The 56,267-nt window shown below is 58.9% G+C and carries 53 protein-coding genes, 2 rRNA genes and 2 pseudogenes (2 of these 57 running past the window's edge); 28 read left to right on the plus strand and 29 right to left on the minus strand.

The genetic code is table 11. The features are described from left to right. A 23S ribosomal RNA gene (locus PCPL58_RS06395) occupies positions 1-1,686 on the plus strand; it begins 1,206 nt to the left of the window's first position. A gap of 154 nt (positions 1,687-1,840) precedes the next feature. Continuing rightward, a 5S ribosomal RNA gene (rrf, locus tag PCPL58_RS06400) occupies positions 1,841-1,956 on the plus strand. Between the two features lie 120 nt (positions 1,957-2,076). On the opposite strand, the gene PCPL58_RS06405 is transcribed toward rrf, so the two are convergent. The 4 genes from PCPL58_RS06405 to mksB form a co-directional block, all read right to left on the minus strand. Further along, positions 2,077-3,324 carry a right-handed parallel beta-helix repeat-containing protein gene (locus PCPL58_RS06405; protein ID WP_065349058.1) on the minus strand — a complete coding sequence of 416 codons (1,248 nt, stop codon included), beginning with the start codon at positions 3,322-3,324 and terminating at the stop codon, positions 2,077-2,079. A 173-nt stretch (positions 3,325-3,497) separates the two neighbouring features. Beyond that, on the minus strand, positions 3,498-6,317 hold the full coding sequence (mksF, locus tag PCPL58_RS06410; protein ID WP_065349059.1) for an Mks condensin complex protein MksF: 2,820 nt from the start codon (positions 6,315-6,317) through the stop codon (positions 3,498-3,500). After that, positions 6,314-7,021: an Mks condensin complex protein MksE gene (gene mksE / locus PCPL58_RS06415; RefSeq protein ID WP_003319438.1), complete on the minus strand. Its 708-nt coding sequence runs from the start codon at positions 7,019-7,021 to the stop codon at positions 6,314-6,316. Before mksE ends, mksF begins: the two co-directional genes overlap by 4 nt. Further along, positions 7,011-8,288: an Mks condensin complex protein MksB gene (gene mksB, locus PCPL58_RS06420; protein WP_065349060.1), complete on the minus strand. Its 1,278-nt coding sequence runs from the start codon at positions 8,286-8,288 to the stop codon at positions 7,011-7,013. The genes mksE and mksB overlap by 11 nt, the downstream gene beginning before the upstream one ends. A 144-nt stretch (positions 8,289-8,432) precedes the next feature. On the opposite strand from mksB, the gene PCPL58_RS06425 reads away from it, so the two are divergent. Beyond that, complete coding sequence (locus PCPL58_RS06425) at positions 8,433-9,239, plus strand: energy transducer TonB (RefSeq protein WP_065349061.1); 807 nt, start codon at positions 8,433-8,435, stop codon at positions 9,237-9,239. After that, positions 9,232-9,687, plus strand: coding sequence for a ribosomal protein S18-alanine N-acetyltransferase (rimI, locus tag PCPL58_RS06430; RefSeq protein ID WP_003345934.1), 456 nt, complete (start codon positions 9,232-9,234; stop codon positions 9,685-9,687). Before PCPL58_RS06425 ends, rimI begins: the two co-directional genes overlap by 8 nt. Before the next feature lie 9 nt (positions 9,688-9,696). On the opposite strand, the gene PCPL58_RS06435 is transcribed toward rimI, so the two are convergent. Continuing rightward, on the minus strand, positions 9,697-10,101 hold the full coding sequence (locus tag PCPL58_RS06435) for a serine kinase/phosphatase (protein WP_065349062.1): 405 nt from the start codon (positions 10,099-10,101) through the stop codon (positions 9,697-9,699). Positions 10,102-10,267: 166 nt separating this feature from the next. Between PCPL58_RS06435 and can the strand changes: the two genes are divergently transcribed. Then, positions 10,268-10,906: a carbonate dehydratase gene (gene can / locus PCPL58_RS06440; RefSeq protein WP_003345939.1), complete on the plus strand. Its 639-nt coding sequence runs from the start codon at positions 10,268-10,270 to the stop codon at positions 10,904-10,906. Between the two features lie 57 nt (positions 10,907-10,963). On the opposite strand, the gene PCPL58_RS06445 is transcribed toward can, so the two are convergent. The 3 genes from PCPL58_RS06445 to PCPL58_RS06455 form a co-directional block, all read right to left on the minus strand. After that, entirely contained in the window at positions 10,964-12,628 is a 1,665-nt protein-coding gene (locus tag PCPL58_RS06445; protein ID WP_065349063.1) for a methyl-accepting chemotaxis protein, read from the minus strand. Positions 12,629-12,747: 119 nt separating this feature from the next. Continuing rightward, the gene (locus PCPL58_RS06450; RefSeq protein ID WP_065349064.1) at positions 12,748-13,407 is read right to left on the minus strand and encodes an HD domain-containing protein; all 660 of its coding nucleotides are present in this window, start codon (positions 13,405-13,407) and stop codon (positions 12,748-12,750) included. Positions 13,408-13,471: 64 nt separating this feature from the next. Continuing rightward, positions 13,472-15,493 (minus strand): acyltransferase family protein, encoded by a 2,022-nt coding sequence (locus PCPL58_RS06455; protein WP_065349065.1) that lies wholly within the window; start codon positions 15,491-15,493, stop codon positions 13,472-13,474. Between the two features lie 258 nt (positions 15,494-15,751). Between PCPL58_RS06455 and PCPL58_RS06460 the strand changes: the two genes are divergently transcribed. The 3 genes from PCPL58_RS06460 (at position 15,752) to PCPL58_RS06470 (ending at position 18,113) form a co-directional block, all read left to right on the plus strand. After that, a complete protein-coding gene (locus PCPL58_RS06460; RefSeq protein ID WP_032656664.1) occupies positions 15,752-16,096 on the plus strand; it encodes a zinc ribbon domain-containing protein YjdM in 345 nt (114 codons plus the stop codon). A gap of 108 nt (positions 16,097-16,204) precedes the next feature. Then, complete coding sequence (locus PCPL58_RS06465; protein ID WP_065349066.1) at positions 16,205-16,636, plus strand: thiol-disulfide oxidoreductase DCC family protein; 432 nt, start codon at positions 16,205-16,207, stop codon at positions 16,634-16,636. 268 nt (positions 16,637-16,904) lie between these two features. Beyond that, the gene (locus PCPL58_RS06470) at positions 16,905-18,113 is read left to right on the plus strand and encodes a sugar transporter (RefSeq protein ID WP_065349067.1); all 1,209 of its coding nucleotides are present in this window, start codon (positions 16,905-16,907) and stop codon (positions 18,111-18,113) included. Between the two features lie 66 nt (positions 18,114-18,179). Here the strand turns inward: PCPL58_RS06470 and pcsA are convergent, their stop codons facing one another. Continuing rightward, positions 18,180-18,899: a phosphatidylcholine synthase gene (gene pcsA, locus PCPL58_RS06475; protein ID WP_003421621.1), complete on the minus strand. Its 720-nt coding sequence runs from the start codon at positions 18,897-18,899 to the stop codon at positions 18,180-18,182. 86 nt (positions 18,900-18,985) lie between these two features. Continuing rightward, positions 18,986-20,998 (minus strand): alkaline phosphatase D family protein, encoded by a 2,013-nt coding sequence (locus PCPL58_RS06480; RefSeq protein WP_065349068.1) that lies wholly within the window; start codon positions 20,996-20,998, stop codon positions 18,986-18,988. 257 nt (positions 20,999-21,255) lie between these two features. Here PCPL58_RS06480 and PCPL58_RS06485 point away from each other — a divergent pair, with 257 nt between their 5' ends. Continuing rightward, positions 21,256-22,896, plus strand: coding sequence for a methyl-accepting chemotaxis protein (locus PCPL58_RS06485; protein ID WP_057445743.1), 1,641 nt, complete (start codon positions 21,256-21,258; stop codon positions 22,894-22,896). Between the two features lie 8 nt (positions 22,897-22,904). Here PCPL58_RS06485 and PCPL58_RS06490 read toward each other — a convergent pair whose 3' ends face one another. Both PCPL58_RS06490 and PCPL58_RS06495 read right to left on the minus strand, forming a co-directional pair. After that, the gene (locus PCPL58_RS06490; RefSeq protein WP_024662945.1) at positions 22,905-23,342 is read right to left on the minus strand and encodes a GNAT family N-acetyltransferase; all 438 of its coding nucleotides are present in this window, start codon (positions 23,340-23,342) and stop codon (positions 22,905-22,907) included. An 81-nt stretch (positions 23,343-23,423) separates the two neighbouring features. Next, positions 23,424-24,617, minus strand: coding sequence for a GGDEF domain-containing protein (locus tag PCPL58_RS06495; RefSeq protein ID WP_065349069.1), 1,194 nt, complete (start codon positions 24,615-24,617; stop codon positions 23,424-23,426). 393 nt (positions 24,618-25,010) lie between these two features. Here PCPL58_RS06495 and PCPL58_RS32565 point away from each other — a divergent pair. The 8 genes and pseudogenes from PCPL58_RS32565 to PCPL58_RS06530 all read left to right on the plus strand — a co-directional run. Beyond that, positions 25,011-25,649 (plus strand): annotated as a pseudogene (locus PCPL58_RS32565) (PAS domain-containing protein); the annotation flags it as partial. Between the two features lie 150 nt (positions 25,650-25,799). Further along, a pseudogene (locus PCPL58_RS32570) lies at positions 25,800-26,234 on the plus strand (methyl-accepting chemotaxis protein); the annotation flags it as partial. 227 nt (positions 26,235-26,461) lie between these two features. Continuing rightward, positions 26,462-26,854, plus strand: a complete 393-nt coding sequence (locus PCPL58_RS06505; RefSeq protein ID WP_414860611.1) for a PAAR domain-containing protein — start codon at positions 26,462-26,464, stop codon at positions 26,852-26,854. Beyond that, positions 26,854-27,420, plus strand: a complete 567-nt coding sequence (locus PCPL58_RS06510) for a PAAR domain-containing protein (RefSeq protein ID WP_024959433.1) — start codon at positions 26,854-26,856, stop codon at positions 27,418-27,420. Before PCPL58_RS06505 ends, PCPL58_RS06510 begins: the two co-directional genes overlap by 1 nt. Next, positions 27,417-28,142, plus strand: coding sequence for a VRR-NUC domain-containing protein (locus PCPL58_RS06515; protein WP_065349071.1), 726 nt, complete (start codon positions 27,417-27,419; stop codon positions 28,140-28,142). The genes PCPL58_RS06510 and PCPL58_RS06515 overlap by 4 nt, the downstream gene beginning before the upstream one ends. Before the next feature lie 9 nt (positions 28,143-28,151). Next, complete coding sequence (locus PCPL58_RS06520; protein WP_065088326.1) at positions 28,152-29,228, plus strand: type VI immunity family protein; 1,077 nt, start codon at positions 28,152-28,154, stop codon at positions 29,226-29,228. A gap of 46 nt (positions 29,229-29,274) precedes the next feature. Further along, on the plus strand, positions 29,275-30,354 hold the full coding sequence (locus tag PCPL58_RS06525; protein WP_065349072.1) for a type VI immunity family protein: 1,080 nt from the start codon (positions 29,275-29,277) through the stop codon (positions 30,352-30,354). Between the two features lie 46 nt (positions 30,355-30,400). After that, on the plus strand, positions 30,401-31,477 hold the full coding sequence (locus PCPL58_RS06530) for a type VI immunity family protein (RefSeq protein ID WP_065349073.1): 1,077 nt from the start codon (positions 30,401-30,403) through the stop codon (positions 31,475-31,477). Between the two features lie 27 nt (positions 31,478-31,504). On the opposite strand, the gene PCPL58_RS06535 is transcribed toward PCPL58_RS06530, so the two are convergent. Further along, complete coding sequence (locus PCPL58_RS06535; protein ID WP_065349074.1) at positions 31,505-33,076, minus strand: alkaline phosphatase D family protein; 1,572 nt, start codon at positions 33,074-33,076, stop codon at positions 31,505-31,507. Then, the gene (locus tag PCPL58_RS06540) at positions 33,073-33,636 is read right to left on the minus strand and encodes a GNAT family N-acetyltransferase (RefSeq protein ID WP_065349075.1); all 564 of its coding nucleotides are present in this window, start codon (positions 33,634-33,636) and stop codon (positions 33,073-33,075) included. The genes PCPL58_RS06535 and PCPL58_RS06540 overlap by 4 nt, the downstream gene beginning before the upstream one ends. 201 nt (positions 33,637-33,837) lie before the next feature. On the opposite strand from PCPL58_RS06540, the gene PCPL58_RS06545 reads away from it, so the two are divergent. The 7 genes from PCPL58_RS06545 (at position 33,838) to mltA (ending at position 41,298) form a co-directional block, all read left to right on the plus strand. Continuing rightward, entirely contained in the window at positions 33,838-34,245 is a 408-nt protein-coding gene (locus PCPL58_RS06545) for an ExbD/TolR family protein (RefSeq protein WP_003345964.1), read from the plus strand. A 2-nt stretch (positions 34,246-34,247) separates the two neighbouring features. Then, positions 34,248-35,012: an energy transducer TonB family protein gene (locus PCPL58_RS06550; protein WP_065349076.1), complete on the plus strand. Its 765-nt coding sequence runs from the start codon at positions 34,248-34,250 to the stop codon at positions 35,010-35,012. Positions 35,013-35,032: 20 nt separating this feature from the next. Further along, complete coding sequence (locus PCPL58_RS06555; RefSeq protein ID WP_016567204.1) at positions 35,033-37,315, plus strand: TonB-dependent receptor; 2,283 nt, start codon at positions 35,033-35,035, stop codon at positions 37,313-37,315. A gap of 25 nt (positions 37,316-37,340) precedes the next feature. Continuing rightward, positions 37,341-37,991 carry a MotA/TolQ/ExbB proton channel family protein gene (locus PCPL58_RS06560; RefSeq protein WP_065349077.1) on the plus strand — a complete coding sequence of 217 codons (651 nt, stop codon included), beginning with the start codon at positions 37,341-37,343 and terminating at the stop codon, positions 37,989-37,991. Between the two features lie 63 nt (positions 37,992-38,054). After that, positions 38,055-39,296, plus strand: a complete 1,242-nt coding sequence (locus tag PCPL58_RS06565) for a phospholipase D-like domain-containing protein (RefSeq protein WP_065349078.1) — start codon at positions 38,055-38,057, stop codon at positions 39,294-39,296. Between the two features lie 54 nt (positions 39,297-39,350). Further along, a complete protein-coding gene (locus PCPL58_RS06570; protein WP_003345975.1) occupies positions 39,351-39,836 on the plus strand; it encodes a GNAT family N-acetyltransferase in 486 nt (161 codons plus the stop codon). A 250-nt stretch (positions 39,837-40,086) separates the two neighbouring features. Continuing rightward, complete coding sequence (gene mltA / locus PCPL58_RS06575; RefSeq protein WP_065349079.1) at positions 40,087-41,298, plus strand: murein transglycosylase A; 1,212 nt, start codon at positions 40,087-40,089, stop codon at positions 41,296-41,298. Positions 41,299-41,631: 333 nt separating this feature from the next. On the opposite strand, the gene PCPL58_RS06580 is transcribed toward mltA, so the two are convergent. Next, positions 41,632-42,093, minus strand: a complete 462-nt coding sequence (locus PCPL58_RS06580) for an RES family NAD+ phosphorylase (RefSeq protein WP_065349080.1) — start codon at positions 42,091-42,093, stop codon at positions 41,632-41,634. Then, the gene (locus PCPL58_RS06585; RefSeq protein ID WP_003345986.1) at positions 42,090-42,539 is read right to left on the minus strand and encodes a DUF2384 domain-containing protein; all 450 of its coding nucleotides are present in this window, start codon (positions 42,537-42,539) and stop codon (positions 42,090-42,092) included. Before PCPL58_RS06585 ends, PCPL58_RS06580 begins: the two co-directional genes overlap by 4 nt. Positions 42,540-42,804: 265 nt before the next feature. Between PCPL58_RS06585 and PCPL58_RS06590 the strand changes: the two genes are divergently transcribed. The 3 genes from PCPL58_RS06590 to PCPL58_RS06600 all read left to right on the plus strand — a co-directional run bounded on the left by PCPL58_RS06590 (position 42,805) and on the right by PCPL58_RS06600 (position 45,648). Then, on the plus strand, positions 42,805-43,809 hold the full coding sequence (locus tag PCPL58_RS06590; RefSeq protein WP_004419200.1) for a response regulator: 1,005 nt from the start codon (positions 42,805-42,807) through the stop codon (positions 43,807-43,809). Between the two features lie 3 nt (positions 43,810-43,812). Beyond that, positions 43,813-44,295 (plus strand): PAS domain-containing protein, encoded by a 483-nt coding sequence (locus PCPL58_RS06595; RefSeq protein ID WP_003345989.1) that lies wholly within the window; start codon positions 43,813-43,815, stop codon positions 44,293-44,295. 96 nt (positions 44,296-44,391) lie between these two features. Further along, positions 44,392-45,648 carry a 3-phosphoshikimate 1-carboxyvinyltransferase gene (locus tag PCPL58_RS06600; RefSeq protein WP_004402530.1) on the plus strand — a complete coding sequence of 419 codons (1,257 nt, stop codon included), beginning with the start codon at positions 44,392-44,394 and terminating at the stop codon, positions 45,646-45,648. A 22-nt stretch (positions 45,649-45,670) separates the two neighbouring features. Here the strand turns inward: PCPL58_RS06600 and PCPL58_RS06605 are convergent, their stop codons facing one another. The 3 genes from PCPL58_RS06605 to PCPL58_RS06615 form a co-directional block, all read right to left on the minus strand. After that, the gene (locus PCPL58_RS06605; RefSeq protein WP_003421647.1) at positions 45,671-46,333 is read right to left on the minus strand and encodes a ChrR family anti-sigma-E factor; all 663 of its coding nucleotides are present in this window, start codon (positions 46,331-46,333) and stop codon (positions 45,671-45,673) included. Continuing rightward, the gene (locus PCPL58_RS06610) at positions 46,333-46,845 is read right to left on the minus strand and encodes a sigma-70 family RNA polymerase sigma factor (RefSeq protein WP_024663314.1); all 513 of its coding nucleotides are present in this window, start codon (positions 46,843-46,845) and stop codon (positions 46,333-46,335) included. The genes PCPL58_RS06605 and PCPL58_RS06610 overlap by 1 nt, the downstream gene beginning before the upstream one ends. Positions 46,846-47,080: 235 nt before the next feature. Beyond that, positions 47,081-47,269, minus strand: a complete 189-nt coding sequence (locus PCPL58_RS06615) for a PIN domain-containing protein (protein WP_024663313.1) — start codon at positions 47,267-47,269, stop codon at positions 47,081-47,083. On the opposite strand from PCPL58_RS06615, the gene PCPL58_RS06620 reads away from it, so the two are divergent. After that, positions 47,268-47,843, plus strand: coding sequence for a hypothetical protein (locus PCPL58_RS06620; RefSeq protein WP_024663312.1), 576 nt, complete (start codon positions 47,268-47,270; stop codon positions 47,841-47,843). The genes PCPL58_RS06615 and PCPL58_RS06620 overlap by 2 nt on opposite strands. A 186-nt stretch (positions 47,844-48,029) precedes the next feature. On the opposite strand, the gene vapC is transcribed toward PCPL58_RS06620, so the two are convergent. From vapC to PCPL58_RS06670, 10 genes are all read right to left on the minus strand, one after another. Beyond that, positions 48,030-48,434: a type II toxin-antitoxin system tRNA(fMet)-specific endonuclease VapC gene (gene vapC / locus PCPL58_RS06625; protein ID WP_003345997.1), complete on the minus strand. Its 405-nt coding sequence runs from the start codon at positions 48,432-48,434 to the stop codon at positions 48,030-48,032. After that, entirely contained in the window at positions 48,434-48,664 is a 231-nt protein-coding gene (gene vapB, locus PCPL58_RS06630; protein ID WP_065349081.1) for a type II toxin-antitoxin system VapB family antitoxin, read from the minus strand. The genes vapC and vapB overlap by 1 nt, the downstream gene beginning before the upstream one ends. A 116-nt stretch (positions 48,665-48,780) precedes the next feature. Next, the gene (locus tag PCPL58_RS06635; RefSeq protein ID WP_065349082.1) at positions 48,781-49,662 is read right to left on the minus strand and encodes an aldose 1-epimerase; all 882 of its coding nucleotides are present in this window, start codon (positions 49,660-49,662) and stop codon (positions 48,781-48,783) included. Further along, entirely contained in the window at positions 49,637-50,608 is a 972-nt protein-coding gene (locus PCPL58_RS06640; protein ID WP_024649225.1) for an EamA family transporter, read from the minus strand. Before PCPL58_RS06640 ends, PCPL58_RS06635 begins: the two co-directional genes overlap by 26 nt. 84 nt (positions 50,609-50,692) lie before the next feature. Beyond that, the gene (locus PCPL58_RS06645; protein WP_065349083.1) at positions 50,693-51,973 is read right to left on the minus strand and encodes a TRAP transporter large permease; all 1,281 of its coding nucleotides are present in this window, start codon (positions 51,971-51,973) and stop codon (positions 50,693-50,695) included. Further along, entirely contained in the window at positions 51,974-52,501 is a 528-nt protein-coding gene (locus PCPL58_RS06650; RefSeq protein WP_003408544.1) for a TRAP transporter small permease, read from the minus strand. Between the two features lie 63 nt (positions 52,502-52,564). Continuing rightward, positions 52,565-53,590 (minus strand): TRAP transporter substrate-binding protein, encoded by a 1,026-nt coding sequence (locus PCPL58_RS06655; RefSeq protein WP_024693616.1) that lies wholly within the window; start codon positions 53,588-53,590, stop codon positions 52,565-52,567. Between the two features lie 57 nt (positions 53,591-53,647). Beyond that, positions 53,648-54,532, minus strand: coding sequence for a glucurono-1,5-lactonase (locus tag PCPL58_RS06660; protein WP_029571920.1), 885 nt, complete (start codon positions 54,530-54,532; stop codon positions 53,648-53,650). Positions 54,533-54,574: 42 nt separating this feature from the next. Then, positions 54,575-55,402, minus strand: coding sequence for an NAD-dependent epimerase/dehydratase family protein (locus PCPL58_RS06665; protein WP_003346007.1), 828 nt, complete (start codon positions 55,400-55,402; stop codon positions 54,575-54,577). 179 nt (positions 55,403-55,581) lie between these two features. Then, positions 55,582-56,267 carry the 3' portion of an OprD family porin gene (locus PCPL58_RS06670; RefSeq protein ID WP_065349084.1) on the minus strand. It continues 583 nt past the right edge of the window, so only the last 686 of its 1,269 coding nucleotides appear in the window; its start codon lies beyond the right edge, outside the window; it ends in the stop codon at positions 55,582-55,584.

The raw sequence follows: 56,267 nt of genomic DNA on the forward strand, positions 1-56,267 counted from the left end.
TGAGTTGAGAAGCTTGCTGGAGGTATCAGAAGTGCGAATGCTGACATGAGTAACGACAATGGGTGTGAAAAACACCCACGCCGAAAGACCAAGGTTTCCTGCGCAACGTTAATCGACGCAGGGTTAGTCGGTGCCTAAGGCGAGGCTGAAAAGCGTAGTCGATGGAAAACAGGTTAATATTCCTGTACTTCTGGTTATTGCGATGGAGGGACGGAGAAGGCTAGGCCAGCCTGGCGTTGGTTGTCCAGGTTTAAGGTGGTAGACTGAGATCTTAGGTAAATCCGGGATCTTAAGGCCGAGAGCTGATGACGAGTGTTCTTTGAACACGAAGTGGTTGATGCCATGCTTCCAAGAAAAGCTTCTAAGCTTCAGGTAACCAGGAACCGTACCCCAAACCGACACAGGTGGTTGGGTAGAGAATACCAAGGCGCTTGAGAGAACTCGGGTGAAGGAACTAGGCAAAATGGCACCGTAACTTCGGGAGAAGGTGCGCCGGTGAGGGTGAAGCATTTACTGCGTAAGCTCATGCCGGTCGAAGATACCAGGCCGCTGCGACTGTTTATTAAAAACACAGCACTCTGCAAACACGAAAGTGGACGTATAGGGTGTGACGCCTGCCCGGTGCCGGAAGGTTAATTGATGGGGTTAGCGCAAGCGAAGCTCTTGATCGAAGCCCCGGTAAACGGCGGCCGTAACTATAACGGTCCTAAGGTAGCGAAATTCCTTGTCGGGTAAGTTCCGACCTGCACGAATGGCGTAACGATGGCGGCGCTGTCTCCACCCGAGACTCAGTGAAATTGAAATCGCTGTGAAGATGCAGTGTATCCGCGGCTAGACGGAAAGACCCCGTGAACCTTTACTATAGCTTTGCACTGGACTTTGAATTTGCTTGTGTAGGATAGGTGGGAGGCTTTGAAGCGTGGACGCCAGTCTGCGTGGAGCCAACCTTGAAATACCACCCTGGCAACTTTGAGGTTCTAACTCAGGTCCGTTATCCGGATCGAGGACAGTGTATGGTGGGTAGTTTGACTGGGGCGGTCTCCTCCTAAAGAGTAACGGAGGAGTACGAAGGTGCGCTCAGACCGGTCGGAAATCGGTCGTAGAGTATAAAGGCAAAAGCGCGCTTGACTGCGAGACAGACACGTCGAGCAGGTACGAAAGTAGGTCTTAGTGATCCGGTGGTTCTGTATGGAAGGGCCATCGCTCAACGGATAAAAGGTACTCCGGGGATAACAGGCTGATACCGCCCAAGAGTTCATATCGACGGCGGTGTTTGGCACCTCGATGTCGGCTCATCACATCCTGGGGCTGAAGCCGGTCCCAAGGGTATGGCTGTTCGCCATTTAAAGTGGTACGCGAGCTGGGTTTAGAACGTCGTGAGACAGTTCGGTCCCTATCTGCCGTGGACGTTTGAGATTTGAGAGGGGCTGCTCCTAGTACGAGAGGACCGGAGTGGACGAACCTCTGGTGTTCCGGTTGTCACGCCAGTGGCATTGCCGGGTAGCTATGTTCGGAAAAGATAACCGCTGAAAGCATCTAAGCGGGAAACTTGCCTCAAGATGAGATCTCACTGGAACCTTGAGTTCCCTGAAGGGCCGTCGAAGACTACGACGTTGATAGGTTGGGTGTGTAAGCGCTGTGAGGCGTTGAGCTAACCAATACTAATTGCCCGTGAGGCTTGACCATATGACACCCAAGCAATTTGCGTCGAATGACCAGATTGCGGTGACTGTGAAGACGACACGAACCGAAAGTTTGCGTCACGAACGACACCTGAATTGACTATCACATACCCGATTTGCTGAAGCGCGCCGTACGGCACGATTCGGTACCCGAATTTCTTGACGACCATAGAGCATTGGAACCACCTGATCCCATCCCGAACTCAGTAGTGAAACGATGTATCGCCGATGGTAGTGTGGGGTTTCCCCATGTGAGAGTAGGTCATCGTCAAGATTGAATTCCAGAAACCCTCATCGCTTACGCGTTGAGGGTTTTTGTTTGTCTGGGGTTTATCACTCTGCCGGGCTCACCTCATTACAAGGTAGCGGAATTAGCGCCAGAGACTCCCAGGGTTTAGTGAAACGCCCCCATACCTGCCAGTCTGCCGCCCGCTCGCAGGTGGAAGCTGCGCAGCACCGGCAGGCTTCCGTCCGGCTGACGTGGCGCATCCCATCCCGTTTCCGAGACATCCTCAAAGTCTGCGTCGGTTATCGGCGTTGGCAACGTCCATGAGTTGTGTGCCATATCCAGTCCTTCGGTGTTGACGGTCAAGCGTCCCTTGTAAGCGATGTTGTTGGACAGGTTGCCGAGAGGGATCAGCGAACCATCCGGGGCGATACCTGCCATGTTGTAGTTCACGCCATTGGAAAAAGCCGTGTTGTTGATGAAGTCCAGTGCCAGGGTGTGGTGATTGGCATAGAAACCAGCGGACTTATTGTCGAAGGCAACGGAATTACGGACGATGTGTTTCACGCCGTCAGGCACATACTTGCCACCGTATCCGCCCGCTTTGATGCCATTACCATTGCCGGCTTCAAGTTTTGTGCGCGTGCCAGGCAGGTAACCTTGCTGCCATGCCCATGAGCTTTCGATGGTCACTGGCGAAAAGGCATTGATCAGGTCAAAGCCGTCGTCGGAATTGGCCCACGCTCTGCAGCCGCGGAATACATTACCTGGATGGCCTGCCTTGATATGTGCACCGAAGCCGTCTGCACTCTGACCTGCGCCGTTTGAGGTGTAAGGATCGTAGTTGTGGTGAGAGTCGGTATTCAGCACCAGGTTATAACCGCCGTTCTGAATGAACAGGCCGGGTCCCATATTGTGATGCAGATTGAGTTGCTCGAAGGTATTGTGGCTGCCGCTGTTCCAGATGCCCCATGACTCGTGGTTGAGATGGTTTTCGGGCTGTTGCGGCACGCCTTTCACCTCCAGCCCCTTCAGGTGTAACCAACTACCGGTAACGTTGAAGCCTTTGACGCGACAATCGTCTTTCATGGCCGAGAAATCGAAAACCGGTGTTTCGCCCGGATAGGCCCAGTAGCGTATGGGTTTGTTTTCGCTGCCGCTGTTGTTCAGGGTGATGGCATTCACGGTGTCTGTACGGGTAGCGCAGCGGTTGACGCCTGCTGTGTAGGTATAGACGCCGCCGCGAAAGTAAACCGTGTCGCCGGCTTTTGCGGCTTGCTGCGCGCGCATGATGGTGCGCAACGGTGCGCCTTTGGTACCCGCAGCGTGATCATCGCCATTGGGGGCCACGTAGTAGTCAGTTGCCTGCGCTGTTGCAGCAACGACCAGCAAGACCGTCAGCAATATCGTTCTCATGGGGTCACTCCAAGCTTGCCTGGTGTAATCGTATGCGTGTTCGCTGCACCTCATTATGAATTCGATGAATAAAGAGTCTGTCCGCCGGAGGCCTGCAACAGGGCCTCACCCAATTCAAAGACAATAAAAAAGGCCGCATTCTCATGCGGCCTTCTGACAACAACTTACAGCGCTTACGAGGCCAGTTCAGGAACTTCTGGTTTCACATCGTCACGACGCTGAATGTATTTCCAGTCCGCTTCATCAATGTAGATGCCGTTGGGTCCGCTGCCGCCTTCCAGGTCGATGGCAACGTGAGCCGAGACCTGTGGCTTCACACTGGCCAGAATTGGAACGAAGCCCAGTTGCAGGCTGGTTTCCAGCAGGGCTGCCTGGTTCTTCTCGTCGATGTCTGCGGCTTCGTCGAGGTAGTAAGGCAAACGCACCCGACCAGCCTGATCGCGATCCATCAAGTGCAGCAACAGGTACATGTTGGTCAATGCCTTGATGGTCATCGTGGTGCCGTTGGAGGCAGCCCCATCGATATCGGTGTGGATAACCGGCTGACCGTTGACCTTGGTGATTTCGAATGCCAGCTCGAACAGGTCCTTCAAGCCCAACTGGTTGTGGTTGGCAGCCACAAGCCGGGCCAGATATTCCTTGGCTTCTTCGTTCTTGTTGTCCTGCTCTGCGCTCTGGCTCAGGTCGAAGACCGACAGCGTCTCGCCTTCTTCGTACTGCCCGGCGCTGTGGATGATCTGGTCGATGTGCTTGAGCGCTTCCTTGTTAGGGGCGAGCACAATACGGAAGCTTGCCAGGTTCGAGACCTGACGCTTGTTGATCTCGCGGTTGAACAGCGCCAGTTGATGCTCAAGGCTGTCATAGTCGCTACGGATATTGCGCAGGGTACGTGCGATATCCGTCACCGCAGCGCGACGAGCCTTGCCCAGCGTAAGTGCTTCGTCGGTACGGTGCGCGTAGGCATTGATCAATAGCTGCAGGCGACGCTCCATGTCGTCCTCGCTGTCGAACTTGGCCACACCCTTGAGGCGAACCTGTGCGTACAGCGCCTCGATCTGTCCATCGCTGCGCAACAGACCCTGCCAGCTGTCCTGGTAGTCGTTGAGCAGCGGCAACAGGTTATCCATGGAATCGTCGATCGGGTCCATGAACGGTGTGCCGAATGGCAGATCCGCAGGCAGCAACTGACGGCGACGTAGCGCGTCGTCCAGCGTGCGTTGCTTGGATTCCATATCGCCGATCTGACGTGCGATCAATTGCAGCTTGGCGGACAGTTGCTGAACGCGCTCGGTGAACGCGTCGCTGGAGCGTTTCAGTTCATCCTGAGCGGCTTCCATCTGCGCCAGTTCTTCCAGTTTGGTGGATTCCTCCGCGCTCAAGGTCTGGCAGCGGCGGAAGTCTTCAAGCGCCTTTTGAGCATCCAGCACCTGCTGATACAGCGCTTCGGTCTGGGTCTTGCTCGCCGAACGGTCGGCGGCGACAGCCTGCTGGGTTTTCAGTTGTTTGAGTTCTTTCTCCAGTCGCTCTTTCTGATCGCGCAACGCGGCACGATCGGCCAGCGCCTGCAGGGCAGGAGGCTCGATGCTCGACAGGTTGATCGTCAGCCCCGGTACCGCGAACTGATCGCCCTTGAAGCCGTCCAGAATGGTCTCCAGCGGTTTGACCCACGCATCGCCATCATCCAGCGCAATGCCTTGCTCACCCAACGGCAGGCTGAACAGCGCGCTGTTGAACAGACGCATCAGACGTTCTACGTCCGGCTGGGAAAACTCTTCACGCAGACGGGCATAACTGTTGTTGTCCGCATGATCAAGCTGCTGCTTGACCGACTTGAGGCGTTTTTCCAGATCGCGCAGACGTTCGTCCAGGTCTTCGGCGCTGAACTGCCGGGACTGTGCCAGCGCACCGGCCAGCTCATCGTGAGCGTCCTTGGCGGCGAGCAGCTGTTGCTCCAGCACCTTGACGTCATCGACCAGCGCAAAACGGTTTTTCAGTACCGACAGCTCGCCGACCCAGCGCTGGATGCTGCTGATCTCGCGCTCCAGGCGCATCAGCTCCTGAGTGCTGCTGCGCTGATCGTTCTGCATCTCATCCTGCTGGGCACGGTAATGCTCGGCCTGAAGGACCAGCTCTTCCTTGCGCGCACCCGAGTAATCCGACCAGGTGCCGAGCAGTGAATCGAGGATCGGTGACAGACGATGCAGCTTGCCGCGCAACACATCGCGCTGCTTGACGCCAGCGGCCAGCGCCTCGACCAGAGGACCGGCCAGCACCAGCGAGTTGTAGTCCTGTTCCATACGCCGCACATCGCGGAAGGCTTCTTCACAGGCGGCAATATAGTCGACGCTGCCCGAACGCAGGCTGTGCTCGAAAGCATCCAGAAACAGCTGCTTGAGTTTGGCGGCGGTGATTTCACGCATGTGCAGCAGGTTGATGAACAGTGCGCGGAAGGTCTTGAGGCTCTGCTCGCTGGTGGAGCGCAGCGGGATCAAGGTCAGGTCCAGCGGAATCGACGTGTGCCCGCCGACCAGCAGACGGCGCAGTTCGTCAGGCTTGAGCTCGTAGGCTTTCAGGCCTTGGCTTTCCAGGTTGCTGAACAGCTCTTTCTGACGCAGGCAGGTGTCGTTCTTCTGGTAATGACCCAGATCCAGCTCGCCGGCATAGGCGAAGAACTGGTGGCCGAAGCCGCCGCCCGGACCGCGACCCACGACGCCGATGACATGCGGGCCGTGAGGCAGGGAAACTTCCACCAGAATGTAACTGGTGTCGGAAGCAAAGTAGAAGCGTCGTGACTGTTCCAGACTGTACTTGCCGAAGCTCATGTCCGACATGCGCGCCAGAATCGGGAATTGCAGGGCGTTGATCGAGGCGCTTTTACCGAGGTTGTTCGCGCCGTATACCGACAGCGGATTTTCCAGCGGGAACAGGCCAAGGCTGTAACCGGCAGTGTTCAACAGGGCAAAGCGGCGGATGCCATAACGTTCCTGGCTCATGTGTCCATCTCCTGTCGTTGCTCATCGGCGATTGCCCGGGCCAGCGCCTCTTCCTCGGTCTCTTCGCCGAATTCAGCCAGGTCCAGCGGGTCATCGGTTTCCAGCAGCTTTTCGTCGCTGTCGTCATCGATGAGCACAGGCGTCGGCAGGGGCAGGGCGCTATGCAGGCTGGCTGCCAGATCGCGGTCCTGTTGCACCGACAGGCACACATCGAGAAAACGGTGCATCGGCGGCAGGAAGCGGTAGATACCCACTTCCTCACTGGCAAAGCCCAACTGCGTCATGCGCCGCATGATCTTTTCTTCGAGCTCTTCCGGGGTCTGTACTTCAGCCTGGAGAAACAGGTCGCGGTACTTTTCCAGCATCGAAGGCAGCTCGTCGCGGCCCAGGCTGCCACCGTCGAGCACTGACATGGGATCACGGCCCTGATCTGCCAGATGTTCAACGAGGATGAAGGTGAACAGTGCCAGGCGCTGGGCGGTCTTGTTGACCTGCGCAGCGGCCAGTTCAGGCACGAAATAATAAAAGCCACGCGTATCGCAGACCAGTTCGAAGCCCAGTGCCTTGAACAGCGTGCGGTACTGGTCCTGGCAGTTGGAGAGCTGAGCGTACAGCTCCGGGTCGCGGCGGCTGATGTGATAGCCCTTGAACAGCTCGCGAAAGATCGGCGCGAGCTGGGACATTTCGGATAGATCAAGATGCATGAACGGTGCTCTCGGAATGCTCGGCCTGCTCGTCTTTTGCAACGAGCAGGGCAAAGGAGCGCAGGCTGACGCGGTGCTCCCGGGTGAAATATTCGCGACGCTCGAGGCGTTCACGGGCGAAGCGCTTGTCGCGCGACAAGCGCGAGAACCAGTAGAGCAGCTCGTCGGTTTCGCCGGTCGGCTCCTGCTCCAGCAACCAGACCATCAGGTCAGGCATCGGCAAGGCGTCTTCGCAGCGCTCGAGCATCTCCTTGACCGTACGCGGTGCGCGTGGCGCCTGGCCCTTGCGGGTGCCGCTGGCCTTGGGGAATCTCGCGGGTTTGGGTTCAAAGCGCGCCAGGGCATACACGTAAGCCTCGACCTGACTGGCACTGCCCAGAAACGTACTTTGCGGACGGGTGAACATCGGCATGGCAGCCTGAGGCACCGCATCCAGCCCCTTGCGGCGAATGGCAGACAAGGCCAGCGCTGCGCCGCGGGTCACGGCGTTATGGCGCCGCGCTTCCTCACGCAGTGGCAGCAGCAGTTCGCGTGCATGGCGCAAGGTCAGCTGGGCGCTGGTCTGCATTTCCAGAATGCGCGCGTGGGTACGCAGCAGCATGTCGTCGTCGACCAGATGACCGAGACGTTGTTGCTCGGTCAGCAGGCGCAGCAGGACGTTCTCGACCTTGCGCACGCCCTGTTCGAACGCACCGTCTGCGTTGACCAGTTGAATCATCGGCTCGACGTATTCGTCCCACGTCGCCAGCACTTCGGCATAACGCTGGCGCAACGGGATCTGCCGGTCACTGGTCTTGGCCCGGTCGGCCACGGCGACCAGCGCCTGTTCGTCGTTGGCGAGCTTCTTGAGTACGTCGCGCACGCGCATGTCCAGCAGGCGCAGCTGTCTGGCCAGGTCGTTGGCGTCGCGAACCTCGAACGCGTCCTGAATGTAGCCGGCCAGTCGCTCCAGGTGGCGCAGGTAGGCTTCGATTTCCAGGCACAGGCCCAGACGGTGCTCGCGGCGCAGGTACGACAGGAAGTCATGGATCTGTGCGTTGAGCTCGAAACGGTTCGGGCTTTTCGCGACGGGCACCAGAATGTCCAGACGGATCCACACGTCCAGCAGATTGGTAATGTCTTGCGGAGTGCTGTCCTGCTGCTGAGCGCCCAGTTGCAGGCGCAGCTCGCTCAGGCTCAACGTACCCTGGTCGAAATGTTCGCATAAGGGCTCAAGAAGCGCCCAGTGCTCGGCAAGGGCGCGCAGAACGCGCTTGGGTTCGATCATCGTTAGGCCGACTGTTGGCAAGTGAAAAGCGGCAATTGTACTGCATCAGCCGACTGATATTTCACCTGCGGGCGATATGCTGCAGCGCAAAAAGGCGAACAACGCTAGAATTGCGCGCTTAACTTATCCACAGGTGGCTGACCCTTGCTCAACGAGTCCCGTCGCCGCGCTTATTTGACTGCCATGCAGGTGGTCAACTGGCTGCCGCGCACAGAACTGCCATTCGCCGCGCCGTCGCGTCCACAACTGCTCGTGCCGTTGCCGCCGCCGGTCGAGGTGCAACGTGTCGCGCCTGCTGCTTCGCCAGCGGAGCACGCTGCGCCTGCCGAAACGTCGAATGTCGAGCCGATTGCCCGGCAGCCCGAGCGCCCGAGGGTCGAGGTGCCGCGCCCCTCACTGGCCAGCACGCGCACAGCCACCCCGGCCGCCGAAGAGGCCGAGCCGGCGCCGCCCAAGGCGCCGGTGGTACCGCCACCGCGCTTTGCCCTGCAATTGTTGCGCGCCGGACGCTGCCTGTTACTGGTCGAACTCACCACGGGTCAGCCGTTTCAGAGCCGTGATCCTTCTTACCTGCTGCTCAAGGACATGCTGCGCGCCGCCGGTCTGCCCGACAGCCCGCAGATCATCGGCGAGCCCGTGCGCTGGCCGTTGCTGGTCCGCGGCCAGATGGACCAGGGCCCGGAAGCTGCGCGAGATTTCGTGCAGGGCTTCGTCGGCGCGCGGCTCGAGGACGAGCCTTGTGCCTGCCTGTGGCTGATCGGTCTGCCGTCGATGAAGTACGCCGGTGAAGCCGATGCCGAGTCGTACCACCGTGAACTGCAGATTGAAGGTCTGGGTACGGCCTGGGCGCTGCCAGGTCTTGAATTACTGATGGACGAGCCTGAGCGCAAGGCGGATGTCTGGAAAGCCATGCGTCGGCTGATGACGCGCTGGAAATCGATCGATGAGTGATGCCGTAACCTTCCGCCGCATGACCGAAGCCGACATGGACGCGGTGTTGAAAATCGAATATGCCGCGTTCAGTCATCCCTGGACACGCGGCATCTTTCTCGACGGGCTCAAGTCCTACGAGATCTGGTTGATGTTCGAGGGCGCGCAGCAGGTCGGGCACGGCGTCATTCAGGTCATCATCGACGAAGCGCACCTGCTCAACATCACGGTCAAGCCTGAAAACCAGGGTCGGGGTCTTGGCCTGTTACTGCTCGACCACCTGATGAAGCGCGCTTACCAGCTCAATGCACGGGAATGCTTTCTGGAGCTGCGTGACAGCAACCGCCCAGCCTATCGTCTGTATGAAAACTACGGTTTCAACGAGATAGGCCGGCGTCGTGACTACTACCCGGCATCCGACGGCGGCCGTGAAGACGCAGTGGTCATGGCCTGCACGCTGCTGGACTGAGTGTCCGGATCAGCGCTGGTTGCCGTCCAGCGGGCCGATGAGTGCCAGTTCTTCTTCGTCCAGGCCGTTGCCACCGCCAATGTCATCTTCATCGACGACCGTAACATCCAGGTCGGCCGGGAGGTCTTCGCCTGGCTCGTTGGGTGAGCGGGCGCCGTCTTCATGGATCAGGGTTTCCGGAGACAGATCATCGTCGGTCGAATGATGGTCATCGGTGGAAGCCCCCGTGAGGCCTGCTTCGCGCACTCGCTGATCCGGAATTTCATGTTGCAGCTCGCCTTCAGGGATAAGATCGCCGATACGGCCCGGTTCTTCCTCGTCGAAATCGAGTGTTTCCATGGAGCCCATGCGGTCTTCGTTATCGTCGATAGGTTCCGGTTCGGTGGCACCAAACGGACGGCGTGAATCGTTCATGAGAAATCCTCATTTCAGGTGGTCGTAAAAAGTGGACCGACCATGACTTTGAAGATTCCTTTTTGTTGACGACAGGCATTCGCAACGAGTGGCATCACAGCGTGACTTGAAGGATCGGACACCAGTCCAAGGCTGGGCATCATTATCGAGATCGAGGCGTCAAAGCATGAACGAGCTACAAGACCTGATTGATAACAATGCACGCTGGGCCGATGCGATAAAGCAGGAAGACCCTGAGTTCTTCGCCAAACTGGCCCGCCAGCAAACCCCTGAGTTCCTGTGGATCGGTTGCTCCGATGCACGCGTGCCGGCCAACGAAATCGTCGGCATGCTGCCGGGTGATCTGTTCGTTCACCGCAACGTGGCCAACGTCGTGCTGCACACCGACCTGAACTGCCTGTCAGTGATTCAGTACGCAGTGGACGTGTTGAAGGTCAAACATATTCTGGTCACAGGCCACTACGGTTGCGGTGGCGTGCGGGCGTCCATGCAGGACCGCCAGTTCGGCCTGATCGACGGCTGGTTGCGCACGATTCGTGACCTGTATTACGAAAACCGCGAGTTGTTGGCCAAACTGCCGACCGAGGAAGAGCGCGTCGACCGCCTGTGTGAATTGAATGTGATTCAGCAAGTGGCCAACGTTGGTCACACCAGCATTGTGCAGAACGCCTGGCACCGTGGGCAGAGCCTGTCTGTGCATGGCTGCATCTACGGCATCAAGGATGGCCGCTGGAAAAGCCTCGACGTGACCATCAGCGGCTTCGAGCAACTGCCGCCGCAGTACCGCCTGCGTCCGCAGGACTGATAGCCGTTGGTCGCCAGCCAGCCTCTTGTTGCAGGCTGGCTGGCGAGTTTCAACCCATCACAACACGAAGCGCTGCACCATCAGGTTCAGATCATTCGCCAGCATCGACAGTGCGTTACTCGCGACGGTGGTCTGCTGCGCGCCTGAAGCGGTCTGGCTGGACAGCTCGCGAATACTGCTGAGGTTGCGGTCCACTTCAGTCGCCACCTGGGCCTGCTGTTCTGCGGCACTGGCAATCAGCAGGTTGCGGTCGTTGATGTTGGCGGTTGAATGAATGATCACTTGCAGGGCTTCGCCGGTCGAGGCGGCCTGTTCCATCGTCAGGTTGGCCTGCGTCGCCGTATGGCGCAGCGAGCTGGCGGTTTGCTGGGTGCTTTGCTGCACGCCGCTGATCAGCCCTTCGATTTCCGCGGTGGATGCACTGGTGCGTTGCGCCAGTGAGCGGACTTCATCGGCCACAACGGCAAAACCACGCCCGGCTTCGCCTGCACGAGCCGCTTCGATAGCCGCGTTCAGCGCCAGTAAATTGGTCTGATTGGCAATTGCGCGAATCACATCGAGGATGCTGCTGATGCTCTGGGTGCGTTCGGCCAGCCCTTGCGCCTGATGCGACGAATCCAGCACATTTTCGGTCAGCTCCTTGATCGACAGAATGGTTGCCGAGAGCTTGTCCTGCCCTTGTGCTGCCGCCCGGGTCGACGCCTCCGATTCGGTCACGGTATTGCTGGCGTTGCCTGCCACTTCGATGGCCGCCTGGCTCATCTGATTGACCGCGACAGCGGCCTGCTCGATTTCAGTGTTCTGCAATTGCAGATTGAGCGCACTGGCTTCGGCAATGCTGCCCATTTCCTGAACCGACTGCGACAACTGCGTCGCCGCTGCGTAGATCTGGTCGATCGTACTGTGCAGGTTGGTGCGCATGCGCCCGAGGGTGATCAGCAATTGCGCGGTTTCGTCCTTGCCGTCCGGTATCGGGTGCTCGCTCAGGTCGCCATCGGCAATGGTGCTGGCGATGTGTAAAGCCTGCCGCACCGGGTGGATGATGCTGACGCTCAGGCGCCAGGCCAGCAACAAGGTCAGTGCCAGAACTAGGCCGATGGCGCTTAGCGCGATGATCCGCGTTTGCTCGTAGCTGGCGCTTGCGGCCTCTACAGCGGTGGCCGCACTCTGTTTGTTCAGCTCCCGCAACAGCTGCACCTGCATGTCCATCAGGTCGCCTTGCAGTGAGAGCATGGTGTTGGCCAGCATCCTGGCCTCGTCCAGCTTGTTCTGCTCGATCAGCGCGATCTGATCCTGCAAACCGGGCATGAAGGCCTTGTAGGCATCCTGCAACGCAACAATCGAGTCATGCTCAGTGCCCGACTGAACGCGCGCGAGGTATTCCGAGAAGCCTTTCTCAACCTCGTTCCTGAGTTGTTCGACATTGATCTTGCTGTTGATGACGGCACCCGGATCGTCGGCGTTGGCGATCAGACGGGTGGTTTCGCTGCGCAGCTTGACCAGGCCGATGGCGATGGCATCGGCGGTGGCGATACTGGGCAGGGCGCCGCTCTCGACTGCCTCGCCCTGTGTGCGGATCGCTTGCATCTGCAACAGGCAGAACGCGCCAAGCGCGACCATCAGCAGGGAGGTGACGGCGAAGCAGATGACCAGGCGCAGGGTGATTTTGAAGCGGCGCAAGAGTGTTGTCGTTGTGGCTTGCCGACGTAGGAAACGAGGCATCAATCTTTTCACGGCACACAACCCCTATAAACACGCGGACCTTCTCGGAGAGCCGTTTATAGGGCAATTGTGTGATGTCTTTATGACATCTGCTGAATGATGGATGTGCAGCCAATGACTCATGGCTGCGGGGGAGCAATTTCCTCCATCAGTTCATCCAGAAAGCGCTTGACCCGGTGGTGCCGGGCTTTCGCCAGTTGTGCGCCGGTAGCGGTCTGAAAACCGTCAGCCAGTTGCAGCAGCTTGGTGTGGAAGTGGTCGACGGCGAAATTCAGGTCGTCATAGGGGCGCTGGCTGGCATACGGATCATTCGGGTCGTAGAGCGCTCTGCCGAGGCGCCCTGACACGTAGAAGGTGCGGGCCACACCGATCATGCCCAGCGAGTCCAGACGGTCGGCGTCCTGCAGTATTCTGGCCTCGAGGGTCAACGGCGTGATCGCCGCCGAGAAGCTGTGCGCTTCGATGGCGTGGGCGACGGAGGCGATGCTCTGCTCATTCCACCCCATCTCGGTCAACAATTCGCTGGCCCGCGCCGCCGCCAGTCGCGATGCGCTGGCGCGAAACGGCGAGTCTTTCTCGACCGAAACGCAGTCATGCAGCAGCGTTGCCGCAATCAGCACACGGGCATCGCCGCCTTCACGGTCACGAATGGCGCAGACGTTCTTCCAGACACGCAGCAAGTGCGAGACATCGTGCGAGTCGTCGATTTTCTCTGCGTGGGTGTGGGGTATGAGCAGGTTGGCCAGACCCTCGAAGGGGGTGAAGCTGGCGGCGGTCATGCGGTGGTCCTCGGAGGCTGGGCAGGCATCAGCATTACAGACAATGCCGCCTGATAAAACCCTGTCACTGGTCAAGAATATGGCTGATCTGGCCGGCAAGCAGCCCCGCACCTCTGGCGTTGAGGTGGTTGAAGTCCTTGTAGTACGAATGCAGGTCGCCGATCAGGCATTGCCTGTCCTTGCAGAAGGCGTCATCCAGCGTGATCAGGCTGATGTGTTTTGACTGGCTGGCACGCAGGAACAACTGGCGGGTGAAACGCTGCAACAGGTCGTGTTTTTCCACCGGCACCGACAGTTCGCTGACCCGCTGCAAGGCTTGCGCATCGTCTTCCGAAGCGTCCCGCGCCAAGCGATAGTAGAGACTTTCAGGGTTGATCATTTGCTGCGGCACCTGCGCGATGATGAACACCTCGGCGCCGATACTGCGGTAGGCCTCGATCGTGTGTTCAAGGGCCTGGCTGAATACCCTGCGCGAGGTTTCGCGGCTTTTCTGCGGATCGGCGCGCGAGGTCAGGAAATACGTGCTCATCGTCCTCTCGCTGTAATCGTCGCCGGTATACAGCGTCCAGCGCGCCACCAGCACGACCTTTTTGATCCGCTGCCGCTTCACGTACTCGAATTCCCGATCGGCCAGCGCTTCGCAGACCCCGGCAGCGTAGTTGCCGTTAGCCACGTCCACGCCGAGCAAGGGCAGGCAGCCGCCCAGGCCGATGTGCGCGAGGGTCCTGCCCTGATCCCGAGCGGCGGCGTCGAACGTCGATAACAGCGCTTCGGAATGGCTGTCGCCGAACAGCGCCATGTCCGGTACTGCCTCCTTGTCAGCAAGGCCGAACAGGCAAAAATCGACGTTGCCGCTCTTGCCGTCCAGAGGCTGGTCGCATTTGTCGCGTATCAACGGGTCGGCGAATGCTTGATGCAGCTCCGGGTCGACAGCGAAGCGCTGGGGAAAGCCGTTATTCACATAGCCAACCAGCCCCAGCGCGATAAACAGCGTCGAGGCAGCGCCTGCCGTGGTGAAAATCTGACGGCGATTGAAGGTGCCGGCCTTGCGAAACGGCTGCTCGACGAAACGCCAGCTCAGCCAGGCCAGCGCCAGAGACACAAGGGTAAGCGCCAGCATGAGTGGCAGGCCTGGCTCATTCAGGTTGTACTGGCGGGCAAAGGCAAAGACGGGCTGATGCCACAGGTAGGCGCTGTAGCTGAGCATGCCGATCGCGACGGGCGCACGTGAACTCAGCGCGCTCCCCACCCAGGTCTTGCCATGGGCGAAGACGATGATCAACACCGCACCCAGTACCGGCACCAGCGCATTAAGACCGGGGAAGGGCGTGCTGCTGTCGAAACCGACCACGGCATAACCGATCAGCAAAATCCCCAGTAAAGTCGCCGCCTGATCGACAACGCTCGCGCGCCCGATGCTGCGCGGTCGCCATGCAAAGTAGAAGGCGATGAACGAGCCCGCCAGCAATTCCCAGGCACGTGCCGGCAGCAGATAAAACGCGTTGCTGGTGGCTTGATGGGCGCCCAGTTGCGCCAGCGCCAGGCTGGCCAGGGCAGCGACTATCAGTAGCACGATCAGCCACTTGCGGCCCAGGCCCCAGGCCAGCATCAAGAGCAGCGGGAAGAACAGGTAGTACTGTTCTTCCACCGCGAGCGTCCAGGTGTGCAACAACGGTTTGAGTTCTGCCGTGGCGTCGAAATAGCCGCTTTCCAGCCAGAACAGCACGTTGGATGAAAAAGTCGGCACCGCCACCAGACTCTTGGCAAAGTACTTCAGGTCAGATGGATCGAGCGTCAACCACGCGACAGGCAGGCAGATCAGCATCATCACGAACAGCGCAGGCAGGATGCGCCGCGCGCGTCGTTCGTAAAAGTTGATCAGCGAGAACCGGCCTCTGATCTTCTCCGCGATGATGATCGAAGTGATCAGATAGCCGGAGATCACGAAGAAGATATCGACGCCCACGAATCCGCCGCTGAACAGCGGCAAGCCCGCGTGGAACAGAATGACCGGAATGACCGCGAGCGCGCGCAGACCATCGATCTCGGGTCGATAGCCGAGTGCCGGGTTATGAGGGATGCCCATGTGATGTGCTCGATGCAGTAAGTGGCAAGAGACGGTAAATGCACGCTGCAATAGCTACCGCCAACGCGAGGCGCAGGGGTCGTGTAGGGAGAGGACGAAGAGGCGTTGCCGGAAAGAGAGTGCTGTATTTTTTAGTTCAGGTCTTCGCTTCTGTCCAATGACGGAAGCAGGTTTATGACGGCAGATCAGTCACTTCCCACCTGAAACGGGAAAAGCCCTTTATAATGCATGGTTTTACTCCTCCTCGATGCGAGAACCATTGTGAGCTTACCGTCCTGCCCGAAATGCAATTCCGAATACACCTACGAAGACGGCAGCCTGCTGATCTGCCCGGAATGCGCCCATGAATGGTCTGCCGACGCCGCTGGCGCCGATGCGTCCGATGACGTGAAAGTCATCAAGGACTCAACGGGCAATGTGCTGCAGGACGGCGACACCATCACGGTGATCAAGGACTTGAAAGTCAAAGGCTCTTCGCTGGTGGTCAAGGTCGGCACCAAGGTCAAGAACATCCGCCTGGTCGATGGCGACCATGACATCGATTGCAAGATCGACGGCATCGGCGCGATGAAACTGAAGTCGGAGTTCGTCCGCAAGGTTTGATTCTGCCGGGTAATGGCTTTAGCCTGAACGCCTCGCCGGTCTTTCGACTGGCGGGGCGTTCATGTTTCCGGGCGCGCCAGGGCTGTTTTTCCTGAACAGGTGAATACCGTGCCGAACACCCCCGCTCCTTATCTGAAACCCGATGAATGTGTCGTGCTGTTCGATGGCGTCTGCAAGCTGTGCAATGGCGTGGTGAAGTTTCTGATTCGCCATGATCCGCACCGGCGTCTGCGCTTGGCCGCCGTGCAGTCGGAGCAAGGGCAGGCGTTGCTGAAGTGGGCGGGGCTGCCACTGGACGATTTTCATACCATCGCGGTCATCGTCAACAATCGGGTCTTCGTGCGTTCGGATGCCTTTCTGCACATCATGGGGTTGTTGCCTGCGCCGTGGCCGCTGCTCAAGGTGCTGGGGATTTTTCCGCGCTTTCTACGCGACTGGGCCTACAACCGTATAGCGCTCAACCGATATCGCCTGTTCGGGCGCTATGATCACTGCCTGTTGCCGTCGCCCGAGGACCGGCAGCGCTTCCGCGACGGCTGACGACCGGCGGTCAATTGCAAAGTCGGTTATGTGCACACGGGTTGTGATCCACTCTGGCGGTCCGTAGAATTCGTGTCATCTGGCTTCACTCCCCATATCCACAATAATCCACTTTGCACACTGCGCCCGATCCTGAAGGTCGAGCGGAGCATTTTTGCGTTGGTTTTTCAGGGGAGCGAGCCGCGGTTTTCCATACAGGTGTCAGGCGTGCGTGTGCACGCGTGGCGGTCGGCCTTCGGGTCGGAACATTTTCAGGGCGTTGTGATTCTTGATAACTTCACCTCCAAACGAGCAGGCAGGTAGCTGGCTTGGCGTATTCGCGCTGGCCTTGGCGGCCTTCATTTTCAATACCACCGAGTTCGTGCCGATTGGTCTGCTGAGTAACATCGGTCAGAGCTTCGAGATGACCCCGGCCCAGGTCGGGCTGATGCTCACGATCTATGCCTGGGTTGTGTCGCTGATGTCGTTGCCGATGATGCTGGCGACGCGCAACATCGAGCGCCGCAAGCTGCTGATGTTCGTGTTCGGCCTGTTTGTGGTCAGCCACGTCCTATCCGCGATCGCCCCCAGCTTTGCGATCCTGCTGGTGAGCCGGGTCGGTATCGCGTTTGCACATGCGGTGTTCTGGTCGGTTACGGCGTCGCTGGCCGTACGCATCGCTCCGCCCGGCAAGCGGGTTCAGGCGCTGGGCCTGCTGGCGACCGGTACGTCGTTGGCGATGGTATTGGGTATTCCGCTGGGCCGCGTGCTGGGTGAAGCCCTGGGCTGGCGGACCACCTTTCTGGGCATCGCCGGCATCGCTGCGCTGGTAGTCTTCCTGCTGGTTCGCGCGCTGCCTTTGCTGCCCAGTCAGAACTCCGGCTCATTGCGCAGCCTGCCGATCCTGTTCAAACGCCCGCGGCTGATGGCGATCTACCTGCTGACCGCCATCGTGGTGACCGCTCATTTCACCGCCTACAGCTACATCGAACCGTTCACCCAGACCGTGTCACAGCTCAGCGGCGAAATGACCACAATTCTGCTGCTGGTCTTTGGCGGTGCCGGGATCATGGGCTCGATCATCTTCAGCCTGTTCAGCGACCGCTTCCCGAACGGGCTGTTGATCACCGCCATTGGGACGCTGACCCTGTGCCTGCTGATGCTGTTGCCGCTCTCCGGTGATGCCACGACGCTCGGCACGCTGACCATTATCTGGGGCATGGCGATCATGTGCTTCGGCCTGACCTTGCAGGCGCGCGTGCTGTCGCTGGCACCTGATGCGACCGATGTGGCGATGGCGCTGTTCTCGGGCATCTTCAATATCGGGATTGGCGGCGGCGCGCTGCTCGGCAGCGTGGTCAGCAGCCATCTCGGGGTTGCCAATGTCGGCATCGTCGGCGGCCTTTTGGCCCTGGGTGGGTTGGGTTTGTGCTGCTATACCACGCATCACTTCGGCAAGGTCCGGCCTGCTGCCGAGATGCAGACCGAGAGCAAATAGGGCGCGCATAAAAAAGCTCGCTAACCGCGCAAGGCGTTCAGCGAGCTTTTTGGTCTGACTTGCAGGTCAGGCTTTAAGCCGACCGAGCCACTCCAGCGACGTTCTCCAGATACAAATCCCCAGGAAATACGCCGACATTGCCAGCCACAGCCCCATGACCACCGGGCCGTTGTGCGGATGGTTGATGATCAGCAGCGCGCTGGACAGCAACCATACGGTGGTCACCGCGATATTGAGCGGCATGAAGCGGCGCACGCGGAACGGGTGCAGGAACTTCATGCGGGTCATGGTCAGCAGCGCCAGGGCGATGATGGTGATGAACGTCAGCCATGGCGCCGGTGAGAGAATGTAGAGGCACAGTGCAACGACGTTCCAGGCGGCGGGGAAGCCCTGAAAGTAGTTGTCCTTGCTTTTCATGTCGACGTTGCAGAAGCAGAACAGCGACGAAACCAGAATGACCGAGATGCTCAGCAGCAGCGTGTAATCCGGCACCGGTATGTAGCGGTAGATGAACAATGCCGGGATGAACACGTAGGTCAGGTAGTCGATGACCAGATCCAGTACCGAGCCGTCGAAGTGCGGCAGTACCGACGTGGTGTTGACCTTGCGAGCCAGTGAGCCGTCGACTCCATCCACGATCAGGGCCGCGCCCAGCCACAACAGGCAGGCTTTGGGTTCGTTGTTGAACAAGGCAATGGTAGCCAGGAACGCAAGGACTACGCCGGTGGCGGTGAAGCCATGCGCCCCCCATGCGTTGAGTCTGGCTATGCGTTGATTGGTTATCACGGGGGCGCTCTCCAGGAAGTAATGCTTGCCAGGGTGTGCCGCAACCTGACCGGTAGCAACTATCGACCCGGCAATTGCCGATAAGTTTAGCGGTGACTATCCCTTGTTTCCCGGTTGTTTTCCAGAAAGCCACGCTCTTCGTCTGATCGCTGGTCTCTGTATTCTTCCGGTTCTACGAAACAGGTAGGCGCGTCACCGTTGGCATTGAGTTGGTTGATCAGGGTCGGCTGGCCCTGTTCATTGAACAGTACCTGCCCGACACCTGCCGAGTTCCATAAGCGTTCACCGGCCTTGCTGTGCTCGGGCGTGCGCGGAACAACCTTCATCAGGCGGCGCTTGGTGAACCAGTTAAGAGGTGAGCGGGGAGAGTATAACCAGCGATTCAGCCGATCAAAAGTGTCGAGTAGACGACGGGGGAATTCATTCTTGATGCCACTGCTGGTGATTTGCCAGATGTGAGGCCCGCCGCTGCGCTGGCGGATCAGGATTTCGTAGACGAACGAGTAATGCACATCGCCCGACAGGATCACATAATTGCCCGGGGTTCTGGAGTGGCGAAAGATGTTCAGAATCACGTTGGCAGCACCACGGTGCGCCATCCAGTTCTCCGCATCGACCAGCAACGGATAGCCACACCAGCTGAAGATACGTTGTATTGCCTCGATCAACTTGACACCGAAAACGGGGGCAGGTGAGACGATAATCGCCGATTTATGGTCGATCAGCTCCTGTTGCAGCTCACTGAGCGCTTCCCAGTCGAGCAGCCCGGACGGGTGATTGAAGTTCGACTCGCTGCGCCAGCGTCGGGTGCGGGTATCCAGTACTACCAGCGCCGGGCTGGTCGGTAGCACGTAATGCCATTGCTGAAACTTCAACAACTGATCAATCAACTGGTCCTGGGCCTGGCTGTCCAGCCAGTTGTCGTTGGACACGGCCTCGCTGCTCAGGGCATGAGCCTGTTTGACCAGCCCGTTGAGCGCATCCGGGTTATTGCCCCAGCCCTGACACAGCAGATAGGCAAGCAGGGCGTTACCGATGATGCGTTTGGAGAATGGATGGCCGTACGCCGTTTGCTCCCAGTTCGCCGACAGGTTCCAGTCATCGGTGATGTCGTGGTCATCGAAAATCATCATGCACGGCAGATGCGCCATCGCCCGTGCTACGCCGCCCAGGCCCTCGGCAAACGCCTCGACTAAGTGCTGCTCCCTGGCGTAGCGCTCGACTTCCCCGTCTTCCAGTTGCGGCCTGCCGGGTTCGATCAGGGTCCAGGGCGTCGGTGACCACACCAGCAGGTACATCGCCATGACTTCCGCCAGGGTGACCAGATGGTTATCCGCTGTGCTGCTGGTGAATACCGGCTTACTGGTGCCGCCGAAGAAGCGCTCGCGCAGTGTGTCGTTGCTTTTCAGGGCCGGCAGCAGGTCGGCACGCTGGTAATAGCTGGCCGGATGCGCATATAGACGAGGGCTGTCATCGACGATGGCACCGTCAAGTCGCTCGTCGAACAACCCCAGCCGTTCGATCAATACATGGATGGCGCGCAGCATCGGTCCGGCGACATCGTCGGCGTAGATCTGATCGCCGCTCATCATCAACAGCGCAGGACGTTGCAGCGGCTCCTTGATGTCGGCCAGCAGGCGGTCCACGCAGAGCAGACCTTCGGCCGCGCTGTGGTGCGGCTTGCGGCACGAGCCATGCAGCAGATGATCGATGCTGCTGCGCACCACGAAGTTCGGGTAACGGTGACCCTCGTACAGCAGGTGCGGCGCCCATTCGGCAATACCGCCTTCGCCGTCCACCAGCAGGTCGTAATCGATCCAGGTGTCGCGGGGCAGTTCGGCGTCCAGTTGCAGATCGATCAGGTGAATGAACGCTTGGCGCCCAATTGCGATGACCTGACATTGACTGTCTTCGAGTACGTAATCGTTGAAGCCCGCAGTGGCGTCATCAGTAGCGGCATGACGCAGGCGCACGGTCAGGCGCAACGGACGAGACCCCACCAGCCACAACACCAGGCGGTCAGCTTCCTGACGGCGCAACAACGGGCCGGCAAGGATGGACGGCAGCGAAGTGAATGGTTCGATGGAAGAAGCGGACATCCTGACTCACGGCTCTGGGGGACACAGGCCGGGATGGTAACGCAACAGGCCTGGAAAGTTCTTGTTACGCCACGTGACTGCATGTTTCCGGACAGTGCAGGCAACGCGAAACGCCCGGCTCAACCGTGCTCATATGAAGACTTTGTTAACCGCCTGCAGAGTGCTCTGAAAATGCCGATATACACCTATGCAGAGGGCATCAGAATTCCATAAAGTTTTATGGCGTTATGCCATATTTGCTCATGAGGGTTCCCGCTATGAAATGGTTTTACAACGCAAAGCTGTCCGCCAAGCTTTTTATGGCTTTTGCGCTGTGTGCGCTTTTCACCCTTGGGGTGGGCGTAATAGGCAGTCGCGGTATCAGTGCCTTGTCCGTCAGCCTTGATAACGTGTTTACCAACAGCTTGCTGTCGGTTACAAAAACCGGCGAGGTCAAGGCCTCGGTCATTGCTCAGAACCGTGATCTCTATCGTTTATTGGCTGCCATGGCAGGCAATGCGCCACAAAGCGTCAAGGACGATATTCTCGCGAGCATGACCGTTAACAGGACTCAGGCTGAAAAAAGCTACGCCACCTACCGGGCTACGCCGCTTGACGATGACGAGCGCGCTGCCGGTGATCAGATGGACAGAGACTGGCCTGGCTATCAGGCACTCATCGAGCAAGCCAAAGGTGTTGCCCTGTCCGGGGATATTGCAGGGGCAAGAGCGATCATCGACGGTGATGTACGCAGCGGTTACCTGAAGGTCATGGATCAGCTGAGCACCATCGTCAATTCTAATAATCGTCAGGCAGGGGAGGCTGCTGTAGCTTCCGACCAGACACAGGACGCTGCGCAACGAAATCTGTACATCGGCATAGGTTTGTCATTCTTTGCTGCGTTTGTGATGGGCCTGTTCATCAGTCGTGCCATCAGCACGCCAATCAATACTGCAGTGACCAATGCCCGGCGAATTGCAAGCGGTGACCTGACCCTGCCGATTGTCAGCCAGTATCACGACGAAGCTGGCATGATGCTGGTTGCCCTGAGCGATATGCAGGACAACCTGAAAAGCACGATCGGGCAAATATCCAGCGCTGCCGACCAGTTGGCCTCGGCTGCTGAAGAGCTGAATGCCGTGACTGAAGAAAGCAGTCGCGGTCTGATACGTCAGAACGATGAGATTCAGCAGGCCGCTACGGCTGTGAACGAGATGACCGCTGCGGTCGAAGAGGTCGCGCGTAACGCCATGTCGACGTCGGAAGCGTCCCGACAGACCAGCACCGACGCGGCTGCCGGTCGTGATCAGGCCCGCGATGCCGTGAATGCGATCAATACCGTCAGTGCCGAGATCAGCAGTTCGACCACCATGGTCGAAGAGCTCGCCGGGCGCGTCCGTGAGATCGGGCAGGTACTGGACGTGATCCGTGGGATCGCCGAGCAGACCAATTTGCTGGCCCTCAACGCCGCCATCGAGGCTGCGCGTGCAGGTGAGCAGGGTCGCGGCTTTGCGGTGGTGGCAGACGAAGTGCGGGCGCTGGCTGCCCGAACCCAGGCGTCCACCGGCGAAATCGAAACCATGATCGGCAGTGTCCAGGCCAGCGCCGATCAGGCCGTGCGGGCCATGGGCAACAGCCGCACCCTGGCCAGCAACACGCAAACCCTGGCTCAAGCCACAGGGCAGTCGCTGGAGCGCATTGCGCAGAGCGTCGCCGAGATCAACGACCGCAACATGCTGATAGCGACGGCCTCTGAAGAGCAGTCCCACGTTGCGCGTGAGGTTGATCGCAACCTGGTCAACATTCAGGATCTCTCCGCCCAGACCGCCGCAGGTGCCAATCAGACCAGTGCTTCAAGCCAGGAACTGTCGCGTCTGGCGATTTCCTTCAACAACCTGGTGGGCAAGTTCAAAGTCTGACGCAAGGCTCAGGCCGTTGTGTTCGGCAGGCGCTTCTGAAAAAAGAAGCGCTTGTTGCCGGGCGGATAGTCGTCAATCTGGCCAAACTCGGTGTAACCGTGGCGGCGATAGAAATCGGGGGCCTGGAAGTCGAAGGTATCCAGCCAGATTCCCGTGCAGCCCTTTTCAACCGCCAGATCCTCGGCCATCTGCATCAGACGCGAGCCCATGCCTTGCCCACGGGCTTGTTCCGGCACGACCAGCAGCTCGATGAACAGCCACTCATAAAGAATGCGAGCGTGCAGGCCACCGAGGACTTCCCGGGTTTGATCATCGCGAATGAACATCGCCACTTTCTCGGACTTTCCGTCGCCCGCCTGCTCGGCGTTGAAACGTTTCAGTGGTTCCAGAATCGCCAGACGATCCTCTTCCGTAGGGTTGGTATTGACGTCAATGTGAACGCTCATGCGATGGCTCCCAGCCTGGGTGTGCACCGAGATTAAAGTGGCAGGGGCATGGCGTAAAGCAGGATCCTGCGGGATGTCATTTCACGCGAAGCACACGCAATTACGTCCGGCACGCTTGGCTGCATAGAGGGCATTGTCAGCCGCGCCAATCAGGTTCTCGGCACTGGTCATAGGCGCTGTCGCACACGCCACGCCGAGGCTGACGGTGACCAGCGCGTTTTCGCCGAGCACCGGGTGCGGCAACTTGAGTTCGGCAACCGAGGTCTGCAGGGCCTCGGCCACTTCTCTGGCCTGCACGGGATTGCCGATCATCAACACCAGCACCTCTTCGCCGCCGAACCGGAACGCCACAGCACCATGCTCATGCGCGCTTTGCTGGACTTTCTGACAGAGCAATCTGAGGCAGGTATCCCCTTGCGGATGCCCGTAGTTGTCGTTGTAGGATTTGAAGTGGTCGATGTCCAACAGGATGATGGCTACGTTCGCCGGCGTATTGCGAGCGTGCTCCCAGACTGATGTCATCACTTCGTCCTGGTAGCGTCGGTTGAACAGCCGGGTCAACCCATCGGTACGCGCGAACTCCATCAGTTGCACTTGAAGCAGGCGTCCGCGAAGCGCAAACAGGTAGCTCATACGGCCTGCCCGCTCCAGAAAGTAGGAGGCCATCAGCAGCAATGCCACGGTCGAGACGAACAACACAGCGTTGGCCTGCCAGATCACAAAGTCGGCGAAGCTGGCAATGTAGGTAGTCGCCAACTGGATGATCAGCATGCAGGACATGGCGACAGCGGCATGGCGCAACGGCAGTTGCTGGATCATGGTGCAGTAGACCATGATCAACAGCATGCCGAGTTGATAAAAGATTTGATAAGGGCTGTTGCTGTGAATCATCACCAGCAGTGGCATGAGCGAGCACGCTACCGTGGCGAATGCAGCGATGGTTTCCAACGCCCAGCGCGTGGAAACCCGTTGGGCCAGCATCAACAGCGCGATAAACATCGGCGTTATCAGGCACAGACGGCCCACGGCTACATAGAAAAATACATCCCGCAGTATCAGCCAGTCGCTGATCAGGAACAGGTTGTAGATCAGACAGCCGCCAATCCCTACCGCCGTCAGGAATTCGCGCCGCGGCAGCCGGGTTTCTTCCTGGTAGCGTTTCTCAAGAACACGGCTGAAGCGCAACGAGCCGAAACCTGAAGTGATCGTCTGCTCGACCTCGGCAAGGAGTTGCGCATCTTCAAGGCTGGGGCGTTCAAGGGCAGAAACGAGCATGTGACACCGGGACATTAACATCGAGAAACATAGGACATCACGGATGATGTCTTAGTGCTATCAATGTATCGTGTGACCAGCCCAAAGTCGACCGGTGGTGGCTAACGGCGTGGCCTGGGTGACAAATGGCCGCGGGCTGTCATCACTGAAAACATCTCGCAGCAATGCGCGAGATGGCCTTTAGAGGGGCGTTTTTTCTGTCGCAACCGCCCTGTAATTCAATCTGCCACCATCAGACGAAATGCCTTAAACCCGTCTACGCTTGTGTCGATATATACGTACAACCTCACTATGGGTGCCGTCATGTTCAACGCTCGCTTGAAAAAGGAATTACAGGCACAAAAGGCCGAGTTATCCATGTACCGGCAGATGCAGAAAGGGATGGATGCGCAAATGGTCTGTCTGACTCTGGACGCCAACCATCACATCGTCCACGTCAACGAGAACTTTCTCAATACGCTTGGCTACTCGCTCGAGCAATTACTGGGTAAGGACCTGGACCACTTGGTGCCCACTTACGTCAAACAGCTTGATTGCTATCGCAGTCTCAAAGTGGCGGTGCAGAAGGGTGAGTCGGTCATCGACAGGTACCGTTTTCTGCATGCAGACGGCAGGCTGGTTTGGATTCGCGCCCTCTGGCAGCCGGTGCTGGATGAGCAGGGCAGGCTGATGACGTTGCAATGCTACGGATCGGACATCACCCAGATCGTCGAAACGGCTGCCGAGAACTCTGCGTTTATTCAGGCATTGTTGCGCTCCACCGCCGTGATCGAGTTCAACCTGAGCGGCCAGGTACTGACTGCCAACGATCAGTTCCTGCGCGGCATGGGTTACAGCCTGGCGCAGATCAAGGGTAAGCATCACAGTATGTTCTGTGATCCGGCAGAAACCTCTCAAGCGTCGTACCGGGAATTCTGGGCGATGCTTAACCGTGGCGAGTTCGTGGCCGGACGCTTCAAGCGTATCGATAGCAACGGGCGTGAGGTCTGGCTGGAAGCAACCTACAACCCGGTCCACGATGCTCATGGCAGGCTCTACAAAGTGGTCAAGTTCGCCACTATGGTGACCGACCAGGTGGCCCGCGAAGAAGAAGTCAGTCAGGCCGCCAGCGTGGCGTTTGAAATCTCCCAGCAGACCGACGTCAGCGCCCAGCGCGGCGCGGACGTGGTGCAAAACACTGTCCAGACCATGCGCAAGATTTCCGAAGAAATGCAGACGGCCTCCTCGGGCATTGAAGCGCTGGGCAAACAGTCATTGCTGATCAATTCCATCGTGCAGACCATTGGTGGCATTGCCCAGCAAACCAACCTGCTGGCGCTCAACGCCGCCATCGAGGCCGCGCGTGCCGGTGAACAGGGCCGGGGCTTTGCCGTGGTGGCTGACGAAGTCCGCCAACTGGCAGGCCGCACCAGCGCTGCAACCGAAGAAATCGTCAGCGTCGTGCAGCAAAATCAGTCGCTGGCCGATGAGGCGGTACGCGGTATGGCCAACAGCCGCACCCAGGCGGAACAGGGCCTGATGCTGGCCAACGAGGCCGGTGCGGTGATCGTCGAGATTCAGGAGGGGGCCAAACAGGTGGTGGGTGCCGTGGGGCGGTTTGCCAATCAGTTGAAGTAGCGCCCTCTGAGCACCGAGACTTCATTTCAATGGTTGCGTATTGAATGGACGAAAAGGCTTTTTCTCCACCCGGCGGAAAAGCTTTTTCCGTTGTGTCGGGATTTTCCTACAGTTATTTCGCTCAGCACGACACGTTCTCATCTGACGCCAAACCGCTAGCGTGATGCCTGTTTGCTTGGCAAAATCCCCTGCACAGACCATAACTGCAGGGAGCAACCATGAACGGCATGGAAATCGATGGAAAACGCCTGGCCGACGAGTACATAGCGAAAGTCGCGATCAAACCCGTTAAAAAGCGCTTTCCGGTCGCGAGCGAAAGCTCTACCACGCAACGTGGTGGCCGTATCGTCGCCACCAGCAACATGCACACGACGGGTGGGCGCGTGGCACTGGTGGGAGACCTTGCGCATTACCCTGATTGCAGCCAATCACGCATTGTGTCTGGTGTTGGCCCTGCAATGCACCATGAAGGTCATCAAGTCGCCCTGGTCGGCAGCCTTTTTGAAAATGGCGACGTCATCACTGGTCCCGATCACAGCGGTATTGTAGTCGTGGAGTATGCCGACAAGTCGGCGGCTCCAGGCCTGCACGATCCTGTTTCGCCAACGGGAGCATACTGATGCTGCCCCTTATAGTGATTGGCGATATGACTTCCCACGGTGGCGTCGTTGTATCAGGCGCCGCCACTATGTTGATCGATGGCAAGGGGTGTGCGCGTATAGGCGACATGGTGACGTGCCCGCGTTGTAAAGGCGTGTTCCCGATCGCCGAGGGCGACCCCAGCCTGATCGAAGACGGTAAAGCCATTGCCTATCACGGCTGCCGGACTACCTGTGGCGCGATGCTCTATTCCAGCCAGGTCAGCACCATGACCTATCCTTCCAGCGGCGCGGCGTCGGGTGTCCAGGGCGGCTTGATCGATGGATTTGGCCGCATCAGTCCCGGCCTAATGGCGGGTTATCAGGATGAGCCGCTGGATTCATCCGCGAAGATCTTTCGCGGTCGCTTTCAAGTGCTGGATGCAGCGACTGGCAAGCCCATCGCCGGTCAGCCAGTGCGCGTGCGCTCGTCCGACGGCCAGTACCTGACCGGCAGCACCGATGACGAAGGTTTCACCCAATGGGTCGAACGCGACACCGACGAAGCGCTGGCGTTTGACCTCATTGATGAACCCGGCCAATCATGAGCGAGCCCATAAAGCCCGGTGCGCCGTTGGCCAATGGCGGAATGTCCCCAGAGGGCAGCACCACGCCGGTGAAGTTCAGCAAGCCCGAACTGGACTTCGCTGACAAGAAAGTACTGTGTTCGGCAATCTGCAAATGCAAGAGCACGCCAGGCATCGGCAAGGATGGACGCTCGCTCAAGCAGTCCTGCGTCTCCGGACAGCTCAAAGCGCTCGACGGCATCCTCCAGCACCGCAGCCCATACAAGCCGGAGGTCAACTACGACATGACCCGACAACCGCCGGCGCCGATCATGGACCGGAACGTGGAAACCAAGGGGCATGACTGGCTGCCCGGCTGGATTAAAAAATGGTGGGATGCGCCGGATGATCAGGGCTCCCGGCGCCCGCCATTTACCGCCGGTGAAGGCATGGTTCGGCGGCCTGATGTGGTGATCGTCAACGATCCGACCAAGCCTCCAACGCAGGACAACATCAAGCAGGTTGTGGAGATAAAGTTTCCGCCGGACAAGATGGATATAAAGCAGGAGAGGGCATACATCCGTATAGCTGGTGACCAAACCAAGCTGGTTGAACTGGGGCCGGGGGACTGTGACTGTAATCAATCTGAGCCCAATTCTTCCAAAATACCTGTTGAGCAACTCGGCCCGGCAGCGTTGCTTACCGGTATCTTGTACATGCTGCTGACCAAGCGTCCGCCGCCCGGAATGGTGCCTGCGCTTTAAGGACTTGATATGACCGATTTACCGTTCGACCCTATTCAGTTGATGCGGGAGCATCCCGAGAAGATGCGTGTCCCCGGAGGGCTGCTGACCAAACAAGGTCCGCAAGACTATGTAGGCAGCGTGCCTGCGATCACCGGTACGTTGTTTTTCAATGATGCGCATCTACCTGATGTGCGTGAGGCCATCTGTTCATGCTTCGACGAATATGAGGCCCTCGCCAAGGAGCATCTAACTTGGCTGTGGCGCGAAGAGCCGCCAGAGGGGCCAGACAAATTCGCTTACGCCAAGGCGCCGCCCATGCGCACAATGGTGAAGCGCATGAAAGAGAACGACCTGATGGGGTTCTGTTACACCAGCGGAAAACAAGCTCACGACGCTGGTGACTGGGAGTTTTATATTTCGGGGCTTCGTGGCTGGGAAGCGAAGATGGGTAGTTGGGGCGCATCCGTTTTGCGCTTCAGTGTTCCATTACTGTACGTCGAAGAGAACCCTATTGCTTTCCAGTCTATGTTTGTAAGTTTCGCCAAGCGTCTGAAATCTATTCATGGCTATGGTGGTCATGGGCTAGTGTTGTCTGCGGTACGTATAAGCGACAACCAGCCTTTCGAAGCAATGCTTGCGGATAAGTTAAATGGCCTGGATGTAGGGCTACCACTTGGCGCATCCGAGACAGCCGACAAGGGTATCAAGACCGTCTCATGGCTGACGGCCTTGAGCAACGAATGGGTAGAAAAGATAGGCGGGATAGGTGAGATCCAAGCCGAACTACCGATGGACTGGTTTGCACTCTATGACTACGGTTCAGGGCTGGTCATCCAGTCCGGACCGATACCTGAAGCCGCGCCGACCGATCAGCCAAAGCCCGCCCGATTGGTGCTTCCCAACAGGCTGCTCAAGGCAATTCGTGCCCCCAAGGTCAGTCTGCACAACCCTTCCAAGAACGGCGAGCCACGTATCATCGGCTGGGCAGCCGAGCAATGGCTCAAACGCTTCGATATCGAAGAGGATGAGCTGATGGCTTACAAAGCCAGACTGTTAGATGAGCCCAGGCTGACCAAGGCCACTACTTTGCCGGATCGCTTGTGATGTCACTTGCTCATTATCCCTTGGTGCAGGACGGCAAGGACTCGATATGATTGATCTTCTGTCCGACCCGGTTCAGTTGATGCGCGAGCATCGCGAGAAGATGCGTGTTCCTGGAGGGTTGCTGACCAAGCAAGGGCCGCAGGACTACGTCGGCAGTGTGCCTGCGATCACCGGTACGTTGTTCTTCAATGATGCTCACCTGCCTGAAGTACGCGAGGCCATCTGTTCATGCTTCGACGAATATGAGGCCCTCGCCAAGGAACATCTAAGTTGGCTGTGGCGCGAAGAGCCACCTGAGGGACCGAATAAGATAGCCAAGGCCAAGGCCAAACCTATGCGCGATATGGTGAAGCGCATGACTGAAAACGATCTTTTCAGTTTTGGTTATACCAGCGGCGAGCAACCACACGACGCTGGCGATTGGGAGTTTCAAGTCTATGGACTGCGTGGCTGGAAAGCTAGGATGGGAACTTGGGGGCTATGCTCTCTACGTTTCAGTATGCCGATGCTCCACGTCGAAAATAACCCAACTTCTTTTCAGGCTATGTTTGTGAGCTTCGCCGCAAGATTAAAAGCTGTTCACGGCTACGGCGGACTTGGGCTTGTTCTCTCTCTAGTGCGTAGCGACAACAACGAGCCCTTCGAGGCGTATCTCTCGGAGCGATTAAATGGACTCGATGTTGGAGGACCAATTGATATTTGCCGAGCGGCCGCAAGCGGTATAAAGACCGTATCCTGGCTTACTGCGCTCAACTACAAAATGATTGAAAAAGTGGGCGGGGTAGATGAAATACAAGCCGAGCTACCTATAGACTGGTTCGCGCTTTATGACTATGGCTCGGGATTGGTCATTCAGGCTGGGCCAAAACCTGAAGCAGCGCCCATTGATCAGCCGAAGCCTGCTCGATTGGTTCTCCCAAACATGATGTTTAAAAATGTCAGGATGCCGCAGATAGGTAGTTTGCATCGTAACTCCAGTGTTGGCGAACCGCGCATCACCGGCTGGTCTGCCGAGCAATGGCTCAAACGCTTCGATATCGAAGAGGATGAGCTGATGGCTTACAAAGCCAGACTACTTGATGAGCCGAAGTTGACTAAAGCCACCACTTTGCCGGATCGCTTGTGATGTCACTTGCTCCTTATTCATCGGTGCAGGACGGCAAGGACTCGATATGATTGATCTTCTGTCCGATCCGGTTCAGTTGATGCGCGAACATCTCGAGAAAATGCATATTCCTGGCGGGCTGCTGACCAGACAAGGCCCGCAGGATTACGTAGGCGTCGTGCCTGCGATCACCGGCACGTTGTTCTTCAATGACGCTCACCTGCCCGAAGTGCGCGAGGCTATCTGTTTATGTTTCGACGAATATGAAGCCCTCGCCAAGGAACACCTGACCTGGTTGTGGCGTGAGGAGCCACCAGAGGGTCCTGACAAGTTTGCCTATTCCAAGGCTCCGGCAATGCGGAACATGATGAAACGCATGCATGAAAACGACTTGGTCAGCTTTACCTACATTAGCGGTAAGCAGGCTCATGACGCCGGTGACTGGGAGTTCAAGGTTTTCGGTCGGCGAGGCTGGGAGGCAAAAATGATCGTGCGCGGCACTTCAGCGCTGCGTTTCAGCGTGCCGTTGCTTTACGTCGAAGAGCATCCGGCCGCTTTTCAAGTAATGTTCGTAAGTTTTGCCAGGCGCTTGAAGGCTATTCATGGCTATGGCGGTCATGGTCTGGTGCTGTCTGCCGTGCGCATGAGTGACAATCAGCCGTTCGAGGCGTTTCTGACCGAAAAGCTACACGGGCTTGATGTGGGTCATCCTGTTGCCGGGTCTACTCATGCTCATAAAGGCATCAAAACCGTCTCATGGTTGACGGCCTTGAACCATGGACTGGTAGAAAAAATAGGCGGGATAGGGGAAATTCAGGCCGAACTGCCGATGGACTGGTTTGCGCTCTATGGCTACGGTTCAGGGCTGGTCATCCAGTCCGGGCCTACGCCGGAAGCCGCGCCGACCGATCAGCCAAAGCCCGCACGATTGGTATTGCCGAACAGATCATTAAAAGAAATTCGTTCCCCAAAGTTCAGCCTGCACTACGCCTCCAGGGACGGCGAACCACGCATCATCGGCTGGGCAGCCGAGCAATGGCTCAAACGCTTCGATATCGAAGAGGATGAGCTGATGGCTTACAAGGCCAGACTGTTAGATGAGCCCAGGCTGACCAAAGCCACCACGTTGCCTGATCGTATGTGACATTTTGCGCAACGGGTAAGCGAGCGATTACCCGGCAACAGCCCCCGCCTTGCCAGCCTCCACCACAAAACCCTTGAGCGTCGACACGCTCGCCGCAGGGTCCAGCACATCCGACACCACTTGAAAGCGGGTCTGCATATGCTGTTCGTTCAGGTCGACGGCCACATAGCCGCGTTGACGGCTGTCGAAGAACTTCACGTGTGGGTTGAGGCCGAGAATGCTGTTGAAGGCTTCGAACGGTGGCCCGCTGGAGGTTACCGAAGTGCCGACGAATTCGGTGGCGACGATGGCTGAATCCGGATTGCCCGCGTCGGCGTGCAGGTCGGTGGTCCAGAACGAATGGATATCGCCACCCCAGAACACCGGGTTGCGAGTCTGGTGGCGTTGCAGGGAGGCCAGCACGCGCTCGCGGGTGGTCATGTAGCCGTCCCAGCCGTCGGTCCAGTGGCCCTGCGCCTGGGTCTTGAGATCGCGCTGTTCCAGTGGCGCGACCAGCAAATCCTGGGCAATGACATTCCACTGGCCGGGAGACTCGGCGAAGCTGCGGTCCAGCCAGGTTTCCTGTTCCCAACCGAGCATGGTGCGTTTCGGGTCACGCAGATCCGGGCAGTCGCTGGGCGCGACATGACCTCGACGGCTGCCGTTGGCCTGGATGCAGGGTTGCTCGGAACGGTACTGTCGACCGTCCAGCACGTGAAAACGTGCCAGACGCCCATAGTCCAGGTTGCGGTAGATACGCATTTCCTGTCTTTTGGGCAGGCTGCTGGCGCGCAACGGCATGTGTTCGTAAAACGCCTGATAGGCGGCGGCCCTGCGGCGCAGAAAGCTGTCCACCGGCACGTTGGGGTCCTGTGACCACTGGGCGGCGTAGTCATTTTGCACTTCGTGGTCGTCCCAGGTGGCGACGCTCGGCGCACAGGCATGCAGCGCTTGCAGGTCGGGATCGGTCTTGTACTGCGCGTATCGATTGCGATAGCCCGCCAGGTCCATGGGGTCAGGTGTAGCGTGGTGACGCGGGAACCGAGGGTTTTCCGCGGACACGTTTATCTCATAGATGTAGTCGCCAAGGAAGAACACCAGGTCCGGGCGCTCCGCCGCCAGGTGTCGATAGGCGCTGAAGTACCCGGCCTCCCAGTGCGAGCACGACACGAAGCCGAACCGCGCCGAGACCATGGCGCTGGCCAGCGGTGCCGTGCAGGCCTGCCCGACAGCGCTTTGCGCCCCCAGGCTCTCGAACTGATACCAATACGGACGTCCAGGCTGCAAGCCGCTCACTTCGACGTGCACCGAATGGGCAAGGCGCGGGTGGGCGGTGGCCTGTCCTGTGCGGACTACGTGAACCATGGCCGCATCGCTGGCGATCTTCCAGCGCACCTCAACGGGCTTGCTCAGCCCGCCATCGCCCGAGGGCGTCATCACCTTGGGCGCCAGACGTGTCCATATCACGAAGCCGTCCGGCAACGGATCGCCAGATGCCACGCCGAGCGTGAATGGATAATCGACCCCCGCGCTGCGCGCAAACGGGCTGAGGATCGACAGCAATGTTGCACCGGCCACTCCGGTGATGATGCGTCGACGGTCGGGGTTGAAATCTGTCATGACGTGGCCTCTGATGATGCGTATTCCGAGCGCAACAGGCTGAACAGCAGCATGTTTTTGAACACACCGTTTTTCAGAAATGCCTCTCTGGTACAGCCCTCATACGATAACCCGCACTTCTCCAGGACCCTGGCGCTGGCCGGGTTGTCGCTGAAGCACTGGCCAGCGATGCGGTTGAGGTTCATGTCCGTGAAGCCATGCTTCAGCAAGCCTTTAGCCGCTTCGCAGGCATAACCCTGATTTTGGTATCGCGTTCCTGTCCAGTAACCCAGATGGCCGCTGTGATGCGACATCGAAAGGCGCAGCGAGACGATCCCGGTCAGCTCTCCGCTTTCCTGGATGTGAACCCCGAGGCTCACCGTCTGACCGGCGGCGTATTGGTCGTGGGTCTGTGCGATGAATACCTGCGCATGCTCAAGGGTGTAGGGGCTGGGCAGTGCCGCGGTCGTTGCCGCAATGGTCGGCTCGTCGGCCAGGCGTGACAAGGTAAGCGCCTGTTCAGGCTGCAACGCGGCGAGCAGCAGACGCGAGGTTCTGATAATGGGCAGCGGGTGGTTCATCCGTATTTTCCGTCGGGTTGAATGCTCAAACGCTGGCGCGTTGTTATGGCATTTCCGTGACGGCCTGAAGAATCATTTAAGTGCCATGAGATGTACAGGTAACAGCCATGTAACGGTCATGTATCGGTCTTGTAAAACCAGCCGATCGGTCATGTTCGGTTGCTAGATTCTCGGCCTCTAACAAGAAAGCGAGAGGCTGGCATGAGAACGTGGGACGAACCTAAAAAGCGCAAGGCGCACATCGAACTGATCCCCATGATCGACGTGATGATGTTCCTGCTGGTTTTTTTCGTATTGGTAAGCCTGAACGTGATTCCGGCGTTGGGGATGAAAACCCAGTTGCCGAGTGCCAGCAGTTCACAGCAGCTCAAGCCGCAGAACAAATCGATCCTGACGCTGGGGCTCAACGGCGAATTACAGCTTGATGGCAAGGCGACCACGGTCGACGCCCTGGTGCCTGCCTTGAAGGCGCTGGAAAAACCCGACAGCAAAACCACGATCATCGTTAACAGTGACAAGGGCGTTGAAGTCGCCCGTCTGGTCGAGATCATGGACACCCTGCGTCTGGGTGGTTTCACGTCAGTCTCCATCGCCACGCGCAAATCCTGACTATGTATTTCCTGTTTCGTGTACGTCAGTGGCTGGGAGCCCTGCCCGCGCTGGTGGCGCTCATCGCAATCGTGATCGGTGTGCAGACCCGTCCGCTGAAAATGGAGCCGGTCTATGACGAATCGGCCGTGGAGCTGGCGCTGGTCGAGCCCGAGCAGCCCGCGCCCGAGCCCGTCGTGCAGCCCGAGGCGCCTGCGGTACAACCTGACGAGCCGCCACCTCCGCCGCCCGTAGTCGAAAGCGAAGAAGCCGAGCCGGCGCCACCACCACCGCCGCCCAAGCCCGCTCCCAAGCCAAAACCAAAGCCAGAGATCAAGCCAGAACCACGGCCTAAACCCTTGCCCAAACCGGCAGTGGCAAAACCCGTCGAGCCGGTTCAGGCACCCAGCAAGCCGATCGCCAGCGCCCCGGTTGCGCCGCCGTCACCGCCTGTGCCACCCGCAGCGCCGAAGGTCGACACCCAGGGTATGGAAGGTGGCTACCTCAAAGGACTGCGCAGCGAACTGGACGGTTACAAACAATACCCGACCGGCCGCCAGGCCTCACTGGAGCGCCCGAGTGGCGAGGTTGTGGTGTGGTTATTGGTCGACCGCCAGGGGCGAGTGCTGGACTCCGGCATTCAGACCCAGGCCTCCAGCATGCTGCTTAACCGCACAGCCGCCAACAGCCTGCGACGCATCAAGCAGGTCAAGCCGTTTCCCGAGCAAGCCTTTGGTGGACGCAACGAACAGCGCTTCACCGCCACCTTCAACTACAGCGTGCAATAGCACTGACAAGGAACAAAGTGATGAAGTTTTCCAGAATTCACCTTGCGTTGGTCGCCGCGGGCATGAGTCACGGCATGGTTATGGCCGACTCGAGTGCCAGTGATGTCGGCACCATTGGCGTGCAAGGCAGGGCGACGGTTGGCGGTGGCTACATGGTGCAGGAGGAGAGCATCAAGGCGCGCTCCACGGTGACCAAGGAGGCGCTCGACAAGCAGACCGCGACAGGTAACGCGATCGACAAGCTCAAGTACACACCGGGCCTGAACATCTCCAGCGAAGACGCCACCGGTCTTTCCGGTTTCAAGTTCACCATGCGCGGGCTCAACTCCGATCAGGTCGGCATGTCGGTAGACGGGATGCCGATCAACGACTCCGGCAACTACGCGCTGTACTCCAACCTGCTGGGGGACCCGGAAAACATCGATCAGATTTTCGTGACTCAAGGCTCTGCCGAAAGTGACGGCCCGCATATCGGTTCCAGCGGCGGCAACATCGGTATCGTCACCATCCGGCCCACTAAGGAAACCGGCGCATTCGTCAAGCAGGTGGCGGGCAGCAACGGCACTTACAAGACCTTCGCGCGACTCAACACCGGAGAAATCAACGGGCTGAGCAACTGGCTGTCGATGTCTCACACCGAAGGTCAGAAATGGCGCGGCGATGGCGCGGTGCGTGCCGACAAGGTGGAGTGGAACAGCTTCTTCGACATGGGCTCGGGCAATACCGCCAACCTGATCCTCAAGTACCACGAGCAGGACAACAACAGTTACAGCCAGCTCACCAAGAGTCAGTTCCAGCAGAACGGGCGCAAGTTTGACCCTTATCCTTCGACGCCTGCACTGGGCAGCAACGGCAAATTGTCCAGCTACTACGAGCTGGCGCAAAACCCGTTCCAGACGTTCACCGGCGTGCTCAATACCCAATTCAAACTGGCCGACAACCTGTCTCTTTCCGTCGTCCCCTATTATTTCTGGGGTAACGGCAGCGGCGTGAACAGCTCTTCCTATGCGCTCAACCGCGGTTCGAACCAGAACGGTGTATTCGACCTGAGCAACCTGCCGACGGCGGCGGCTTATAACGCAGACGGGTCATCGACCACTGGCGTGTATTACCGTCCTTCGCGCACCCAGACCTGGCGTCCGGGGATCACCACCAAGTTGAACTGGGACGTCAACGACGAACACAGCGTACAGGTCGGCTACTGGTATGAACGCGCGCGTCAGTCGCAGACTCAGCCCTTCATCCGCCTGAAGAGCAATGGCAAGCCTGAAAGCATCCAGCCTGATTCGGACTACATGGTCGATGCCAATGGCAATGAGATCCAGGGCCGTGACCGCTATACCGTGACGCCTGCACAAAAAGTCTGGGCTCAGGACACCTGGTATTTCGCCCCGGACTGGACGCTGGTCGGCGGCCTGGCCTTCATGAACGTTGAACGCGAAGGCACCAACCACGGCAGCCTGACCGAGCGGCCGGAAAAACGGGACCAGACCTACAACAAGCTGTTGCCGAACGTCGGCCTCAAATACCAGCTGGATGAGCGCGACCAGTTGTTCTACAGCCTGTCACGCAACATGCGCGTGCCGCAGAACTACGTTCTGTATGACCCGGGCACCGGCTCCATCGACAGCAAGCCAGAAACCAGCTGGAACCACGAACTGGGCTGGCGCTACACCGAACAGGACATGACGCTGGCGGCCACGCTGTTCTACCTGCAGTTCAAAGACCGTCAGGTGTCATCAAAAGACGTCAATGGCGACTTTGCCGACATCAACGCCGGTGCAGTCGACAACAGCGGTCTGGAACTGGAATGGAGTGGCCTGCTGCCGCACCATTTCAATTACTACACCTCGTACACCTACACCCGCGCCAAACAGAAAGATGACCTAACCGTCTTCAATAACGGCGCCGCCATCGAGTTGCCCACCAGTGGCAAGCAATTTACCAACGTGCCGAAGAACATGCTGGCCGCCAACATCGGCTACGACGACGGCAGTTATTACGGGACCTTTGGTGCCAAGCTCACCAGCAAGCTGTATGGCGACCTGACCAACGACGAAAGCATTCCGGGGCGCACCATCTTCAATCTGGGCGCAGGGATCTACCTTCCGGTGGACAAGAAAATCGTCAAGGACGCCACCTTGCGTCTGAACGTAGACAACCTGTTCGACAAGGAATACCTGGACGGCGTGTACACCACCAAAACCAACGCGGGCACTTACAGCGGTTTCCGCGATGGCGACCCGGCCTACATCGTCGGGGTCGAGCGTACGGTCACCGTTTCTCTTGAAGCCAATTTCTAATCTTCATTGACCAGAGGTCCTTGCCATGGACATGAATCAGCTCCACGACATCACGCTCTATGTGATGTACGCCGCCATCGCGATAGCGATCTTTGTCGCGATCGAACGAGGCATCTACTTTGCCTACGTGCGTCGCCAGTCGCGGGCGCTGCAAACGGCACTCGGTGCTTCGGTACACAGTGCAAAGGATCTGCCGGAGACGCTGACACGGCGAACCAGCCTGCCACTGGAAATGGTCCTGCCGGTGCTTGTGCAAAAAAATGCGCAGGGCTCGCGCAGGGATCTGGATGACGTCATCGAAACCCAGTACCTGAGCACTCGCGCACCGCTGGCCCGCAGCCTCTGGCTGATCGAAACCATCACCACCGCTGCGCCACTGTTGGGCTTGTTGGGGACGATTCTGGGCATCATCGATACCTTCAAGGCCCTGGCCAGTGCCGGGGTGTCCGACCCCGGGCAGATTTCCGCCGGTATCGGTACAGCGCTGTTCGCGACCGGGCTGGGTATTGCCATTGCCTTGTTCTGCGTGGTCTTTCACAACTACTTTCAGGACAGCCTGGAACGTATCAACGACCAACTCAAGATCCTGCTGATCCGCGCTTCCAGCGGAGCACGTGTGCATGACGAGGCCGAGCATCCGGTTGCGTCGGCCCAACCGAAATACCGGACGGCCTGATCCACTTAACGGCGCGTGCTCTGGCATGCGCCATCTTGTCTGTGTCTGGCGATGAGGCTCGCAATGCCCTTTTACCCTTCGTACCGTCGACTGTCCCTGAGCTCCCGCGCCGTGATCGCAGCGTTACTGCTGGGCAGTTCGTGCGCGCAAGCAGACTTCGCCATCCCGGGTTTCGAACTGGTACACACCGTGCCGGTCGGGTCTGACCTGCAGACGCCTGACCTGCGAGCGCCCGGCGAGGTCTGGCGCGAGCTGTTTGACGGGGCTCGCCAGCGTATCGACATCGAACAGTTCTATGTCGCCGACCACGCAGGCTCGGTCATGGACAAGGTGCTTGAAAGCCTGACGGCAGCCGGGCAGCGCGGAGTGAAAATCCGTTTTCTGCTGGAAGAAAAAGGCCTGAAACTTTCCGACCCGCAGACCCTTGAGCGACTGCGCGCCATCCCCAACCTCACCTTACGCGTACTGCCCTACGCAAAGCTCACGGGCAGCGGCATCATTCACGCCAAATTCCTGGTCGTGGATGGCCGACAGGCGTTCATCGGCAGTCAGAACTTCGATTGGCGCTCGCTGGAGCATATCCATGAAACCGGCCTGCGCATTGACGAGCCGACCGTCGTACGCCAGACGCAGGCCATATTCGATCAGGACTGGCTTGCCCAGGCCGCCATTACCGAGGGCAAACCGGTTCCTGTACCGCGCCCCGTCGATAGCACTTTGCCCAACGGCAATTACCTGATCGCCAGTCCGCAGCGCTATAACCCGCCGGGGGTCGTCGACTCCCAGACCGAACTGCCCCGTTTGCTGGCGCAAGCCAAAAGCGAGGTTCGTGTCCAGTTGCTGGACTACGCGCCCCTGTCCTACGGGCCCGACAAAACCCGGCCTTACTATGCGGTCATCGATAATGCCCTGCGCAGCGCAGCCGCCCGCGGCGTTTCGATCAAACTCATGGTGTCCGACTGGAACACCGGTATGCCCGAAGTCGCCTACCTCAAGAGTCTGGCCCTGGTGCCCAACGTGCAGGTGCGCATCGTCACATTGCCGATGGCGGCTCAGGGTTTTATCCCCTATGCACGCGTGATCCACAGCAAGACCATGGATATTGATGATCAGGTTGCCTGGGTAGGCACTAGCAACTGGCTGGGCGGCTACCTCGACAACTCGCGCAATCTTGAAGTGGTGATGCACAACGGCTCGATGGCCAAACGCATCGGCCAACTGCACGAGCAGCTTTGGGATGGGCCGTACGCCAAGCCCATCGACATCAATCGCGACTACCCGGAACCACATCCGGGTAAGCCTTGACAGTAAGCAGATAGGTAGCCGAAAGGGCAGGGCAGCGTTAGTGAGGGGGCTGAAATGAGCTTGATCGTCCGTGCCATGGCAGACAGTGACTGGTCTTCGCTGGCTGTTATGTTTGAACAACCGGTATTCCGTTGGTGGACGCTTCGTATGCCGCACCAGTCAACCAACGACGTAAAAAAGCTTGTCGAAAGTCGAAGTGCTTCTGGGCTGTCCCTCGTTGCCGAGTGCGATGGCATGGTTGTCGGCTGCGCCATGCTCTATCGTTTTCAGGGGCGCAGGCAGCATGTAGCTGATTTCTGGATGGGGGTTGCAGACAGTCATCATCGCCAGGGTATTGGTGACTTGTTATTGAACGAGCTCACCGCCACTGCCTCTCGATGGATGAATTTAAAGCGCCTGGAGCTTACTGTTTTCGTTGATAACAAGCCTGCTATCGCACTGTACGAAAAGAACGGCTTTGTCATAGAGGGCACGCACAGGAAATTCGCCTATCGAGATGGCGAGTACATAGACGCTTTCAGCATGGCAGCGGTCTACTGAAGTCTTTTAAAAGACCCTCGGAATGCAGCCTGTTTGTTATCAGGTACGAAGTCGGAGCCGTGCAGCACCGGCCCAACGCTTACCACTCATGAGCGCTGACTTGCTCGACTCCATCTTTCTCTTGCGCCGCGTCTCCACATCATCCAGGTCGACTTTTCAGACAAACCCTAGGCCCCTCTGCCCGCTTCAGCCACAATGACGCCTTTCACCCACCAGCCTGCTGCGGGCTGTAAACGGATTGGTGCTACTGATGATGCTCTCTTTCAAGCCATGGTTGCGGGGTCTGGCGCTGGTTTTGCCACTGGCTGCGTTGCTTACCGCGTGTGACAAGTCCGATAAGTCCGACAAGCCGGTGACGCCGCCTACGCCGCCGCACACCACGTATAGCCAGGCTGGCTGGGACGCGCTGCCTGCGGTGTCCGACGCGGATTTGCAGGCCGGTTTTGCCTCTTGGCGCAGTGCGTGTGTGCGTTTGAAATCTGATGCGGTGTGGGGGCCAACGTGTGCGGCGGCTGCGAGTCTTGCGGCTGCGCCTGATGCTGCGCAGATCCGCACCTTTTTGCAGGAGCAGCTGCAGGTCTACAGCCTGCGCGCCGACGGGGGCAGTGCCGATGGTTTGATCACCGGCTACTACGAGCCTGTTTATCCGGGCAGCCTGACGCAGACCGCCACGGCCAATGTGCCGGTGTATGGCATTCCGGAAGATCTGATCGTGGTCAATCTGGACAGCATTTACCCCGAGCTCAAAGGCAAGCGTCTGCGCGGTCGGCTTGAGGGGCGGGTGCTCAAGCCTTACGACGACGCTGCGACGATCAGCGCGCAAGGCTTGAACGCGCCGGTGATTGCCTGGCTGACTGACCCGATGGATCTGCAGTTCCTGCAGATTCAGGGCTCGGGGCGCGTGAGTCTGGAGGATGGCTCGCAGCTGCGTCTGGGCTATGCCGATCAGAACGGTCGTCCGTATCGCGCGATTGGTCGCTGGCTGGTAGAGCAGGGGCAGTTGAAGAAGGAAGACGTGACCATGGGCAGCATCGCGGCCTGGGCCAAGGCGCATCCGGAGCGGATCAGCGAGCTGCTGGCGAGCAATCCCAGCTACGTGTTTTTTGCCCGTAACCCCGACAGCAACGAAGGTCCGCGCGGCTCGCTGAATGTGCCGCTGACCCCAGGCTATAGCGTGGCCATTGATCGCAAGGTGATTCCGCTGGGCAGTCTGCTCTGGCTCTCCACCACGCGGCCGGATGGCAGCAGCGTGGTGCGTCCGGTCGCTGCCCAGGACACGGGCGGTGCGATTGCCGGTGAAGTACGCGCCGACCTGTTCTGGGGGACCGGCGATGAGGCGGGTAAGCTGGCTGGCGACATGAAGCAGAAAGGCAATATCTGGCTGTTATGGCCCAAGGGCATGCCGTTGCCTCAGTCCGCAGAAACAGTTCCTGCAACAACCTCGGCTGCCGCTAGTCACTGAAATCCCTTCACCTCGATAGCTACCGTCCTGCTCGATGGATAGGTAGCTATCTTCTTCATGCCCCCGTTTTCCTTCCAAATACGCCTGGAATAGCCAAATGCAATGGGGCGAGAGTGCTGCCAACAGCGCCGCCAGAGCCATAGGTTGGATATACGTCCCGGGCTTCGTATTACTCATTATCGCAAGCGTGCCGTAATAACCTTTGCTGTGGATGCCGTGCAGGTAAAAATCCTGGGTATTTTCTACGGTGGACAGGACTTTTAGGCTGTCTTTCAAGCCGATCTGGATGAGTGATAACACGTGGGGCAGGCAGTGGACTGACCTTTAGCCAACTCACCCCAAACGCGGATCGACCACAAACTCCAGCTCTTTGGCAGTTGCCACAACCGCCCTGAATTCGGGGTGCTGGACGTTGAGCAGGTAGTTGGACTCGCGCGGGATGATCACGCTGGGCACTGCCAGCGCCAGGCTCTGAGCGGAGGCCAGCCAGTCGTCGCCGAACGAGGCGGTTGCCGGTGGCGCGGGTTCTTCACGCCAGTCGCGGGGCAGTGTGTCCGGGCGCGCATTGAGGACGTGCTCCTCGGCAATCTGCAGTTCAAGCATCGTGTAGTGCTGAGCCACAGTGGCGGTGTTCAGGTGCACCAGCACTTCCAGCAGGGCCAGTGACTCGCTGCCCGCGCAGTACACGCAGGCGTTGCCCTTGCTGTTCCAGCGTCCGCCGTAGAGCTTGGCGCCTTCACCGTCGAAGGCCTGCGCCAGCCATTTGCGCTTGACCAGTCGATAGACCGCTATCACGCCACGACCCCGTGCTCCAGGCGGCCGATCAGGTCAAGCACTGCCTGAGCCTCGGCCGAGGTCGCGAGCATTTCCAGCGGCCTGCGATTGCCCAGCCCATAGACCGGGTTGGCCAGCCACAGACGAGTCGCTTCGGCGTCGTTTTCGAACAGGTCCAGCGTCGCCTTGTACACCGCCGCCAGGCGGAACAGCCGATCGCTTTCCTCGGCATTGAAGCGGCGTACCTTGAGGCGTCGCTGCAAGGTCGCCGGAGCGATGCCCAGATGTTCGGCCAGGGTCGAGCGGTTCAGGTCGGTGTAATGCGCCAGACGTTCGAAGACTTCATACGGCAAGCCGTCATGCAGCGCCGAGTACAGCCGCGCACCTCGTGCAGGGATTCCCAGGTGTTGCCAGAAATCGTCCTGCCGGGGCACGGCCGGATGGTAGTCGCTTATGGGCAAAGACATGGCACACCTGCCTATCGAGTGATTACTATTAAATCTATCACTTGATAATATGCACGTTTCCGACGTCGCGACAGTGATTTACAGCAACGGACAGCGAATAAAACTACAGAAACTCCAAAAATCACCGACTTAGGCTATAGGTTTAGTTTGAATGTTACTGATCTCGCGTTATAGGCTCGATGCCAGTCGCTTCCGATGGTGCCACTAAACGTATACGTGCTGTCCGCCGTGGTCAGCCTGATTTTCCTGCAGTGAGAACCACACGATGTCCACGCTTGCGCTATTGATATGCGATGACTCGAACATGGCGCGAAAGCAGCTGTTGCGCGCGCTACCTGAAGACTGGGATGTGTCGGTCACGCTGGCCACCCAGGGGCAGGAAGGCCTGGAAGCGATTCGTAAAGGTCAGGGCCAGGTGGTCCTGCTCGACCTGACCATGCCGGTGATGGACGGTTACCAGACGCTGACGGCGATTCGTGCCGAAAACCTCGACGCCAAGGTGATTGTGGTGTCGGGCGACGTGCAGGACGAAGCCGTGCGTCGGGTCATGGAGCTGGGCGCGCTGGCGTTTCTGAAAAAACCTGCCGACCCGGACGAACTGAAAAGCACACTGGAGCGCCTTGGCCTGCTGGGCAAGCCTGCGGCGTCACCGGTTGCACTGCCGGCTCTTAACAACAAGGGCGGGGTGATCAGCTTTCAGGATGCCTTCCGCGAAACCGTCAACGTCGCCATGGGCCGTGCAGCAGCGTTGCTGGCCAAGGTACTGGGTGTGTTCGTGCAGTTGCCGGTGCCCAACGTCAACATGCTTGAAGTTGGCGAGCTGCACATGGCGCTGGCCGATGCGCACAGCGATCAGCGCCTGACTGCGGTGTGTCAGGGCTACATCGGTGGCGGTATTGCAGGTGAGGCGTTGCTGATTTTCCACGACTCGGAAATTTCCGGTATCTCGCAACTGATGGGCGGCGATCACTCCGACAGTTCCGACATGGAGATGCTGCTCGACCTGTCCACGATCCTGATCGGTGCCTGCCTGAGCGGCATTGCCGAACAGATCGACATTGCCTTTTCGCAGGGCCATCCACAGTTGCTGGGTGCGCAGGGCGGCATCGACGAGCTTATCCGCATCAATCAACAGCGCTGGAAAAAGACCTTGGCGGTCGAAATCAGTTACAGCGTGGAAGGCCACAATCTGCATTTCGATCTGCTGATGCTGTTCACCGAAGATTCGGTCGAGCTGCTTACCAAAAAACTCGCCTACATGATGAGCTGACCCATGAGCAACGCTATTGAAATCAACGAGCTTCATTGGTTGCTGGCCGTCACGCAGAACATTGACGTAGGCATCGTGGTGCTGGACCTGAACTACCGCGTGACGGTCTGGAATACCTTCATGGAAAACCGCTCCGGCGTGGTGCCTTACGTGGCAGTCGACAAGACCTTTTTCGAGATTTTTCCGGAGGTCAACGCGAAGTGGTTCAGCAAGAAAATCGACAATGTCGTGACCCTCGGCACGCCGGCGTTCACCATCTGGGAGCAGCGGCCGTATCTGGTGCGTTTCAAGAATTATCAGCCGATTACCGGGCAGGAGGAGTTCATGTATCAGAACACCACACTGTTCCCGCTGCGTTCGACCACCGGGGCGATCAGCCATGTGTGTCTGGTGATCTATGACGTCACCGACGTGGCGGCCAACCGCAATCAGTTGCTGGCGGCCAACGACAAGCTGCAGCAACTGTCGGGCTCAGCGAAAAGCTGACCCGCGCCCGGGCTTGGCGATGAATGAAACCGGCACTGCGGGCTTGATCCCGCTCGTGCTAGGATCGCGATTTTTCCGCTGACGCTCAGGGACATCATGCGACCTCAAGCCACCCTCACTGTTTTGCCTGTCGAGCGCCCGCTGGTCGGGCGTGTCAGCCCGCCGGGCTCCAAGTCGATCACCAACCGCGCATTGTTGCTGGCCGGGCTGGCCAAAGGCACCAGCCGCCTGACCGGCGCGCTGAAGAGTGACGACACGCGCGTGATGTCCGAAGCCTTGCGTCTGATGGGCGTGCAGGTCGACGAGCCGGATGACAGCACCTTCGTGGTCACCAGCAGCGGGCATTGGCAGGCGCCACAGCAGGCGCTGTTCCTCGGCAATGCCGGGACTGCGACACGCTTTTTGACCGCGGCACTGGCCAACTTCGAAGGCGACTTCGTGGTCGATGGCGACGAATACATGCGCAAGCGCCCGATCGGGCCGCTGGTCGATGCCTTGCAGCGTATGGGCGTGGAGGTCAGCGCACCCAGCGGTTGCCCGCCGGTGGCGATCAAGGGCAAGGGCGGTCTTGAGGCCGGTCGTATCGAAATCGACGGCAACCTGTCCAGCCAGTACGTGTCGGCACTGCTGATGGCCGGCGCCTGTGGCAAGGGGCCTGTGGAAGTTGCATTGACAGGCAGCGAGATCGGCGCGCGTGGCTACCTCGACCTCACGCTGGCGGCCATGCAGGCGTTCGGTGCCGAGGTTCAGGCCATCGGCGATGCCGCCTGGAAAGTCTCGGCTAGCGGTTATCGCGCTACGGATTTCCACATCGAGCCGGATGCCTCGGCGGCCACTTACCTGTGGGCTGCGCAGGCCCTGACCGAGGGCGCTATCGATCTGGGCGTGGCCAGCGACGCGTTCACTCAGCCCGATGCGCTGGCCAGCCAGATCATCGCCAGCTTCCCGAACATGCCGGCCGTGATCGACGGTTCGCAGATGCAGGACGCGATTCCGACGCTGGCCGTACTGGCCGCCTTCAATCGTCAACCGGTGCGCTTTGTCGGCATCGCCAACCTGCGGGTCAAGGAGTGTGACCGCATCTCGGCACTGTCCCACGGCCTGTGCGCCATCGCACCCGGCCTGGCGGTCGAAGAGGGTGACGATCTGATCGTCAACGCCAACCCGGCGCTGGCAGGCACTACGGTCGATGCCTTGATCGACACCCACTCCGACCATCGTATCGCCATGTGCTTTGCGCTGGCGGGCCTGAAGATCGCCGGCATCCGCATTCTCGACCCTGATTGCGTCGGCAAGACCTACCCAGGCTACTGGGATGCGCTGGCCTCATTGGGCGTCACCGTTCAGCGCTGACCGCAGGCGCAGCGGCCGTTTTTCAAATCCCGAAAAACGGCTGCATCATCCGCGCAAGCAGTCCCTGAAAACGCAGCTTCGATTCAGTGGCCAGTACGCAAATGCATTCCCGGTCAGGGTAGGCGATGGGCTGGTGATGGATATGGCTGTCCAGGTCGGCCACATCGTTGAGTCCGAACTCTCCCTGTACGTCGTAATACGCACCCTTGAGGACCATGGTCATCTCGCCGCTTTCGTGGCTGTGGACCGGCATGCTCACGCCGGGGGCGATCTTCAGCAGCATCAGGTTGCCCTGTTCGATGCCTTCGGCGCGTACTCGTTGTACGCCGGGGATCAGGGTCTTCCACTTCAACGTACTCAGGTGTCGACCAAAATGCGCCTGCATGCAGACCGGCATCAGGTCCGGGTCCTGATTGGCCGCCGGCATCGAGTGCAGGGCGGGCACAAGCCCCGCTTGCTGCTCATCAAGCCGCGCCAGCATGGCCGATCTGCCCTTGAGCGGCACCACACTGCTGGTGTGCTGCTGCATCAACACACCGCCAATCGCCTCGGCCTGCCTGAGCCGCGCCCGGCACTCGGCGCAGCGCTCCAGATGCGCGGCAGTGACTAACGAGATGACCTGCGACAGCGCCCCTGCGGCATAACTGACCAGCGTGGCGTCGTCCGGATGATGTAGTGGACCCATCATGATTCCTCTATCCGCGAGCGCAACTTTTGAAACGCCAGTCGCAGGCAGGACTTCACCGTGCCGAGCGGCATACCCAGGCGTTCGGAAATCTCCCGGTGGCTGAGCGCTTCGAAATACGACATTCGCAACACTCGGGCCTGATCGGCGGGCAGGTTCTGGATGGCGATGTTGAGTTGATGCTCCTGGCGCTGGCTGTAATCGAGTGTTCGATCTACCGGGGCCTCCAGACGCTCGAGTTGTTCCAGTGAGTTCTGCACCTGCACCCAGCCACGGTCCTTGCGCACGCTGTCGATGTAAAGATTGCGTGCGATGCGAAACAACCATGTCCCCAGGCTGGCCTTGGCCGGGTCGAACGATTCGGCCTTGTGCCACAGTTTGAGCAGCACCTCCTGCACCAACTCTTCGGCCTGACCTTCTGGCACATTCAGCCCGGTGAGGTAGCGCAACAGGCGCGGAGCGAAGTGGTCGTAAATGCGCATGAAGCTGTCGCGGTCCCTCTGGCGGGCCACGGCGGTGACTTCATCGATCCAAAGTCGGGTGATTGTCGATTCGCTGTGAGAGGGGGACAAGTGACAGAAGGTCCTGAGACTGGCAGTTATGCGCATGATCCACCTTCTGATCACCATTGTGTGGGTTTGGTTCGCTGTGCAGAGGTGTTACGTAACGGGGTGGGGGGTGGATCATAGGATGTGACGAGCGGCGCATCCGTTCAGGTGCAAGAATCCTTGGACTTGGAAGGTGTGTTTAGCGAGTTGCTCGGTCATCCAGACGAAGACCATCAGTGCGCTGAAATTCTCGCAGGTTGTGGGTGGCAACGATCAGCCCAGGAGAACGGGCCTTACGACCATTAGCTGTCATTTCTGACAGTAGAGTGAAAAATGCTTTTTGCTTAATCTGACTTTTGGAGACCATCAACGTCAGGGAGACAATCATGGATACTCATGTCACGCACGCTTCGTTCTCGCAGGTCCGACTCGCCAGCCTGTTGTTATTGGTCATCGTTTGCACGGGGCTTTTTTTCGCGCCAGAGCGATCACAGGCTGAGGTTGCAAACCTGGCGACTTGTCCGGTAGGAACTCACACCGCAACTTGGTCGCCAGGAGTGACCAATACCGCCAAGACTACCGACGTGGTGACGACAAGCAATTGGGGACCGTGTGTTTTACCTTCATTTCCCCTGGTAGTCAGCGCTTCGTCCATACAAAGTTTTCAGGCCCCTTTATCCTGTCAGTCTTTACTGCTGCAAACGTCCAATGTGGTATGGATCATCACCTGGAGCGATGGGGTGACCAGCACTTACACGTTCAATACGAGTTTCAATACTGTGAACGGTCTGATTACAGCCGTTCTGGGTGTCGGGACAATTACAGATGGCCGTTTCAAGGACGCCACTGCGTTGAGTACATTTGAGCTTGTTAATTTTCAGGCCGCGTTGAATAACAGCTGCGGCACTACGACCGGTGTCACAGGTGTCAGCGGCCTTTCAACGCTGGTCATTACCCCGTAATGACAGACGCCAGGCTCGCACGCATGAGGCCTGCTACAAACTCTTGTCTTGCAGGCCGACCCCCAACCTCATCTACCCCCCATGCCTTAAAAAGGCTCAATCCCGGATGCCTAGACAGGTGATGGGCGTTCACCGGGTGGCTGACGGGCTCAAAACATAAGAGGCGTTGCAGTTATCGTGTTGAGGTCATTGGCTTACCCAGTCTTCTACCCTCAGCCCCTCGACGCGTCGGAATTCACGCTGATTATTAGTGATCACCACCAGGCCTAGAGAGCGGGCGTGTCCTGCAATCATTTGATCGTACGGGCCGATCGGTGTGCCCGATCTAGCCAGTTCGGCTCTGATCATGCCGGTATGAGCCGCAGCGTCGCTGTCGTAAGGGAGCACTTCAAGACGCGCTGTGAAACCCTCTACAACGGCAAGGTTTCTTTCGGGGCTCAAAGACTTTTCTGCGCCGTAGACAAGCTCCATCAACGTGATCGCGCTGATACATAGCTGTCCATGATGGAGGTTGAAGGCTTCACGCACCGAAGTTGGCTTGTTCTTTATAGTGAAAATGCAAATATTGGTGTCAAGCATGTACTTGAGCATCAGAGCGATTCGCGCTGCTGTTCGGCTGGTTGTTCACGCTCTGCCATGAAATCATCACTGACACTTTCACCATCGAACCAGCTGTTCCACATTTCACCAGCGGGGGAAATAATGCGGGTTCTGCCCACGGCTACGACATCGACACGTTTCACGTCGTTTGGCAAGGCGACCGCTTTTGGCAGTCGGACAGCCTGGCTTCGATTGCTTTTGAAGACTGTGGATTGTTCCATGAGTGCTTCATCCTTGGCTGATGTATCAGATGAATAAGAATATGTTTTTTTGGGGATATGTCAACGGGATATCCCGGCCTGTTCTGTAACTTGAAATGAGTCAACAGGACACTTATTCATGACCCCCGCCTCAGGTCTTTGTAACGAAGACTGAACTCCAGCGTCACTGATTCCCTCTGCCGCAACAGCTTCAACCCCGGCCGTCCTGGCAAATGATGCGCGTTGACCGGGTGGCTGACGGGCTCGAAACAGAAGAAGTCCAGCCCCGGCGGGCAAAACACCAGAAAGTATTCGCTGCCGGTGGCCTGGCAGTGCAATTCGTAGCCCAGATCCGGCTGGCTGATGATGCTCTGGCCATCCCAGCCGGTGAAACCGTTGTCCAGACGTGTGTCGGGCAACGCGTTGCCGTGACGGAAGTCCCACTCGGCGGGCAGGTCCTGCAAGGCGCGGGGCAAACCGGCTTCGTCGCACAGCCAGACCTGCGCAGCCCTTGCCTGCAAACGAGTGTGGGCCGTGCGTGGCAAGTACGGGTGCAGGCCCAGCCCGTGCCAGATGGCGCGGCTGTCCTGATGGGTGGTGGTCAGTTCAATGCTCAGCGTGCCCTCGCGCAGGGTGTAGCGCAGGTGCGCGCGGTAGGCGAAGGGCGTCTGGCTGTCGAGTTGCAGGCAGACCTGCTCTGCGCTCTGTTCGATGACGGTCCATGTTTGCTGCCAGGCGCTGCCATGGATCGGCAGCGGGTCGTTGGCGCTGTTTGGCTCCAGAGCCAGCCAGCCGTCTGGTGTCTCGAAACCGCCGTTGCCGATCCGGTTCGACCACGGCGCCAGCGGATAGCAGGCCAGCCGACGGGGCGTCCCGGCCGCCAGAGCCTGTTCGTCACTCGGGCGCAGCAGCGGTTGCCCGCTGGCCAGGACGGTCCAGTTGACGATACTGCCGCCGATGTCGGGGGCCAGTGTCAGACGGGTCAGGCCATCTTCAAGGGTCAGTACGTTCGTGGACATGCTTCAAAGCCTTTCTGGATGATTGAGGGTCAGGCGACTGGGCGCGACGCCAGGTCAGCAGTACGATGCCGCTGACCACGATCAGCCCGCCGACCACCTGACCGCTGCTGAGCAATTGATCGAGAATCAGCCAGCCAAACAGCAGGCTGGCCACCGGCTCGATGTTCATCACTGGCGCGTTGCGGGCGATGTCCAGCCGTGCCATGCAGATGAACAGCAGCGAGAAACCCAGCCCGTACAAAACCACCAGGCTGGCCAGTGCGGTCCAGCCGACAGAACTCGTCGGCAGACCCACGCCGCCGGGCAGCACGCCGCTGCTGCCGGCGATGGCCGCGACGACGAACACCACGGCCATGGTCAGCATGCTGCGCACGCTGCCGCGCATGCCCGCCAGTTTGTTATCGGTAATCCACAGCGCAAAGGCGAACACCACCGCAGCAGTCGATGCGTAGGCGACACCTTCCAGCCATTGCGGCTCGCTGCTGCCGGAGTTCGACAGGCGCTGCGGCACGTCCAGCGCCAGCGTCAGGCCAAACAGAATCAGGCCCATCAGGCCTGCGGCGCGCCGCGTCGGCCGGGCACCGCCCAGCGCCCAGGTCAGTAACGCCAGCAGGATCGGCGAGACATTGACCACCAGCAAGGCCAGAGCCACCGGAATACGCGCTACCGCCGAGTAGATGCAAAAGCTCTGAGTGGCGATCAGCAACCCCAGAAGCAGCTGCCAGCGCCAGGTGCTGGCGGGCAGACTGAGCCTTTCACGCTGCCAGAGCACCAGACTGGTCAGCACCAGCAAGGTCACACCGGAGCGACAGAGAATAGCCAGCAGCAGGCCGGTGTCATGATCGAAGGCAATGCGTGCCGCGATGTGGTTGCCGGCAAACGAACAGGCCAGCAGCGCGAGGATCAGCACGGCGATGTGGCGCGGAAACAGGGTAGGGGCGGACATACGCAAACCAGCCTCCTTGGCTGGATAACAGAGGTGCATGCCGGAGCGCTTTCAAGCGCTCCGGCAGCCTTGCAACGGGAGACGTCAGAGCACGACGCTCGGCAGCCACAACGAGATGGCAGGAATGTAGGTCACCAGCATCAGCACCAGGAACAGCGCGACATAGAACGGCACCAGTGCTTTTACCGTGGCTTCGATGGTGACTTTACCCACCGCGGCACCGACAAACAGCACCGCGCCCACTGGCGGGGTAATCAGCCCGATCCCCAGATTGACCAGCATGATCATGCCAAAGTGCACCGGATCGATACCGACGCCAACGATGACCGGCAACAGAATCGGGGTCAGGATCAGAATCAGCGGCGCCATGTCCATGACCGTGCCGAGCAGCAGCAACATCACGTTGATGCACATCAGGATCACGTAGCGGTTGTCCGACAGGGTCAGGAACGCGGTGGTGATCTTCATCGGGATTTCCATCAGCGTCAGGATGTAACCGAAGCTGGCGGCAAAACCGATCAGGATCATCACGATGGAAATGGTGCGTGCCGCCCGGTGCATCAGTTTGGGCAGATCGCGCCATTTGTAATCGCGGTAGATGAACATGGTGACGAAGAACGCCCAGAGCACGGCAATGGCTGCCGACTCGGTGGCCGTGAAAATCCCCGACAGAATGCCGCCGAGAATGATGACCATGGCCATCATGCCCCAAAGCGCTTCACCGGCAATTTTCAGTGCCTGGCGCAGTGGGATAACTTCACCCTCGGGGTAATTGCGCTTGCGCGCGAAGATCATGCACAGGCCCATCATCACTGCGCTGAGCAGCAGGCCCGGGAGGATGCCGGCCATGAACAGCGACGCGATCGACACCGTGCCGCCTGCCGCCAGCGAATAAAGCACCGAGTTGTGACTGGGTGGCGTCAGCAGCGCCTGCACCGAGCCGCTGACGGTCACTGCCGTCGAGAAGTCCCGCGGGTAGCCGTTGCGTTCCATTTCCGGGATCAGCACCGAGCCCACCGAGGCCGTGTCGGCCACCGAGGAACCCGAAATCGCGCCGAAGAAGGTCGAAGCCACGATATTGACCAGCGACAGGCCGCCACGCACGAAGCCCACTAGCACCGCGGCAAAGGCGACCAGGCGTCGCGACATGCCGCCTTCGGCCATGATCGCTCCGGCCAGCACGAAGAACGGAATCGCCAACAGCGAGAATTTGTTCACGCCACCCGCAATCTGGATCATCAGTGCATCGGCCGGGATGTCGATCCACCAGGCACCGATCAGGGCTGAAAGGCCCAGCGCGTAGGCCACTGGCATGCCGATCAGGATCAACGCGATAAAGCTGCCCAACAGTATAAAAGCGTCCATTTATGCGGCACCTTCGCTTTCTTCAATAACGTCGAAACGCATGACCGCGCGATGACTCTGGTCACCCAGCAATAACCTTTCCAGGACGAAGACCAGGGTTACGAGGCCGCCGAGGGGAATCGGCAGATAAGAGATGCCGACACGCAGAAACGGCAGTTCGCCGACGAATTGATTCCAGGTGGTGGCGCACAGCTTGAAGCCCTTGAAGATCATGAACAGGGCGACGATCGCCATCAGAATCTGCACCACCACGCTGGCGACTCTGCGCACCTGCTGAGGCATGCGGTCCACGGCCATCGACACGGCCATGTGCGCACCGGCCCGGTAACTGGCGGCGGCGCCGAAGAAGGTAAACACCACCATCAGCAGGATGGCGGTGGGTTCAGGCCAGCTGGAGCCGCTGCCGAGTATGTAGCGGGCAAAGATGCCCCAGGGGATGATCAGGGTCATGATCAACACCGATAGGCCGGCAATGCCGATGCAGACCCGGTAAAGCGTATCGTTGATGCGCAATAGCGTATTTTTCATAAGGCTCACCACTGCGGCGGCGAACGAGTTGGTGCTCGTTCCCGCTGCTTGATCGGGACAGGCTTATTGGGCCGCTTGGGGGGTGCTCGCCGCCAGTGCAGGATTGGTCTGGACCGCTTCGATACGGCTGATCAGATCCTTGTAAGGCGCGCCGAATTTGTCGCGTACCGGCTGGGTCGCGTCGTAGAAGGCTTTCTTCTGCTCAGGCGTCAGCGTGATGAACTCCACGCCAGCAGCCTTGAGCTTGGTCTCGGCTTCGGCCGACGACTTGTCCCAGAGCACGCGTTCTTCCATCTGCGCTTCACGCGCCAGCTTTTTCACCAGCGCCTGCTGCTCGGGATTGAGCTTTTGCCACGTGGTTTTCGACATCACGATGGGCTCGGGCAGAATCAGGTGTTCGGTCATGGTGAAGAACTTGGCGTTCTGGTAGTGGTTGTGCTGGAAATACGTCGGCGGGTTGTTTTCCGCACCGTCAATGACGCCGGTCTGCAGGGCGCTGAAGATCTCGCCGGTGGCCATGGCGATGCCGTTGCCGCCCATGTCGTTAATGGTTTCGATGAACACCGGGTTGCCCTGAACGCGGATTTTCATGCCTTTGAGGTCGGAAATCTGGCGTACCGGCTTCTTGGTGTACAGGTTGCGGGTGCCGCCATCCATCCAGGCCAGGGCGACCATGTTGAATTCGGAGTTGGTGATCTTGTCGAGAATTTCCTGACCGATCTCGCCATCGATGATGGTGCGCATGTGCGCCTGATCACGGAACACGAACGGCAGGTTGAAGACGTTGACGTCCGGCACTACCGGGCCGACGATGCCGAGGCTGACGCGGGTCATCTGCACGGCGCCGCTCTGCACCTGTTCGACGACCTCCTTCTCGGAGCCGAGCACGCCACCTGCATACATCTTGAAACTGATCTCGCCCTTGGACTGTTCTTCGAGTTTCTTGCCCATTTTCTGTTCTGCCACGACCGGCGCATAGCCTGCCGGGTGAACTTCGGCGAATTTGATTTTGATGTCAGCGTGGGCCATGCCTGACACACAGAAGGCCAGCGGAAGCGCTGCGATGAGAAGCTTGCGTTTGAAATCCATGGATATCTCCGATTTTGTTATTTTTGGTCGAGCTACGGGATTTTCGGTAGGGCGCTGTCAGCCCTGAAACGTGGGTTCCTCCAGGCCCTGGACGCCAGGTCGCAGGGCGAATACGCCACCGGCCAGTGGCTGATCGCCGATGTCGCCACCCGGGCGGATGGACGTCACGAACAGGGTGTCCAGATTGGGGCCGCCAAAGGCACACATGGCTGGCTTTTTCACCGGCACGACCAGAGAGTGGTCGAGTTTGCCGGCGGGGGTGAAGCGATGAACCAGGCCTTCGTCGTTGCCACAGATCCAGTAGCAGCCATCGGTGTCGATCGCCGCGCCGTCGGGACGACCCAGGTGTTGGTTCATGTCGACGAACAGGCGGCGATTGCGCGGCGTGCCGCTGTCAGTGTCGTAATCGAACGCCCAGATCTGCTGCACGCTGGGGTGCGAGTCGGACAGGTACATGATCTTGCCGTCGGGGCTGAACGCCAGGCCGTTGGGGACGATGAAATCCTTGAGCTGCGCGTCCAGCGTGGTCTGGCTGGCGCTGTAGCGATATAACGCCCCCACCCTCGCACCGGCGGCCATGTCCATGAACATGGTGCCCGCCCAGAAACGACCCTGTCGGTCGCAGCGGCCATCGTTGAAGCGCATGCCAGCCTGCGCGTGTTCGACGCTGGCCAGAAGCGTGCTGATCAGGCTGCCGTCTTCGCAGGGCTGCAAATGAAAAATTCCGTTCTCCATCCCCGCCACCCAGCCGCCCCGGCTATCGGCGGCGATACAGGCAAGCATTTGCGGCGCTTTCCAACTGCGTGTGCTGTTCTGCTTGAAATCCCAGCGATGCAACTCGCCCTTGGGAATATCCACCCAGTACAACGCTTGATCACGCACGCTCCAGACCGGGCTTTCGCCGGTGGCGTTCTGTGCATCGACAATCAGTTCGGCATCCATGACGGTTCGTGTCTCCAGAGTGCTGCGAGAGGAAAGCGCTGCTTATTGGTCGCCGAACGGTCCTGACGCCACAAAGGCTCCGCCCTGGTACAGCATTGCCGGGTCATCGGCTGCCGGCAGCGGCTGGGCTTCGACCTTCTCGCGAAAAACTTCCGAGCTGTCTTTCGGGGTGTAGTCCAGTTTGCTGGCCAGGCGGTTGTCCCACCAGACGGTCTTGTTGTCCGAGACGCCGTAGACCACGGTATGGCCCACGTCTGGCGTGTACAGCGAGCGCTCGATCAACTGGGTCAGGTCAGCAAAGCTCAGCCAGGTGCTCATCATTCGGCGGTTTTGCGGTTCGGCAAACGACGAGCCAATGCGGATGCTCACGGTTTCGATGCCGTAGCGATCGAAGTAGAAGCTGGCCATGTCTTCGCCGTAGGACTTGGACAGACCGTAGTAGCTGTCCGGGCGGCGAGGGGAGTGCGCGTCGATGGTCTCGGTCTGCTTATAGAAACCGATCACATGGTTGGAGCTGGCGAAGATCACGCGTTTCACGCCGTGCCGGCGGGCGGCTTCGTAGATGTGGAACACGCCGCAGATATTGGCGCCGAGGATCTCCTCGAACGGTCGCTCGACCGATACACCGCCGAAATGCACGATCGCGTCGACGCCTTCTACCAACTGGTGTACGGCATCCTTGTCGGCCAGGTCGCAGACCTGAACTTCTTCACGGTCGTCGACAGCGGGCGCCATTTCGGCAATGTCGGAAAGCCGCAGCACGTTTGTGTAAGGGCGCAGTGTTTCGCGCAATACCTTGCCCAGGCCACCTGCCGCGCCGGTCAGCAGGAGGCGATTGAAGGGAGTTTGAGTGGTATGAGCCGATGCCATGAGAGAAGTCCCGATTGTTATTTTTGTCATCTGTTGTCGTATGACTTGCCGGATTATCGGCACCGCATACGCTGATTGTCAACGCGGCCAAGGTCTAAAAACGGTCTGGGCACGCACTTGGCCGGATACATTTGTAACAAGGCAAAACCTGCCGTGGCCGACAGGCTCTGCCACCGGTTTCAGAGCAATGAAATAGGGTAGCTGACGAACACGCGGTTCTCGTCGAATTCGTTGGTGCTGAAATCACGACGCAGGCTGGAGTTGCGCCATTTGACGTTCAGATTCTTCAGCGCACCGCTTTGTACGGTATAGGCCAGTTCAGACTCCCGACCCCACTCCTTGCCGTCAGTGATGTTGCCGGTGTGTACATTGTCGCCGCTGATGTAGCGGTTCATCAGGGTCAGACCGGGAACGCCCAGCGTCGCGAAGTTGTAGTCATGACGCAGCTGCCAGGATTTCTCATTGGCGTTGTCGTAGCTGGAGTTGTAACTGTCGTTGGCCAGCGTACCGCCACTGGTGCCGTTGACGCGCATCCACGCCGTGTCGCCCGTCAGCTTCTGCAGACCGACATAGAAGGTGCTGCCGCCGTAGCGGGCAGAGAGCAGCGCGTAGGCCGTCTTGTTATCCAGATCGCCGGCCAGTTTGTTGCCGTCTTCCTTGCCGATGAAGTAACCCAGGTTCGCGCCAAGGGTCCAGTCGCCGAGCGGCTGGCTGTGCAGCAGGTTGAAGAATTGCTGTTGGTAGATGTCCTGCAGTTCCGAGTACCAGACGCCTACCTGAGTGCGTTTGTCGTTGAAGACATACTCGCCGCCGCCGAAGTTGAAGCGGTCCGAGGTGAATGCGCCTCGCCCGTTCAGCGACATGT

The sequence above is a fragment of the Pseudomonas cerasi genome (assembly GCF_900074915.1).
Classification (GTDB): domain Bacteria; phylum Pseudomonadota; class Gammaproteobacteria; order Pseudomonadales; family Pseudomonadaceae; genus Aquipseudomonas; species Aquipseudomonas cerasi.

Bases quoted from the DNA above. Each gene is read 5' to 3' on its own strand.
- PCPL58_RS06520 (WP_065088326.1), top strand. From the start codon at position 28,152: ATGACCGATTTACCGTTCGACCCTATTCAGTTGATGCGGGAGCATCCC.
- vapB (WP_065349081.1), bottom strand. From the start codon at position 48,664: ATGGAACAATCCACAGTCTTCAAAAGCAATCGAAGCCAGGCTGTCCGA.
- PCPL58_RS06645 (WP_065349083.1), bottom strand. From the start codon at position 51,973: ATGGACGCTTTTATACTGTTGGGCAGCTTTATCGCGTTGATCCTGATC.
- PCPL58_RS06450 (WP_065349064.1), bottom strand. From the start codon at position 13,407: ATGACCGCCGCCAGCTTCACCCCCTTCGAGGGTCTGGCCAACCTGCTC.
- PCPL58_RS06485 (WP_057445743.1), top strand. From the start codon at position 21,256: ATGAAATGGTTTTACAACGCAAAGCTGTCCGCCAAGCTTTTTATGGCT.
- PCPL58_RS06570 (WP_003345975.1), top strand. From the start codon at position 39,351: ATGAGCTTGATCGTCCGTGCCATGGCAGACAGTGACTGGTCTTCGCTG.
- mksE (WP_003319438.1), bottom strand. From the start codon at position 7,021: ATGCATCTTGATCTATCCGAAATGTCCCAGCTCGCGCCGATCTTTCGC.
- PCPL58_RS06545 (WP_003345964.1), top strand. From the start codon at position 33,838: ATGAGAACGTGGGACGAACCTAAAAAGCGCAAGGCGCACATCGAACTG.
- PCPL58_RS06490 (WP_024662945.1), bottom strand. From the start codon at position 23,342: ATGAGCGTTCACATTGACGTCAATACCAACCCTACGGAAGAGGATCGT.
- PCPL58_RS06560 (WP_065349077.1), top strand. From the start codon at position 37,341: ATGGACATGAATCAGCTCCACGACATCACGCTCTATGTGATGTACGCC.
- PCPL58_RS06505 (WP_414860611.1), top strand. From the start codon at position 26,462: ATGGAAATCGATGGAAAACGCCTGGCCGACGAGTACATAGCGAAAGTC.
- PCPL58_RS06550 (WP_065349076.1), top strand. From the start codon at position 34,248: ATGTATTTCCTGTTTCGTGTACGTCAGTGGCTGGGAGCCCTGCCCGCG.
- can (WP_003345939.1), top strand. From the start codon at position 10,268: ATGAACGAGCTACAAGACCTGATTGATAACAATGCACGCTGGGCCGAT.
- PCPL58_RS06495 (WP_065349069.1), bottom strand. From the start codon at position 24,617: ATGCTCGTTTCTGCCCTTGAACGCCCCAGCCTTGAAGATGCGCAACTC.
- PCPL58_RS06480 (WP_065349068.1), bottom strand. From the start codon at position 20,998: ATGTCCGCTTCTTCCATCGAACCATTCACTTCGCTGCCGTCCATCCTT.
- PCPL58_RS06605 (WP_003421647.1), bottom strand. From the start codon at position 46,333: ATGGGTCCACTACATCATCCGGACGACGCCACGCTGGTCAGTTATGCC.
- PCPL58_RS06525 (WP_065349072.1), top strand. From the start codon at position 29,275: ATGATTGATCTTCTGTCCGACCCGGTTCAGTTGATGCGCGAGCATCGC.
- PCPL58_RS06600 (WP_004402530.1), top strand. From the start codon at position 44,392: ATGCGACCTCAAGCCACCCTCACTGTTTTGCCTGTCGAGCGCCCGCTG.
- PCPL58_RS06615 (WP_024663313.1), bottom strand. From the start codon at position 47,269: ATGATTGTCTCCCTGACGTTGATGGTCTCCAAAAGTCAGATTAAGCAA.
- PCPL58_RS06590 (WP_004419200.1), top strand. From the start codon at position 42,805: ATGTCCACGCTTGCGCTATTGATATGCGATGACTCGAACATGGCGCGA.
- PCPL58_RS06595 (WP_003345989.1), top strand. From the start codon at position 43,813: ATGAGCAACGCTATTGAAATCAACGAGCTTCATTGGTTGCTGGCCGTC.
- PCPL58_RS06435 (WP_065349062.1), bottom strand. From the start codon at position 10,101: ATGAACGATTCACGCCGTCCGTTTGGTGCCACCGAACCGGAACCTATC.
- PCPL58_RS06635 (WP_065349082.1), bottom strand. From the start codon at position 49,662: ATGTCCACGAACGTACTGACCCTTGAAGATGGCCTGACCCGTCTGACA.
- PCPL58_RS06515 (WP_065349071.1), top strand. From the start codon at position 27,417: ATGAGCGAGCCCATAAAGCCCGGTGCGCCGTTGGCCAATGGCGGAATG.
- mltA (WP_065349079.1), top strand. From the start codon at position 40,087: ATGATGCTCTCTTTCAAGCCATGGTTGCGGGGTCTGGCGCTGGTTTTG.
- vapC (WP_003345997.1), bottom strand. From the start codon at position 48,434: ATGCTCAAGTACATGCTTGACACCAATATTTGCATTTTCACTATAAAG.
- PCPL58_RS06655 (WP_024693616.1), bottom strand. From the start codon at position 53,590: ATGGATTTCAAACGCAAGCTTCTCATCGCAGCGCTTCCGCTGGCCTTC.
- PCPL58_RS06585 (WP_003345986.1), bottom strand. From the start codon at position 42,539: ATGTCTTTGCCCATAAGCGACTACCATCCGGCCGTGCCCCGGCAGGAC.
- mksB (WP_065349060.1), bottom strand. From the start codon at position 8,288: ATGATCGAACCCAAGCGCGTTCTGCGCGCCCTTGCCGAGCACTGGGCG.
- PCPL58_RS06650 (WP_003408544.1), bottom strand. From the start codon at position 52,501: ATGAAAAATACGCTATTGCGCATCAACGATACGCTTTACCGGGTCTGC.
- PCPL58_RS06455 (WP_065349065.1), bottom strand. From the start codon at position 15,493: ATGGGCATCCCTCATAACCCGGCACTCGGCTATCGACCCGAGATCGAT.
- rimI (WP_003345934.1), top strand. From the start codon at position 9,232: ATGAGTGATGCCGTAACCTTCCGCCGCATGACCGAAGCCGACATGGAC.
- mksF (WP_065349059.1), bottom strand. From the start codon at position 6,317: ATGAGCCAGGAACGTTATGGCATCCGCCGCTTTGCCCTGTTGAACACT.
- PCPL58_RS06620 (WP_024663312.1), top strand. From the start codon at position 47,268: ATGGATACTCATGTCACGCACGCTTCGTTCTCGCAGGTCCGACTCGCC.
- PCPL58_RS06530 (WP_065349073.1), top strand. From the start codon at position 30,401: ATGATTGATCTTCTGTCCGATCCGGTTCAGTTGATGCGCGAACATCTC.
- PCPL58_RS06565 (WP_065349078.1), top strand. From the start codon at position 38,055: ATGCCCTTTTACCCTTCGTACCGTCGACTGTCCCTGAGCTCCCGCGCC.
- PCPL58_RS06640 (WP_024649225.1), bottom strand. From the start codon at position 50,608: ATGTCCGCCCCTACCCTGTTTCCGCGCCACATCGCCGTGCTGATCCTC.
- PCPL58_RS06540 (WP_065349075.1), bottom strand. From the start codon at position 33,636: ATGAACCACCCGCTGCCCATTATCAGAACCTCGCGTCTGCTGCTCGCC.
- PCPL58_RS06445 (WP_065349063.1), bottom strand. From the start codon at position 12,628: ATGCCTCGTTTCCTACGTCGGCAAGCCACAACGACAACACTCTTGCGC.
- PCPL58_RS06510 (WP_024959433.1), top strand. From the start codon at position 26,854: ATGCTGCCCCTTATAGTGATTGGCGATATGACTTCCCACGGTGGCGTC.
- PCPL58_RS06535 (WP_065349074.1), bottom strand. From the start codon at position 33,076: ATGACAGATTTCAACCCCGACCGTCGACGCATCATCACCGGAGTGGCC.
- PCPL58_RS06405 (WP_065349058.1), bottom strand. From the start codon at position 3,324: ATGAGAACGATATTGCTGACGGTCTTGCTGGTCGTTGCTGCAACAGCG.
- PCPL58_RS06665 (WP_003346007.1), bottom strand. From the start codon at position 55,402: ATGGCATCGGCTCATACCACTCAAACTCCCTTCAATCGCCTCCTGCTG.
- PCPL58_RS06660 (WP_029571920.1), bottom strand. From the start codon at position 54,532: ATGGATGCCGAACTGATTGTCGATGCACAGAACGCCACCGGCGAAAGC.
- PCPL58_RS06555 (WP_016567204.1), top strand. From the start codon at position 35,033: ATGAAGTTTTCCAGAATTCACCTTGCGTTGGTCGCCGCGGGCATGAGT.